At 48.8% G+C, this 57,671-nt stretch carries 60 protein-coding genes and 1 pseudogene (2 of these 61 only partly in view); 31 read left to right on the forward strand and 30 right to left on the reverse strand.

Going from position 1 to position 57,671, the window contains the following annotated elements:
- The 4 genes from PPG34_RS08695 to arsS all read left to right on the forward strand — a co-directional run.
- Positions 1-163: the 3' portion of a hypothetical protein gene (locus PPG34_RS08695; protein ID WP_313832837.1), read on the forward strand. It extends 149 nt beyond the left edge of the window; only the last 163 of its 312 coding nucleotides appear in the window; its start codon lies off the left edge, out of view; the stop codon is at positions 161-163.
- Positions 164-208: 45 nt separating this feature from the next.
- A complete protein-coding gene (gene pgl, locus PPG34_RS08700) occupies positions 209-973 on the forward strand; it encodes a 6-phosphogluconolactonase (RefSeq protein WP_313832838.1) in 765 nt (254 codons plus the stop codon).
- 247 nt (positions 974-1,220) lie between these two features.
- Positions 1,221-2,405, forward strand: a complete 1,185-nt coding sequence (locus PPG34_RS08705; RefSeq protein WP_313832839.1) for a methyltransferase domain-containing protein — start codon at positions 1,221-1,223, stop codon at positions 2,403-2,405.
- A 31-nt stretch (positions 2,406-2,436) separates the two neighbouring features.
- Complete coding sequence (arsS, locus tag PPG34_RS08710; RefSeq protein WP_313832840.1) at positions 2,437-3,450, forward strand: arsenosugar biosynthesis radical SAM (seleno)protein ArsS; 1,014 nt, start codon at positions 2,437-2,439, stop codon at positions 3,448-3,450.
- A gap of 53 nt (positions 3,451-3,503) precedes the next feature.
- Here arsS and PPG34_RS08715 read toward each other — a convergent pair whose 3' ends face one another.
- Complete coding sequence (locus PPG34_RS08715) at positions 3,504-3,761, reverse strand: YHS domain-containing protein (RefSeq protein WP_313832841.1); 258 nt, start codon at positions 3,759-3,761, stop codon at positions 3,504-3,506.
- A 306-nt stretch (positions 3,762-4,067) separates the two neighbouring features.
- On the opposite strand from PPG34_RS08715, the gene PPG34_RS08720 reads away from it, so the two are divergent.
- Positions 4,068-4,853: a cyclase family protein gene (locus PPG34_RS08720; RefSeq protein WP_313832842.1), complete on the forward strand. Its 786-nt coding sequence runs from the start codon at positions 4,068-4,070 to the stop codon at positions 4,851-4,853.
- A 46-nt stretch (positions 4,854-4,899) separates the two neighbouring features.
- Positions 4,900-5,178, forward strand: a complete 279-nt coding sequence (locus tag PPG34_RS08725; protein WP_313832843.1) for a MoaD/ThiS family protein — start codon at positions 4,900-4,902, stop codon at positions 5,176-5,178.
- Positions 5,179-5,365: 187 nt separating this feature from the next.
- On the opposite strand, the gene PPG34_RS08730 is transcribed toward PPG34_RS08725, so the two are convergent.
- The gene (locus tag PPG34_RS08730; RefSeq protein ID WP_313832844.1) at positions 5,366-5,653 is read right to left on the reverse strand and encodes an HU family DNA-binding protein; all 288 of its coding nucleotides are present in this window, start codon (positions 5,651-5,653) and stop codon (positions 5,366-5,368) included.
- A gap of 314 nt (positions 5,654-5,967) precedes the next feature.
- Between PPG34_RS08730 and PPG34_RS08735 the strand changes: the two genes are divergently transcribed.
- Complete coding sequence (locus PPG34_RS08735) at positions 5,968-6,546, forward strand: hypothetical protein (protein ID WP_313832845.1); 579 nt, start codon at positions 5,968-5,970, stop codon at positions 6,544-6,546.
- A 24-nt stretch (positions 6,547-6,570) separates the two neighbouring features.
- Here PPG34_RS08735 and PPG34_RS08740 read toward each other — a convergent pair whose 3' ends face one another.
- Entirely contained in the window at positions 6,571-7,872 is a 1,302-nt protein-coding gene (locus PPG34_RS08740) for a metal-dependent hydrolase family protein (protein WP_313832846.1), read from the reverse strand.
- 394 nt (positions 7,873-8,266) lie between these two features.
- Here PPG34_RS08740 and gcvP point away from each other — a divergent pair, with 394 nt between their 5' ends.
- Positions 8,267-11,167, forward strand: coding sequence for an aminomethyl-transferring glycine dehydrogenase (gene gcvP / locus PPG34_RS08745; RefSeq protein WP_313832847.1), 2,901 nt, complete (start codon positions 8,267-8,269; stop codon positions 11,165-11,167).
- Positions 11,168-11,185: 18 nt separating this feature from the next.
- Positions 11,186-11,941, forward strand: a complete 756-nt coding sequence (locus PPG34_RS08750; protein ID WP_313832848.1) for a class I SAM-dependent methyltransferase — start codon at positions 11,186-11,188, stop codon at positions 11,939-11,941.
- Between the two features lie 89 nt (positions 11,942-12,030).
- Here PPG34_RS08750 and PPG34_RS08755 read toward each other — a convergent pair whose 3' ends face one another.
- Entirely contained in the window at positions 12,031-12,435 is a 405-nt protein-coding gene (locus tag PPG34_RS08755; protein ID WP_313832849.1) for a CBS domain-containing protein, read from the reverse strand.
- Positions 12,436-12,578: 143 nt separating this feature from the next.
- Between PPG34_RS08755 and PPG34_RS08760 the strand changes: the two genes are divergently transcribed.
- The 4 genes from PPG34_RS08760 (at position 12,579) to PPG34_RS08775 (ending at position 16,945) form a co-directional block, all read left to right on the forward strand.
- A complete protein-coding gene (locus PPG34_RS08760; protein ID WP_313832850.1) occupies positions 12,579-13,820 on the forward strand; it encodes a dicarboxylate/amino acid:cation symporter in 1,242 nt (413 codons plus the stop codon).
- 121 nt (positions 13,821-13,941) lie between these two features.
- The gene (locus PPG34_RS08765) at positions 13,942-15,594 is read left to right on the forward strand and encodes an alpha-keto acid decarboxylase family protein (RefSeq protein WP_313832851.1); all 1,653 of its coding nucleotides are present in this window, start codon (positions 13,942-13,944) and stop codon (positions 15,592-15,594) included.
- Between the two features lie 324 nt (positions 15,595-15,918).
- Positions 15,919-16,596 carry a 2OG-Fe(II) oxygenase gene (locus tag PPG34_RS08770; RefSeq protein WP_313832852.1) on the forward strand — a complete coding sequence of 226 codons (678 nt, stop codon included), beginning with the start codon at positions 15,919-15,921 and terminating at the stop codon, positions 16,594-16,596.
- Between the two features lie 154 nt (positions 16,597-16,750).
- Positions 16,751-16,945 (forward strand): hypothetical protein, encoded by a 195-nt coding sequence (locus PPG34_RS08775; protein WP_313832853.1) that lies wholly within the window; start codon positions 16,751-16,753, stop codon positions 16,943-16,945.
- Between the two features lie 226 nt (positions 16,946-17,171).
- On the opposite strand, the gene PPG34_RS08780 is transcribed toward PPG34_RS08775, so the two are convergent.
- Positions 17,172-17,996: a hypothetical protein gene (locus PPG34_RS08780; RefSeq protein WP_313832854.1), complete on the reverse strand. Its 825-nt coding sequence runs from the start codon at positions 17,994-17,996 to the stop codon at positions 17,172-17,174.
- A gap of 262 nt (positions 17,997-18,258) precedes the next feature.
- Positions 18,259-18,489, reverse strand: a complete 231-nt coding sequence (locus tag PPG34_RS08785; protein ID WP_313832855.1) for a hypothetical protein — start codon at positions 18,487-18,489, stop codon at positions 18,259-18,261.
- Between the two features lie 67 nt (positions 18,490-18,556).
- Between PPG34_RS08785 and PPG34_RS08790 the strand changes: the two genes are divergently transcribed.
- Positions 18,557-18,907, forward strand: coding sequence for a GIY-YIG nuclease family protein (locus PPG34_RS08790; RefSeq protein WP_313832856.1), 351 nt, complete (start codon positions 18,557-18,559; stop codon positions 18,905-18,907).
- A 171-nt stretch (positions 18,908-19,078) separates the two neighbouring features.
- On the opposite strand, the gene PPG34_RS08795 is transcribed toward PPG34_RS08790, so the two are convergent.
- From PPG34_RS08795 to PPG34_RS08830, 8 genes are all read right to left on the reverse strand, one after another.
- The gene (locus PPG34_RS08795; protein WP_313832857.1) at positions 19,079-19,597 is read right to left on the reverse strand and encodes an NUDIX hydrolase; all 519 of its coding nucleotides are present in this window, start codon (positions 19,595-19,597) and stop codon (positions 19,079-19,081) included.
- Positions 19,598-19,620: 23 nt separating this feature from the next.
- A complete protein-coding gene (gene gcvT, locus PPG34_RS08800; RefSeq protein ID WP_313832858.1) occupies positions 19,621-20,772 on the reverse strand; it encodes a glycine cleavage system aminomethyltransferase GcvT in 1,152 nt (383 codons plus the stop codon).
- Between the two features lie 85 nt (positions 20,773-20,857).
- On the reverse strand, positions 20,858-21,271 hold the full coding sequence (locus PPG34_RS08805; protein WP_420888093.1) for an FKBP-type peptidyl-prolyl cis-trans isomerase: 414 nt from the start codon (positions 21,269-21,271) through the stop codon (positions 20,858-20,860).
- A gap of 83 nt (positions 21,272-21,354) precedes the next feature.
- Positions 21,355-22,536, reverse strand: coding sequence for an FIST signal transduction protein (locus tag PPG34_RS08810; protein WP_313832860.1), 1,182 nt, complete (start codon positions 22,534-22,536; stop codon positions 21,355-21,357).
- A gap of 222 nt (positions 22,537-22,758) precedes the next feature.
- A complete protein-coding gene (locus tag PPG34_RS08815) occupies positions 22,759-24,030 on the reverse strand; it encodes a DmpA family aminopeptidase (RefSeq protein WP_313832861.1) in 1,272 nt (423 codons plus the stop codon).
- A 10-nt stretch (positions 24,031-24,040) separates the two neighbouring features.
- Positions 24,041-24,424: a hypothetical protein gene (locus tag PPG34_RS08820; protein ID WP_313832862.1), complete on the reverse strand. Its 384-nt coding sequence runs from the start codon at positions 24,422-24,424 to the stop codon at positions 24,041-24,043.
- A 39-nt stretch (positions 24,425-24,463) separates the two neighbouring features.
- Positions 24,464-24,979 (reverse strand): GNAT family N-acetyltransferase, encoded by a 516-nt coding sequence (locus tag PPG34_RS08825; protein ID WP_313832863.1) that lies wholly within the window; start codon positions 24,977-24,979, stop codon positions 24,464-24,466.
- On the reverse strand, positions 24,976-25,614 hold the full coding sequence (locus PPG34_RS08830) for a DUF502 domain-containing protein (RefSeq protein WP_313832864.1): 639 nt from the start codon (positions 25,612-25,614) through the stop codon (positions 24,976-24,978). The genes PPG34_RS08825 and PPG34_RS08830 overlap by 4 nt, the downstream gene beginning before the upstream one ends.
- A 203-nt stretch (positions 25,615-25,817) precedes the next feature.
- On the opposite strand from PPG34_RS08830, the gene PPG34_RS08835 reads away from it, so the two are divergent.
- Entirely contained in the window at positions 25,818-26,105 is a 288-nt protein-coding gene (locus PPG34_RS08835; RefSeq protein WP_313832865.1) for a Trm112 family protein, read from the forward strand.
- Between the two features lie 397 nt (positions 26,106-26,502).
- Here PPG34_RS08835 and PPG34_RS08840 read toward each other — a convergent pair whose 3' ends face one another.
- The 6 genes from PPG34_RS08840 to PPG34_RS08865 all read right to left on the reverse strand — a co-directional run bounded on the left by PPG34_RS08840 (position 26,503) and on the right by PPG34_RS08865 (position 35,480).
- The gene (locus PPG34_RS08840) at positions 26,503-26,871 is read right to left on the reverse strand and encodes a hypothetical protein (RefSeq protein ID WP_313832866.1); all 369 of its coding nucleotides are present in this window, start codon (positions 26,869-26,871) and stop codon (positions 26,503-26,505) included.
- A gap of 224 nt (positions 26,872-27,095) precedes the next feature.
- Entirely contained in the window at positions 27,096-27,425 is a 330-nt protein-coding gene (locus tag PPG34_RS08845) for a hypothetical protein (protein ID WP_313832867.1), read from the reverse strand.
- 299 nt (positions 27,426-27,724) lie between these two features.
- Positions 27,725-29,014, reverse strand: a complete 1,290-nt coding sequence (locus PPG34_RS08850; RefSeq protein ID WP_313832868.1) for a 4Fe-4S dicluster domain-containing protein — start codon at positions 29,012-29,014, stop codon at positions 27,725-27,727.
- A 111-nt stretch (positions 29,015-29,125) separates the two neighbouring features.
- Positions 29,126-32,563: a molybdopterin-dependent oxidoreductase gene (locus PPG34_RS08855; protein WP_313832870.1), complete on the reverse strand. Its 3,438-nt coding sequence runs from the start codon at positions 32,561-32,563 to the stop codon at positions 29,126-29,128.
- A gap of 689 nt (positions 32,564-33,252) precedes the next feature.
- Positions 33,253-34,281, reverse strand: a complete 1,029-nt coding sequence (locus PPG34_RS08860) for a WD40/YVTN/BNR-like repeat-containing protein (protein ID WP_313832871.1) — start codon at positions 34,279-34,281, stop codon at positions 33,253-33,255.
- Between the two features lie 20 nt (positions 34,282-34,301).
- Positions 34,302-35,480, reverse strand: a complete 1,179-nt coding sequence (locus PPG34_RS08865; RefSeq protein ID WP_313832872.1) for a lipocalin-like domain-containing protein — start codon at positions 35,478-35,480, stop codon at positions 34,302-34,304.
- Positions 35,481-35,643: 163 nt separating this feature from the next.
- Between PPG34_RS08865 and PPG34_RS08870 the strand changes: the two genes are divergently transcribed.
- From PPG34_RS08870 to PPG34_RS08890, 5 genes are read left to right on the forward strand one after another with little or no spacing between them, the layout of a single operon-like run.
- On the forward strand, positions 35,644-36,318 hold the full coding sequence (locus tag PPG34_RS08870) for an LON peptidase substrate-binding domain-containing protein (protein WP_313832873.1): 675 nt from the start codon (positions 35,644-35,646) through the stop codon (positions 36,316-36,318).
- Positions 36,318-37,289, forward strand: coding sequence for an ATP-binding cassette domain-containing protein (locus tag PPG34_RS08875; protein ID WP_313832874.1), 972 nt, complete (start codon positions 36,318-36,320; stop codon positions 37,287-37,289). The genes PPG34_RS08870 and PPG34_RS08875 overlap by 1 nt, the downstream gene beginning before the upstream one ends.
- Before the next feature lie 32 nt (positions 37,290-37,321).
- Positions 37,322-38,107 carry an ABC transporter permease gene (locus tag PPG34_RS08880; RefSeq protein WP_313832875.1) on the forward strand — a complete coding sequence of 262 codons (786 nt, stop codon included), beginning with the start codon at positions 37,322-37,324 and terminating at the stop codon, positions 38,105-38,107.
- Positions 38,108-38,127: 20 nt separating this feature from the next.
- The gene (locus PPG34_RS08885) at positions 38,128-38,997 is read left to right on the forward strand and encodes a SirB1 family protein (RefSeq protein ID WP_313832876.1); all 870 of its coding nucleotides are present in this window, start codon (positions 38,128-38,130) and stop codon (positions 38,995-38,997) included.
- Positions 38,994-39,677 (forward strand): HEAT repeat domain-containing protein, encoded by a 684-nt coding sequence (locus PPG34_RS08890; protein ID WP_313832877.1) that lies wholly within the window; start codon positions 38,994-38,996, stop codon positions 39,675-39,677. The genes PPG34_RS08885 and PPG34_RS08890 overlap by 4 nt, the downstream gene beginning before the upstream one ends.
- Before the next feature lie 39 nt (positions 39,678-39,716).
- Here the strand turns inward: PPG34_RS08890 and PPG34_RS08895 are convergent, their stop codons facing one another.
- Positions 39,717-40,370 (reverse strand): hypothetical protein, encoded by a 654-nt coding sequence (locus PPG34_RS08895; protein WP_313832878.1) that lies wholly within the window; start codon positions 40,368-40,370, stop codon positions 39,717-39,719.
- Positions 40,371-40,482: 112 nt separating this feature from the next.
- Here PPG34_RS08895 and PPG34_RS08900 point away from each other — a divergent pair, with 112 nt between their 5' ends.
- From PPG34_RS08900 to PPG34_RS18355, 6 genes are all read left to right on the forward strand, one after another.
- Positions 40,483-41,757 (forward strand): ornithine cyclodeaminase, nickel-pincer nucleotide-dependent, encoded by a 1,275-nt coding sequence (locus PPG34_RS08900; protein WP_313832879.1) that lies wholly within the window; start codon positions 40,483-40,485, stop codon positions 41,755-41,757.
- On the forward strand, positions 41,750-42,565 hold the full coding sequence (locus tag PPG34_RS08905) for a dimethylarginine dimethylaminohydrolase family protein (RefSeq protein ID WP_313832880.1): 816 nt from the start codon (positions 41,750-41,752) through the stop codon (positions 42,563-42,565). Before PPG34_RS08900 ends, PPG34_RS08905 begins: the two co-directional genes overlap by 8 nt.
- A gap of 260 nt (positions 42,566-42,825) precedes the next feature.
- Positions 42,826-43,155, forward strand: a complete 330-nt coding sequence (locus PPG34_RS08910; protein WP_313832881.1) for an HNH endonuclease — start codon at positions 42,826-42,828, stop codon at positions 43,153-43,155.
- Positions 43,156-43,245: 90 nt separating this feature from the next.
- Positions 43,246-43,536, forward strand: coding sequence for a nucleotidyltransferase family protein (locus PPG34_RS08915; RefSeq protein ID WP_313832882.1), 291 nt, complete (start codon positions 43,246-43,248; stop codon positions 43,534-43,536).
- Positions 43,533-43,877, forward strand: coding sequence for a HepT-like ribonuclease domain-containing protein (locus tag PPG34_RS08920; protein ID WP_313832883.1), 345 nt, complete (start codon positions 43,533-43,535; stop codon positions 43,875-43,877). The genes PPG34_RS08915 and PPG34_RS08920 overlap by 4 nt, the downstream gene beginning before the upstream one ends.
- Positions 43,878-43,915: 38 nt before the next feature.
- Complete coding sequence (locus PPG34_RS18355; protein WP_420888094.1) at positions 43,916-44,074, forward strand: HNH endonuclease; 159 nt, start codon at positions 43,916-43,918, stop codon at positions 44,072-44,074.
- A 41-nt stretch (positions 44,075-44,115) separates the two neighbouring features.
- Here PPG34_RS18355 and PPG34_RS08925 read toward each other — a convergent pair whose 3' ends face one another.
- From PPG34_RS08925 to PPG34_RS08935, 3 genes are all read right to left on the reverse strand, one after another.
- On the reverse strand, positions 44,116-44,805 hold the full coding sequence (locus PPG34_RS08925) for an AbiU2 domain-containing protein (protein WP_313832884.1): 690 nt from the start codon (positions 44,803-44,805) through the stop codon (positions 44,116-44,118).
- 80 nt (positions 44,806-44,885) lie between these two features.
- The gene (locus PPG34_RS08930; protein ID WP_313832886.1) at positions 44,886-45,386 is read right to left on the reverse strand and encodes a tetratricopeptide repeat protein; all 501 of its coding nucleotides are present in this window, start codon (positions 45,384-45,386) and stop codon (positions 44,886-44,888) included.
- Positions 45,387-45,424: 38 nt separating this feature from the next.
- Entirely contained in the window at positions 45,425-46,111 is a 687-nt protein-coding gene (locus tag PPG34_RS08935; protein WP_313832887.1) for a zinc metallopeptidase, read from the reverse strand.
- Positions 46,112-46,447: 336 nt separating this feature from the next.
- Here PPG34_RS08935 and PPG34_RS08940 point away from each other — a divergent pair, with 336 nt between their 5' ends.
- The gene (locus PPG34_RS08940; RefSeq protein ID WP_313832888.1) at positions 46,448-47,158 is read left to right on the forward strand and encodes an acyloxyacyl hydrolase; all 711 of its coding nucleotides are present in this window, start codon (positions 46,448-46,450) and stop codon (positions 47,156-47,158) included.
- A 43-nt stretch (positions 47,159-47,201) separates the two neighbouring features.
- Here the strand turns inward: PPG34_RS08940 and PPG34_RS08945 are convergent, their stop codons facing one another.
- The gene (locus PPG34_RS08945) at positions 47,202-48,671 is read right to left on the reverse strand and encodes a protein adenylyltransferase SelO (protein ID WP_313832889.1); all 1,470 of its coding nucleotides are present in this window, start codon (positions 48,669-48,671) and stop codon (positions 47,202-47,204) included.
- A 139-nt stretch (positions 48,672-48,810) separates the two neighbouring features.
- On the opposite strand from PPG34_RS08945, the gene PPG34_RS08950 reads away from it, so the two are divergent.
- Complete coding sequence (locus tag PPG34_RS08950) at positions 48,811-49,257, forward strand: VOC family protein (protein ID WP_313832890.1); 447 nt, start codon at positions 48,811-48,813, stop codon at positions 49,255-49,257.
- An 87-nt stretch (positions 49,258-49,344) separates the two neighbouring features.
- Here the strand turns inward: PPG34_RS08950 and PPG34_RS08955 are convergent, their stop codons facing one another.
- Entirely contained in the window at positions 49,345-49,815 is a 471-nt protein-coding gene (locus tag PPG34_RS08955; protein WP_313832891.1) for an SRPBCC family protein, read from the reverse strand.
- On the opposite strand from PPG34_RS08955, the gene PPG34_RS08960 reads away from it, so the two are divergent.
- Positions 49,814-49,972 carry a hypothetical protein gene (locus PPG34_RS08960; RefSeq protein ID WP_313832892.1) on the forward strand — a complete coding sequence of 53 codons (159 nt, stop codon included), beginning with the start codon at positions 49,814-49,816 and terminating at the stop codon, positions 49,970-49,972. The two genes, PPG34_RS08955 and PPG34_RS08960, sit on opposite strands and share 2 nt — an antisense overlap.
- A gap of 1 nt (position 49,973) precedes the next feature.
- On the opposite strand, the pseudogene PPG34_RS18360 reads toward PPG34_RS08960, so the two are convergent.
- Positions 49,974-50,159, reverse strand: a pseudogene (locus tag PPG34_RS18360) (ArsR/SmtB family transcription factor); the annotation flags it as partial.
- A 99-nt stretch (positions 50,160-50,258) separates the two neighbouring features.
- Here PPG34_RS18360 and PPG34_RS08965 point away from each other — a divergent pair.
- Positions 50,259-51,752: a M28 family peptidase gene (locus tag PPG34_RS08965; RefSeq protein WP_313832893.1), complete on the forward strand. Its 1,494-nt coding sequence runs from the start codon at positions 50,259-50,261 to the stop codon at positions 51,750-51,752.
- Positions 51,753-51,796: 44 nt separating this feature from the next.
- On the opposite strand, the gene PPG34_RS08970 is transcribed toward PPG34_RS08965, so the two are convergent.
- From PPG34_RS08970 to PPG34_RS08980, 3 genes are all read right to left on the reverse strand, one after another.
- Positions 51,797-52,696, reverse strand: coding sequence for a bile acid:sodium symporter family protein (locus tag PPG34_RS08970; RefSeq protein ID WP_313834278.1), 900 nt, complete (start codon positions 52,694-52,696; stop codon positions 51,797-51,799).
- 185 nt (positions 52,697-52,881) lie between these two features.
- Positions 52,882-54,204: an MFS transporter gene (locus PPG34_RS08975; protein ID WP_313832894.1), complete on the reverse strand. Its 1,323-nt coding sequence runs from the start codon at positions 54,202-54,204 to the stop codon at positions 52,882-52,884.
- Positions 54,205-54,351: 147 nt separating this feature from the next.
- On the reverse strand, positions 54,352-56,070 hold the full coding sequence (locus tag PPG34_RS08980) for a putative bifunctional diguanylate cyclase/phosphodiesterase (protein ID WP_313832895.1): 1,719 nt from the start codon (positions 56,068-56,070) through the stop codon (positions 54,352-54,354).
- Positions 56,071-56,509: 439 nt separating this feature from the next.
- Here PPG34_RS08980 and PPG34_RS08985 point away from each other — a divergent pair, with 439 nt between their 5' ends.
- On the forward strand, positions 56,510-57,671 hold the 5' portion of the coding sequence (locus PPG34_RS08985; RefSeq protein WP_313832896.1) for a PAS domain S-box protein. Its footprint extends 2,042 nt past the window's final position; the window shows 1,162 of its 3,204 coding nt (coding positions 1-1,162); the start codon lies at positions 56,510-56,512; its stop codon lies off the right edge, out of view.

The raw sequence follows: 57,671 nt of genomic DNA on the forward strand, positions 1-57,671 counted from the left end.
CAAAGCTCAACGATTTTTTGGAGGAGAAACCTGGACATATTTCCGGATAGCCGGTGGGAAAAAGACGTTTCCGTATTTCAATTTTGAACCTAACGAATGCCAAATCAGTTTAGATTTTGACAAAGAAGGCAGACTGGAAGATTCGTCCTATTCTGGGTGCTAATTAGCTGCCAACACCTCATTGTCAGTTGCCCTCCATTTCTCGCTCATGAATTCCCCGAACTCAAACGTATGCGTTTATCCCACCCTTCAAGCCCTCACGACGGCCGCAGCAGAGCATGTGATTCATCAGGCCTCCCTCGCCATAAACCTTCGAAAAAAGTTTACAATTGCGCTGGCTGGAGGTTCGACTCCTAAGAATCTCTATGCATTGCTAGCAAGCCCTGAGTATCGAACCCGCCTCGATTGGGAAAAGGTAGAATTTTTCTGGGGTGACGAACGACATGTCCCACCCGACCATGCCGACAGTAATTATCGAATGGCTCATGAAGCCATACTAGGACCTCTCCAAATTCCCGAAACCCATATACATCGAATACAGGGCGAACTAGCAGATGCCCAGGAAGCTGCGAATCGGTATGAGTCATTGCTTCGGAATCGACTGGCGTCGACTGATTCTGCTATTCCCCAGCTTGACTTGGTTTTGTTAGGGATGGGACCAGATGGGCATACCGCCTCCCTATTTCCTGGAACGGATGCGGTTCATGAATCAACCCGGTTAGTCGTGGCCCCTTGGGTAGAAAAATTTCAGACGTTTCGGATTACGATGACTCCTGCGTTGATTAACCACGCTTATCAGGTCACCTTTCTCATTTCCGGAGGGGAAAAAGCCCAAGTGCTTCGAGAGGTCAAAGAAGGGCCGTATCAACCAGATGCGCTACCTTCCCAGGTAATAAAACCTCTATCCGGGCATTTAACTTGGCTCCTTGACCAGGAGGCCGCAAGCAACCTCTCAACACAACAATCTGACTGAAATTCCCCCAAAATTGATCGATTGCCCTATGTGTCCCCACGTGCGATGTAACACTTCTAAAAAACTTTAGACTACATCATCGCCTGGAATTTCCACCGATGTTTCTAGAGTTTCGTGAATTGCGTTACAGACAATACTCTTCATTTCCAGTATCTTGCAGGGTCACAAAGCGTTAGAATTGACGAGGCAATGCCCCTTTGTTTATACCCAAACGATACGGCAGTTCTTTTTTTGAATAGGAGTCAATATGGAATCCGAAGTGATTACTAAAGCTGTCAGTGAACGATATGCCCATGCGGTGACCAATGGAGAAGAAATGTGCTGTCCTACTGGCTATGACCACGAAGACTTGCGTTCCTTTATTCCCGAACCCGTCCTCAAGGTTTCCTATGGCTGTGGCACGCCAGTAGGACTTTCCACGGTACAACCCGGGGAAACGGTTTTGGATATTGGTTCCGGAGGAGGGATCGATTGTTTCGAGGCTTCTCGACGCGTCGGGCCAACCGGACGAGTCATCGGCATTGACATGACAGATGAAATGCTTGCCCTGGCCCGCACCCATGCGCCCACCGTTGCGAAAAATCTTGGCTATGCTGAATCGAATGTGGATTTCCGAAAAGGGCAAGCCGAAGCCATGCCCGTTAAAAATGAAGACGTTGATCTGATTGTTTCGAATTGCGTGATCAACCTATCTCCAGACAAGCCTAAAGTGTTTCAGGAAATGTTCCGTATTCTCCGACCGGGAGGGCGGTTTTCCATTTCGGATATCGTTTCCGATCACTCCATTCCCAACTATATGATTCACGATAAAGAAAAATGGGGAGACTGTCTTTCTGGTGCCCTTCCACTCCATGAATATTGGGGAGGGCTCCGTGCGGCAGGATTTTTAGGTATTCATCAGGTAAATCTCATTCCATGGCGGGTCATTGACGGAATTCATTTTCTCTCGATCACCTTGACAGGCTACAAACTCACTACCCCGACAACCACAGCTTCAAAATTTGCGACACTCAAAGGCCCATTTAGCCAAATCACGGATGAGCTCGGACAAACCTTTACGCGAGGCATACCTGAATCTATCAATCCTCAAACCGCGACACTTCTTCAAACCCCGCTCTATGAGAATTTGTTCGTATTCTCCGAAACACCTGAAAAACTCACAGAGTCCGATCCACGATGGTCAAGTATTCTGCCAGAGGACAGCGACTGTATGTGGGCCGGAGACTTTGCGATGCTGACCGGCCCATGTCTCGAAGCGCGCGATGATGATGGCCATACCTTCCACTGCGGAGTTCCTTTAGAAATTTGTTCAAAGACCCATCGGGTCTTACAGCATGGAGCCTACCAACCATACTTTGGAGTGATTAATCGCGCTATGCAGCCAAGCTCGCATGAAGCCATTATTTGCGAACCAACTGGCGGGTGTTGTTAGTCAGACCTAGAAACAGGACTAAATATATTCGATGAAGAATATCCCCCTGGTTGCCCCAACTTCCCCTGCTGATTTGGAAACAAAGGGAACTTCCTTCCCGCAAACGTTGTCTGATCATGGACTTTCCCCGTTAATCGCCAAGGATATAAGGTCCCTACAGATCAATATCGGAAAGCTGTGCAACCAGACATGCTCTCATTGTCATGTGGATGCGGGACCGACACGGACGGAAAACATGACGCTCGACACCATCAAAGCCATCCTTTCCGTCGTCAAAAAACATCCGAGCATTGCCACCATTGATATCACTGGCGGGGCTCCTGAGATGAATCCCCATTTTGAATTTTTGGTGGAAGAATGCCGCGCTTTAGAACGAAAAGTCATTGACCGCTGCAATCTCACGGTATTTTTCGTGAAAGGCAAATCCCAATTACCAATGTTTCTCGCGAAACACCAGGTAGAAGTTGTGGCCTCACTGCCCTGTTATTCACAAGACAATGTGGATCAACAACGCGGGAAGGGAGTGTTTGATCGAAGTATTGCCGCATTACAACAACTCAATCAATTGGGATATGGCAAGGAAGGGACAGGATTGATTTTGAATTTGGTCTACAATCCTTTAGGATCAAATCTTCCGCCTCAACAGCATAAACTCGAACTCGATTATAAGCATGAGCTCCGGACTCAGTTCGGTATCGAGTTTAACCAGTTATTAACAATCACCAATATGCCAATCAGCCGTTTTCTGGATGACCTGAGACGCACAGGCCAGATGGATGCCTACATGGATCTCCTCATCAACAACTTCAATGCCGATTCTGCCGATAGAGTGATGTGCCGGACATTATTAAGTGTGGGTTGGGACGGGAGGCTGTATGATTGCGATTTCCATCAGATGCTCGATATCCCCTTAGCGGATGGATTGCCTCAGACGATTCAGGAATTTCAATTTCAACCCCTTGGAAATCGTCCCATTGTCATGGCCCAGCATTGCTTCGGTTGCACCGCTGGGGCCGGCTCTTCTTGTGGCGGGTCACTTCTCTAACAATCAATTCGCACCGCTGTCCAAAACGCCTAGCAATTGCCCTACATAGCGACTTATCCCTTCCCGGACATGTAACTTTTAAATTTCCCGGCACAGTCGTCGCTGCAAAAATAATATTGTTGTCCCCCAACTTTTTCGCCGATGGCGTCACCAGCCGGAATATAAGATTTACACACTGGGTCCTGCACCATCACATCTTTGGCAGGCAACGCCGGATCAGGTTTCTTTTTTCCAAAAAATTCTCGCAGAGAAGTTCGAACCATGAAAAAAAGTATAATGAGTAGTACCAGAATAATGATGATCCGCCACATAAGAAACCCTTTCACCCCAATAAAACGGTTCGAAAACCAGGAGAAAAACTCCTTAAGGACTTATGACTCTTGTGTCCCGATGTCTATGGGGCACAAATACTTCTACCAGTATACTGATTTGTCATATGGAGGGCCAACGAAAATCTGTATAGGCAAGGGAGAAAAGGGTTTATCCATACACACGGCCCATCCTAAGCAAATGCTTAACCCTTTCAATCGGCCTTGATTGCTCTAGCATTTTCAAACTTGTTAGGATCATTATCCTTTTCAATCCTAAATGAATGAATTTCTCGTAATTTTCATATCATGAATATTCCCGTGTTTTCCCGACTCATTTTGATCGTTGGTAGCTTGGCACTTCTTACGAGCTGTGCCACAGCCCAGCCTCGAATCATTGACCTTACCTACTCTTTTGACGAACAGACGGTGTATTGGCCTAAGAACCAACATTTTCATCGACAAGATACAGCCAGAGGCATGACCCCAAAAGGCTATTGGTATGCCTCAGGAACATTCTCTGCTTCAGAGCATGGAGGGACCCATCTCGACGCGCCCGTACATTTCGCGTTGGATGGACAGAGTATCGATCAAATTCCCGTGGAAAGCCTTGTGGGCCCTGCCGTTGTTCTCGATATTCGAGAGGGGTGTCGGCTTAATACTGACTACGAACTCACCGTTCAAGACATCCATCTTTGGGAAACACAATTTGGTCTCATAGAACCCAATGACTTGGTTTTGATTCGCACGGGATGGGGCAAACATTGGCCAGATCCCCAACACTATCTCGGCAGTGCCACACCCGACAACCCTACGACTTTACATTTTCCTGGAGTGTCAGCCGAAGCTATGGCCTTCCTGGTCCACGATCGTCAGATTCGGGGGCTAGGCATTGATACGGCGAGTATCGATCCGGGCCAATCAAGAGATTTTCAGGCACATCAAATTTTAAGTGCCGCCAATCGGTATGCACTAGAGAATGTGGCATACCTCGATCAACTTCCCACTCGAGGCGCCACGGTCTATGCTTTACCGATCAAGATTAAAAACGGGACTGGCGGCCCTGTTCGACTGATTGCTGTAATCCCAAAATGATCTGAAAGGATCGATCAACCAATCTACTTTCGAGAAGGAATAGGGAATGATCAATATTTCTCTGATGGGACAATTAGAAACGGCCGATGGTGAGCGAAGCCTGGCCTGTGAAATTGAAGACGCCATGCCAGTCAAACTCCTGCTACAAAAACAGGGACGTAAGCTTCGTCAAGTCACTCGGTTGTTACGGGAAAAAAAGGTCATGGTCACAGTGAATCGACGCGTGGCCAGCGAAGATACTCAGGTGTACGATGGAGACGAGATCAGTCTAGTGGCCCATGACGGGATGAGCACGAAAGGTTTGGGGCCGTCGTTTTATGAATGACCTCCTCATGATCCATTCTCACTCATGGAGTGGGTTGGTATGGTAATCGTCCAAACAAACAAAAAGGGACAGCTACTTTCTAGCTGTCCCTTTTCAGTTTTTTAAAATGAAGCCAGATCCGTCTCGGTAAAATCGCCTCTTCAATCACCTAGAAAAAATCAAAGATAAATGAGAACCGATACAGTACTTACTTCTTGCCGAGAATAGAATCCTTCGCTGCCTTGGCTACTCGGAATTTGACCACTTTCTTAGCAGGAATCTTAATCGGTTCCCCAGTTTGGGGATTCCGACCAGTTCGAGCCTTGCGGTGAGACAAGACAAGCTTTCCAATCCCTGGAAGGGTGAAGGCATTTTTGGCCTCCTTGTAAGCCAGTGCCGCCAAATTGTCTAGTATCTCTGTTGCAGTCTTCTTCGTCACACCAGATTTACCAGCAAGGTGATCAGCGATCTGGGACTTTGTCATGGCTTTTCCCATACAGACCTCCTCTTCATGAGTGTAAAATGTAGGTAGCGCTCAACAACAATATTACGAACTAACAGTGGCCAATCCACTGTTCTATGAACAAAAACACCGATTGTTCCGAATGAATATGATAACTAGATGGGACGGGGCGAGATACTACCGTAAGGATTCTACCCTGTCAACCACAAAACACGCATGGATGCAAGAAAATATTCGGTTCCACCTCTCCCGAAAAAAGTTTTCGATGGTTGCTGCCTAGAACCATGGCAAGGTAGAGTAAGGTCTCAACTTTATCCGTAATCCTTCAGAACAGATAGAGGTCCAGCATGGCTAAAGAAATTCCTGTATTTTCCTCGACCAAGACGGAAGAACCCAAAGAGGAAGTCATCTATTGCCGCGTATTTTGCCAACGAGAAGATCCTTCTCCCTTGCGCTTATTACTCGACTTTCTAAAATCCAAAAGCCAAGTCCCCCTTGTCCCCAAAATGGATCCCGAAGCGCTGGATGACTGGAGTTGGGCACAAGTTTCCTTGGGGTATCACCGTGAACGAAAACCCATCCAATTATTTTGCGTTCGTGACCGAGGGACCTATAAAGATGTCTTTGAACAAGAACAGGCCGGATTCAGTGGACAACTCTCGGCCTTTGGCGACCAAGAGGCTGAAATTGCCAGAGAATTCGTGGTGCGATCCAAATTTATCCTCACCTCCCGACTCATCAAGGATGACATCACCGATGAAGGCTACGATTTTAACGGTTGGATTTTAGAGTTTTTCCAGGATAACTGTAATGGGATTGTGCAAATCGATGGGCAGGGCTTTTTTTCGCCAAAAGGCGAACTTATTGTTGATATGCAAAATGATCCGGTCGAGGATTTTTCAACCCCGCAAATCAAACCCTCCTAAGACTATGTATCTAGGGTACCTCTACTAGGAAGGTACGAGACTGTCACACACCGTGGTTCCAAAAGTCCGTTGAGGAATTTCGGAAATCGCCCCTCGATATCCAACCCCATCTTTGACGACCTCGACCAAGGCATTTTGGTCGAAGAGAGCCGGCTTATTGATTACATCATGGCAACAAAACAAGAGGTCTGCACGCTTGCCTGGTACGATACTTCCCGTGTCCTCTTGGCCAATGCGTTCAGCGGCCAGCCCCGTTCCTGCATACCACGCCGATAAGGAAGAAAGTCCGTCCTCCATTAACGAGACAATTTCCATATAGTTCCGCCCATGCATGTTTGGCAAAATGGGATCGGTACCGGTCAACATTTTTAACCCACTAACATGTGCAATGCGAACCGCTTCCGCATGAACGGCAGCCACCTGTTGCACCTTCTCCATGACAAAGGGACTCATGCCCTCGGCGCCCGATAACGACCGGCTAATCCAAGATGTCGGAGTGACCGTACATCCTTTGGCAAAGGCACGCTCGGCCAGATCCTGATCCATGAAGGAAATATGTTGGATATCTTGAACTCCACAGTCGATGGCCAACCGGATCCCGCTTTTGCTATGGGCATGAGCGGCCACCATGAGACCTCGCCCCGCCGCTTCATCACAGATGGCCTCCACTTCCGCTTGAGTAAAATCACGATGCTCTAAATGGTCCGAAGGCGAAATCACACCCGGGCTCGTGCAAATCTTGACCAAATCACCTCCACAGGCCGCGATCTCCCTGACGCGCTTTCGACAGTCCCAAGGCCCATCCACAATGTTAGAAGGCTGACCAGGACCAGGGGGCCATAACCGCGACACAGCGGCATGACATCGATCCGTCCCACGAAAATCCGCATGCCCACCCGTGGTAGACAGCATACAGATAGCAATTTTCATCCGTGGGCCAATGATCATGCCTTCATCCACCATGCGCTTAACAAAATGCGTCGCTCCGCCGACATCCCGAACCGTTGTAACTCCACCATTTACGAGCGTGGTAAATAAAATTTTCTCCGTATACAACAAACCTGCCTGCGTATTCATCGTATCCATATCTTCGTGACGAATCCCCACCACTGTCACATGGCTATGACAATCAATAAGTCCTGGGGTCACGATGTACGAAGAACAATCCACTCGGCGAATGTCAGACCCATTGGGGCCCTGAGAATCATGCGGCTTGAGTGCATGTACTTTTCCCTCATCCATCCACAGATCCACCCCCTCATGAATAGCCTGGGTGGAGGCAGAAGTCCCGTCATACAATTTTTGGATATTCGAAAAAATAATCATGATCTATTTCCGGTTGCCGATAGAATACGCTCGCTAAAGTTTCTCTAGCGTATTCCAGAGAATTTCTCAATAGGACCACGAGGGTTCGCGCTTGAATTCTTAACCTTCCTAGGGCCTATTCTGCCACAGAACGAGAATGCTTCCCTGTCGACTTGGCAGAATTTACCCAACCATGATAGGTTAGCTCCTCTCTTTTTGTGATATTCTTTGAACTCGCATTGGTTCTCTAGCCTGGTAGCCATAACTCAATTCTGCGAAGGTCCCTTGCATTCCCTGCAGCTCCAACATGATCAACCTCACCATGTAATTCAAAATCGACGTTGTGGCACATCAAACAGGGTGAATGGACACTGTCAATGCCCAATTCTTATCACCATATCATGAGTATCTATTTATGAGTCCTCAATCGGAACACCGTTGGTTCTTTGAACCAGAAACTTTCCCTGTCAGGCACATTGGCTCCACCGACGCAGAAGTCCAAGAAATGTTGGAGGTGTTGGGTTTGCCCTCCCTTGATGCGTTAGTACAGGCAACCATTCCCCAGGACATTCGTTTGCAGAATCCTTTAAATCTGCCCTCGCAACGGACCGAACAGGATGTGTTGGGCGAAATGAAAACCATGGCCCAACAAAACACCGTATATCGCTCGTTTATTGGGATGGGATATTACGATTGCGTCACTCCGCCAGTCATTCTTCGAAATATTTTGGAGAACCCCGCTTGGTACACCCAATACACTCCCTATCAAGCAGAGTTGGCCCAGGGCCGCTTAGAAGCTCTCCTGAATTTTCAGACCATGGTCACGGATCTCACGGGGCTCCCACTAGCCAACGCTTCACTATTGGATGAAGGGACAGCCGCAGCCGAAGCCATGGCCATGTGTTTCGCGATCGGGAAATCCTCACGGCCCGCATTCTTTGCCTCGAAAGGATGCCACCCACAAACATTGGCGGTCGTACAAACCCGGGCGGAATCACTTGGGATTACGCTGGACATTGGGATGGTCGATAATATTGATTGGGAACAACATGCATACTGTGGCCTTCTTCTCCAGTACCCCACGACGGATGGCTTTCTTCGCAACTATCAGGATTTAGCCCAACGCGCCCATGAAGCTGGGACTCATGTTGTGGTTGCGACAGATTTGTTAGCCCTCACCCTGCTCAAACCACCAGGCGAATTCGGCGCTGACATTGCCATTGGATCGAGTCAACGATTTGGCGTCCCGCTTGGTTTTGGCGGTCCACACGCGGCCTTCCTTTCGACCAAGGAGGAGTTCGCCAGGCAAATGCCAGGACGCATTGTGGGAGCATCCAAAGATGCCAAGGGCAAGACAGCCTATCGCCTCGCCCTTCAGACACGGGAACAACACATTCGTCGGGATCGTGCCACGAGTAACATTTGCACAGCACAAGTTCTGCTCGCCAATATCGCCGGTCTCTATGCGGTCTATCATGGCCCCAATGGACTCAAGCGAATGGCTGAACGGGTCCACGGAATGACGCAGGTGTTAGTCGAAGGATTGACCCGATTGGGGTGTCAGGTCACAGATGAAATGTTTTTCGATACCATTCGCGTCTCTTCTGTTTCGTTAAAGCCTGAGAATATCCTCAAGCAAGCGACACATCATGGTCTTAACCTTCGTTCTTTTGAGGATGGATCGTTCGGCATCTCCTTGGACGAAGCCACAACTCTGGACGACCTTGAAACCCTGTTTAAAACCTTCTCGAAAGATGGGCGAATTTGGTTTAGCCCCAAAGAACTGGCTGAAGCCTTGACCGTCTCCATTCCTGCGCCATTTGCTCGAACCACCCCTTTTCTGACGCATGAAGTGTTTAATCGTTATCACTCGGAACACGAGTTGTTGCGTTACATGCACCGGCTCCAATCTCGCGATCTTTCCTTAGTGCATTCGATGATTCCTCTGGGATCATGCACCATGAAACTCAATGCCACCTCGGAAATGATCCCAGTGACGTGGCCGGAATTTAGCCGGATCCATCCATTTGCGCCCCAGGACCAGACTGCCGGATATAATCAATTATTTCAGCAACTAGAATCCTGGCTCTCGGAAATTACCGGATTTTCTGGAGTCTCTTTGCAACCGAATGCAGGATCTCAGGGTGAATATGCCGGGTTGATGGTAATACGAGCGTATCAAAAACACCGGGGAGAGGCACAACGAAACATCTGCCTCATTCCGGTATCGGCCCATGGAACCAACCCAGCCAGCGCGGTAATTGCGGGCCTCAAAGTCGTGCCGGTATCGTGCGACAAACAAGGCAATATCGATGTTGCGGATCTTCAAGCCAAAGCCAGCCAGCATCGAGAACAGCTCGCCGCTCTGATGGTCACTTATCCTTCAACGCATGGGGTCTTTGAAGAATCGATTCGGGAAGTCTGCAAAATTGTCCATGAACACGGCGGACAAGTGTATATGGATGGCGCCAATATGAATGCCATGGTGGGCCTGTGCCGCCCCGGAGACATAGGCGCGGATGTCTGTCATCTGAACCTGCACAAAACTTTTTGCATTCCCCATGGAGGAGGTGGTCCAGGCATGGGCCCCATTGCGGCGGCGAGTCACTTAACTCCTTTCTTACCTGGACACCCCATTCGTAATCCCAGTGGCGACCAGGCGATCGGCGCCATATCCGCCGCGCCCTATGGAAGTCCCAGCATACTCCCAATTTCCTGGGCCTTCATTGCCTTAATGGGCGGTGATGGGCTCACCCATTCGACAAAAGTCGCTATTCTCAATGCCAACTATATGGCCAAACGCCTTGAGAAAGACTATAGGGTATTATTCCGAGGAAAAAATGGACTGTCAGCCCACGAATTTATTCTGGATCTGCGTCCCTTTAAGAAATCAGCCGATATCGAAGTCGAAGACGTGGCCAAACGATTAATGGATTTTGGCTTTCATGCGCCCACGATTTCCTGGCCGGTCGCTGGAACCATGATGATCGAACCCACCGAAAGCGAATCCAAGGCTGAACTGGATCGATACTGTGAGGCACTGATAACTATCCGTAAAGAAATTGAAGCTATCGAAGAGGGGCGACTTCCTCGGGATGACAACCCTTTGAAGAACGCTCCCCATACCATCGATGTCGTCACCAGTTCTCAATGGGTACACCCCTATACGCAAGAACAGGCGGCATTTCCCGCGCCCTGGTTACGTGACTATAAATTTTGGCCCTCTGTGTCTCGAATCGATAATGCCTATGGCGACCGTAACCTCGTATGCACCTGCCCACCAATGGAAGACATAATAAAAAAACCGGAAGCATAGTCTGGTTTTAAAATCATCATGAGCAGTGCCCTTTCATTGACCCTTCGATCCTTTCTTCCATATTCAACTAGATATCTGTTTCGACATCCGACAAAAATTGATCGGCTTCTTCAATATTGGACGGATTATTCCGGACGCTATGTAAAGATGGCAGATCTGACTGGAAAGGAACTGGGCTTGGCCATTGAATTTTTTAAATACCTTGAATTAAAGGAGCCCTTATTCCAACAGTTACATGGACTAAGAGTTATCCACATGCATCACATGGTCTATTATGTCATGACCAGATTGTTGAAGCCGGACATTATTGTGGAAACGGGGGTTAATGAAGGGATTTCTTCTGCTTTCATCCTTTATGCCATGGAGCACAATCAACATGGAAAACTCTACTCCATAGACTTACCGAATATTGATGTCGAACTTTACCCAGGAGGGCCCAGGCAAACAGACGGCGTCCCCGATGAAAAAGGAACCGGCTATCTCGTTCCCCATCACCTGCGTTCACGATGGGAATTAAGGTTGGGGGATGCTAAGGATCTTCTACCTGAACTTCTTCCCACACTGCCAAAAATTGACATATTTATTCATGATAGTCTCCACTCCTACGACCATATGTTTTTCGAATATCAAGCAGCTTGGCCCTACCTGAAACCTCAAGGGATCCTTCTTTCGGATGACATTGACTATAATAATGCCTTCGATGATTTCACCAGGGAAGTGCAAGGCCAACCCATTAGGTTTAATGCCAAGGTAGGGGCTTTGAAGAAATCTTAAGGTCTTTATCAGAAATTACCTGGATTCCTTTTTTCCTTCTTCATCGAATTCCTTTCCAAAAAACAAATGAATTTTTGAAGTCACCTTGCCTATACCTTCACTGAAGCCCTCAACAAATCCTTCCAGGTGAGGACGCCGACAATGGCACCATCTTTATTAGTAACAGGAAGGCAGGAAATATTGTGTTGCAGTAATGTCTCGACAGCGTCCTCAAGCGTCGTATCTTGTGCCACACTGATCGGTTTTCGACTCATGATCTGATGGGCCCGCTTTTGCAGCGTGGCCAAATCGCGAGTGGTTTCTGAGAGCGTGTCAATAAACGGACTAATGGATTTCAAAAGGTCACGATCGGAGATGACTCCCATGAGCCGATTCCCGCTCACCACCAGCACATGATGAAACCGATGCTGCTTAAACACGTCTCGAATACGAGCCAAGGTATCATCCATGTCCACCGTCACGATTTTTCGACTCATGATCATTTCGACCGTCATAACATAGCTCCTTCTCGAAACTCTCGAACGCCATACAGTACTCCAAACAGTTCGGCATCACAATTTCAAAGGACAGCATTGGTGAGATGCTCAAAGAGAAAGAATTCTGTATGATGGCGTAGGCCACAGACCTTCAATTTCCCATGAGTACGAAAAATCCCAACAAATTGCTTTTTGCCATTCTTCTTGGAATCACGATCGGCATTATCGTCGGAGGGTTTACGCCAGACATTGGCCGGTCGGTCCAATTCCTAGGAGACCTTTTTCTACGTGCCCTGTTTGTGATGGTGGTTCCGTTGGTCATCAGTTCCATGATCGTGGGCGTGAGCAGTCTGGGCGATGTTCGTCAACTGGGGCCTTTGGGAAGCCGTACCGTGCTCTTTTTTATGGCCACCACAGGAATCGCGGTCATTATTGGACTGTTACTCGTCCTGCTGATTCACCCCGGCACACCAGGCACTGGGCCAGAGTCGCAGGATCTCACGAATCTCGCCGAACGAATGGATCATAAACCGGATACGGTTGCTGGCCTTCTCCAAACCCTACTCACCACCTTGGTTCCCAAAAATCTCTTTGCCGCCATGGTGAATGTAGAAGTCTTGCCCCTCATTATTTTTTCCCTGATTTTTGGAGGTGTTCTGACCACGCTTGGAGAAAAAGGCGCGATCGTCATTCGGTTTTTTGATGGAGTCAATGACGCGATCATGGCGATGGTCCATTTATTGATGTGGACGGCACCAATGGGAATCGGGGCACTCATCGCCGGTCGGCTGGGAGAAGCGGGTGGCTTTAGCGGCTTTTGGCCGCAACTCGTCTCATTGGGCGCATATGCTGCCACGGTGATTATTGCGTTGCTGATTCATGCGCTGGTAATCCTCCCCCTTATTCTCCAGTTCATCGGAAAACAATCAGTCCCCGCCTATGCCAGAAATCTGAGCACGGCGCTCACGACCGCGTTTTCCACCAGCTCTAGCTCGGCGACGCTTCCGTTAACCATGGAAGCGGTGATTGATGAACACGGCATTTCCTCACGAACCGCCCGGTTTGTGCTCCCCCTCGGAGCCACGATTAATATGAACGGGACGGCATTGTATGAAGCCGTAGCCGCCGTGTTTATCGCACAATCCTATGGGATTGAGTTGAGCCTTGCGCAGACCGTGATTGTAGTATTAACGGCGACGCTGGCAGGTGTTGGAGCGGCGGGAATCCCTGAGGCTGGACTGGTCACCATGGTGATCGTACTGAAAGCCGTGGGCTTGCCCATTGAAGGCATTGGGTTGATTCTCGTTATTGATTGGTTTCTCGACCGTTGCCGAACCACGGTCAATGTTTGGGGAGATGCGGTGGGGGCGGCGGTTATTGATAAATTGGAGAATACAACCTAGCAAGGAAAATTTAATGTTCTGATAATTTTTCCTACTTTTCCTGCCATTTAAATTATCCGCTTTTTAAATCACTTCACACCCCGTCACATTTTTCCGATATAATGTCTAGAGGGAGGTATACATGATTTCCTCTCATACTATTGGTTCCCTTCTTCTCGATCGCCTGCATCAGCTGGGGCTAAAGCATATCTTTGGCATACCTGGCGATTACGTCCTCACGCTTTTTCAACTGATCGAAGAATCCCCAATTCAGCATATCGGGACCACTCGGGAAGATTGCGCGGGATTTGCCGCTGACGCCTATGCGCGTATTCACGGCATCGGCGGAGCCTGCATCACCTATTGTGTAGGAGGGCTCAATATCGTCAACGCCACAGCCTGTGCCTATGCGGAACGGTCCCCCGTGGTCATTCTGTCCGGATCACCAGGCATGGCAGAACGCGTGAATAATCCCTTTCTCCACCACATGGTGCAGGATTTTTCCACGCAACGAGATGTCTTTGAAAAAGTCACTGTAGCCTCGATCGTAATCGACGACCCCCTGACCGCCGAGCGGAAGATCGACCGAGCGCTCACCGCATTGCTGAAATATAAACGTCCTATTTACCTAGAAATTCCTCGGGACAAAGTCCTGTCTCCAGTTCAGGTAGCCTCCCCGAGATTTCCCGACGTCACAGAATGTGAAAGTGATCCCGCGGCCTTAAAAGAAGCCGTGGCGGAAGTCCGGGGGATTCTCTCGGGCTCGGAACGTCCCGTCATTCTGGCGGGTGCAGAATTGTTCCGGTTTGGATTGGAAAAGGAACTCACCACCTTGGTGGAACACATGCATGCACCCGTGGCGACAACGTTGTTGGGAAAATCGGTGATTCGTGAAGATCACCCGCTGTATATTGGCGTGTACGGTGGACTAGTGGGTCGCCAGGAAATCTTGGACTTTGTAGACCAGGCCGATTGCCTGCTCACACTCGGCACGCTGCTTACGGATATCGAAGACGTCAAGGCACATTCAACTCTACTGGCAGCTGGCCGCACCATTCACGCCACGGCGGAGACCATCGCCATCAAGCATCATCGCTATGAAAACGTTCGGTTCGAAGATTTCATTCGTGCGCTGGCATCGTCCCCTTTGCCGGCCTTTCCTTCTCGTCCCTTACCCGCCCTGGACAGTGTTCAGTATGAAAAGCCTCCCGCCCACACCCCAGTCACGCTCCGAAACATGTTTGGATATTTGGACGGTCTCCTCAACGACCAAACCATTGTCATTGCGGACGTTGGCGAATCACTCTTTGCTGCAGCAGATTTGCACGTTCACCAAAGCGCGGAATTTCTCTCACCTGCTTATTACACCTCTATGGGCTTTAGCGTTCCAGCGGCTTTGGGCGCCGGGTTGGCGAACCCCAAACTACGCCCCATCGTCCTTGTGGGAGATGGCGCATTTCAGATGACCGGCACGGAGCTTTCGACCTGTTTACGGTATGGCCAATCTCCTATTGTAATTGTGCTGAATAATCGAGGGTACACAACCGAGCGAGAAATTATGGAGGGCCCATTCAACGATATTCAGGAATGGCAATACGAAAAAGTCTGTGATCTGATCGGCAGCGGGACAGGACACAGAGCCGAAACATTTGGAGAATTCCAGAGTGCCTTAGACCAGGCCTTTGCCGACACTCAACATCTCCATGTGTTAAATGTGCTGCTCGATCCCAAAGATCGTTCAACAGCCATGACCCGAGTCGCCCAGCGATTGGCAAAGCGTTTATCCACTGGGTAAAATTGACACACTCCCTGCTGGCCATCTACGAAAGCCCCTCATCTCCTTCTGCAAACAATGGAATCACAATAAGCTTTAACCCCTAGATATTAACACCATACGAATATTGGCGTATTCAATCTCACCCCTACGTAGCTTATCAAATACACTTTCCAAAATTGCTTGCGACTGTAAGATTTATAGTGGACATTTTTTAATTAACCGCCCTCGCAATACCTTCACATTTTTTCATCATTCCCGAATGCGATTGCGAATTGACAAACTCCAACAACCTGTGGCCTATTTGGATAACTGGCTCATTTCCCCTCAGCAGGCAAGATTTTCATGAAAACCCGTTTCAAAGAATTTAATCCCAAAAAATTTAGTTTCCATAAGGACCCGGTGCTAGTGCTCGAAGATTTTTGGTCGAAGGAGGAGCGCGATACGTTCCTTGCGGCAATGGCCCAAGCAGAATGGAAAAAACGTTCGGAAATTCAGGCCACAGATTTAGCCTTCCCCAACTGTGGAGATTGGCTCAAAGCCCAAATTGCCCCAACAGAAGGATCAGTACTGCTCAATCGCATGGCGCTGCCCTGTATCGCCGACTATATTGAATCTTTTCCTCGAATCAAACAACGACACATGGGGTTCAGTTACTACTCCTATGGGGCAGGAGATTGCCTCTCCACTCATGATGATACCGACGAGCAATATGCCAGAATGGACGCAGTACCAGGACAAACCCCACAATCATTACCCCCGCAACGTCGGATCGCAGTTGTGAGCTACTTTCATCATGAATGGAATCCAGATTGGGGAGGCGAGCTCATTGTGTATGACAGTCGCAAAAAAAAGGATGGCCAAGTCCGCCTGGAAGTTTCGTACTGCCTGGAACCAAAACCTGGATCCATCGTATTTTTCACCGTGCCCAGATTCCATCGAGTCTGCCGCGTAGACCCCCTGGCCAACGAGCATAGACGAATGTCCATTGCCGGATGGTTCATGACCGAACACTATTCTTAATCGCACCCTCTCTCGCCAAGCCACAGAGCGCGATCTAATTATCTTCTTTTTGATCCAGGGGGATTCTGTTGATTGAGTTCTAGAAGTATTTATATAAGCAGGGTGTCGCCCCTGCAGACGAGGTCCTTTTGTTTCGGCAAAAGGACCCAAAACCATGTTCGCCTGTGCGCGGCCCCTACGACCCTGCTCAGAGCAGGCTCTCCGGGGTCCCTCCGCTTCCGTCCCGAATCAAGATGGCTCAGGAACTCGCTCCGAGGTGCAAGGCCACCTCTCCGCTCAAACAGCCTTCGCCAGGAAGCCGATTCGGGACTCCACCTCCGCCGCGCTCAACGCAGGAACCACTAACTAAATAATCCAATTATTCAAACTAGGTATGAGAAAGAACTTCTCTACAAAAACCCAACACCTGCAATTGCCACCATGCATACAATCGAAAAAAGAGAAACGTCACCCTTGCCGTTCTTAGTGTAGGACCCAAGGAAAGATTCCTTCATCGCATTAATTACGAACTATTCAATTGGCATAAGCCTAATGTCGCATTGCAAGACCTGCCCATCAAATCTACTTTAATACCTTCAAGTTCCGTTAAATCCGTTCCCTTGTCTAATGTGTTCAAAAAGCTTTTCTAACTGATCGCGATAACCAATTTTATAAAAATTCGCCATAAATTGAATCGTATTCCCTGCAGGTCCATCAAGAAATGGGGCACAATTATGAAATTCACAAGAAATTAAATGGTAGGTTCCTCCCCTATAGATTAGCTTGCAGTTTCGGAAAATGCACCTTTCGTAATGGTGTTGGTCAATTTGGATATTTTCATTTTGAAAAGTTCTATCACAGATCATTTCCATAAGGGGCACGCTCCTTTCAGATGCAAGAGCTATGGCATTATTCACCAGTATGGTTGAAGGAAGAGATGGAGGAGTTTTATTTAAATTTGTTTCTCCCTGACATAGAGATAAAGTTGAAAGTAAGTAGCTGAGAATAATGAACCGCAACCATTTGAAATAAATATCCCAATCTGAAGGGGATTTTGGCTTAAGAGAATCAATTAATGGTGTAAATTTGGGATGTTTGTCTTTAACTTCTTTTTCTAAATTCTCTCGGCTTAATTGTCTAGTTTGGGCATCTTCCAAGAAATTAGAAAATTTTTTCAGGTCTGCAAGGGTACTTCCTGGTCCTGAAACTAAGGCAATTGCTCTTTGAGTTAAATCATATGTACCATCAGGGACATATCCCATTGAGCCGCAATTGGGGCAATACCCACTGTAACAGGATAAGAAACTTATGTTAGTACCAACACCCCCAAATCCAGACGAAAAGATGTTTCCGCAATTTCTGCAAAAAGCCGGCATTTGAGCCATGGTTTTTATGCTCGCTAATTTAAAAATTAACTTCACGCCAAGACTCTAAATCTCGGCATGGGTCTTTGTTCTTACTTTATACTCACTATAGATTAATGAACAAATCCGAGAGACCTAGAAACACTCCCTAACCCTCTTTCTGTGATTTTTGAGAAAAAATAAACCACAGGACAATCAGGTTTTTCCCTATCGCAAGTAGTATACCCTGCCAATACAATCAAATTTAAAAAGTATAAGGCCTCGTATATTCACTTAACAATTACTAAACAAGTTTGCCAAAATTCCGATTCAGATTCTACTAATGGTTATTTTTCTCGCCTTGGGCGCGGCTTCGCCGCCGTGCCGAATCGACTTCTCCAGCGAGGACTGTTTGAGCGGAGAGGTTTCTTTTCACCTCGAAGCGAGTTTCCGAGCCATTTGATTCTGCACGGCGGCGAAGGGACCCGGAGGGCCGCGCACGGGCGGAAATGGTTTTGGTCACTTTTGCCGAAACAAAAGTGACTCGTCGTGCGGGGGCGACACCCCGCATAAAAATAAAACCAGATCCTTCACTCTGCTCAGGATGACAACTTTGGAGGGGAAGTCTTAAACTGCTCATGCAACCAGGAACACAGCTATGTTACTTTTCCAAAAACTTAAGCCAGGGCACCCTGATGAAACAGTATTACGTGTACATCATGACGAATAAGTCCAAAACGTTGTACACCGGAGTCACCAATGACTTGACTCGACGAGTTTTCGAACATCAACAAGGAATTGGAGGCCAATTCACCAAGAAATACCGGATTATTCGATTGGTCTATTTTGAAGAAACCCGAGACGTCCAAGCTGCCTTGGCCAGGGAAAAACAAATCAAAGGGTGGGTCCGAGCCAAAAAACTTCAACTGATTGAAACACAGAATCCTGAATGGAAGGATTTATCTGCGGAGTGGTTTGAATCTAATTGATTATTGAGAACGTACCCACATCAATTGTCATTCTGAGCCAGAGGCGAAGAATCTCTCTTTTTTCACGCCTCAACTTATTCTATTCCAACCAAATTAAAAAGCAGATCCTTCGCTGCACTCAGGATGACAACCAAAAAAGAAGGAACGGTAATAAAGAATTCTAGACAGGACTTAATTCTTGCCTAAAAACTTGAGGTAGGTGGCTTGGAGGGCGATGATGGTTTTGCCATCTTTGATGGTCCCATCATTGATCAGCTCGATAGTTTTTTCGAGAGGCATCTCGATAATTTCTAACACCTCATCGTCACCAAGGTCTTGCGTTCCAGGCACGAGATCTTTCCCAATAAAAATATGTATGATCTCATCGGTGAACCCTGGTGTCGTAAAAAAACTTAACAGCGGTTCTAAGGTGCCAACCTTATAGCCGATCTCCTCCTCCACCTCTCGCATGGCGCAATCGCGTGGATCTTCTCCAGGATGAAGCTTTCCAGCAGGAATTTCATAGATATAGCCTCCGACGGCGTGGCGATACTGTCGAATCATCACGACGGTTTGATTGTCTTTAAGCGGGACAACTGCCGAAGCTCCGGGGTGGGTGATCAGTTCTAACTCCGCAGTGGCTCCGTTTGGCAACGTTACGGTTTCCAGCGAAAGATCGATGATTTTCCCTTGATAGATATTCTTCTTCACGACGGCATTTTCCTTTGCTGGAATCACGCAGAAGGCTTGGGTTTCTTATAAAACGGAAATTTGACGACCTGGGCAGGGACACGGCGGCCCCGAATTTCTACCTCAATGCGAGTTCCTAATTCCGCATAGGCTGGGAGCACATAGCCCAAGCCTATCCCTTTTTGAAGAATAGGCGACAAATTTCCACTGGAAATTTCTCCTATCTCCATCCCATCGGCCAAAAGCTTCATCCCATGCCGAGGAACGGCTTTTTCTAACAATTCAAACCCGACCAAACGCTTGGATGAACCTTGCTCCTTTTGACGCTGTAAGATTTCTCGCCCCACAAACGGGCCTTTGTCCCAATTCACCACCCATTCGGCACCGGCTTCAATGGGGGTGATCTCCTCCGTCAGATCGTTCCCGTATAAAAAATATCCCATGTCTAACCGAAGCAAGTCTCTTGCCCCAAGCCCTGCCGGCTTTAAACCATGGGCCTCCCCGATTGCCACCAATTGTTGCCATATGGCTACGGCCTGTTCCACAGGAATGTACAGTTCGTACCCACGTTCTCCGGTATATCCTGTTCGGGAAATTATACACAAAGCCCCACATAAGGCAGCCTCCTTGAACTGGCGAGGTTTAAGGCCTTCAAGTTCTGGGCCAAGTTCTTGTTGCATGATCGCCTTTGCCGCTGGACCTTGTAGTGCAAATTGGGACATGGACGCCGACCGATCTTCGACTTGAACGTTTTCTTTTTGAGTATTCTGCTGCTGTCTTAACCAATCAAAAATCTTTTCTCGATTCGATCCATTCACGCATAACAGAAATTTATTTTGGGACAAGCGATAAATGAAAATATCGTCCTTCACTCCACCTTCCGGATTACAGAGCATAGAATATTGGGAGTTAAGAGGGTCGATTTTTTCGATGTCATTGGTTGCCACTCGTTGCAGGTAGGCCACTGCATCGAGACCCTCAACTTGAATACGCCCCATATGGCTCACATCAAAGAGGCCAGCGGTGTTGCGAACCGCATGATATTCGTCCAGCACGCCGGAGTATTGTAGTGGCATGGCCCACCCGGCAAAATCCACGATCTTACCGCCTTGCGCCACATGCACATCATAGAGTGGAGTTTGTTTCATGGCGAAATCAATGGTCTTTTCCAGGAGATCTAAAATTGTTGTTGCCAAGGTATAAGCTTCTAATATGGTATACCTTCAGATGGGAATTTGTTTTTTCCGAGATACAAACGACGAGATATGCTTCACGTTCTTTTTATCGCAAATCGAGCAATTCCACATCAAAAATCAAGGTGGCATTGGGTGGAATCACTCGTCCCGCCCCACGTGCGCCATATCCAAGATTTGGGGGAATGATAAGCTTGCGTTTTGAGCCAATGTTCATCCCTACCACCCCTTCATCCCATCCCTTAATGACATGTCCCGCACCGAGACGAAATTGGAATGGTTCGCCACGATCCACGGAACTGTCGAATTTGGTTCCGTCTTGTAACCAACCGGTATAGTGGACCGATGCCGTTTCGCCAATCTGGGCTTCTCGACCCGAACCTTTGACAAGGTCAAGATATTGAAGTCCAGAAGCGGTAACGGTTGGCTTTTCTTCCTCGGCCCACGATGGCAAGACCAAGCCCCCAAACGATATTCCCACGATGACTGACCAGAAAACCATAGATGCCATCAAATGTTTACGCATAGTGAAATTTCCTTCCGGGAATAATTCTTAATAGATGTGGTGTGGAGTAAAGTCCGAAGTTACTTTTCGGCAAATAGCGCGACGCTGGCAGTATACCCATGAATGAAATTTTTTCCACCGACGGGCCCAATTTCACCTGCCGCAAAGAAGCCGGCGATGGGAAGGCCCTCGGCCCGCTTTTGAATGGCGCGCACATCATGATGAGGCTCAGCAAAAAATTGCCGCCCGCGACCATTACAAGTAAAGAGGAGAGCACCTTTAGGCGTTTTATTGGGAAATTCGACTTGATCTTTCGCCAACATCAGGTTCAGCTCTTCGCTGGCCGCTTTGGCATCTCGCAAATGAAATTGGACGGTCTGACCTTCTTCAATTAAATCGGAAATGGCCAAGCCCCCGGAGCTTTGATCCGCGCCAATAATTCCGCGAATCAGAAAATCCCCTTGATCCAATCGCTCGCGATGCTCGTCAAACGCAATGCCGATCTGCAACGCCCTCGCAGCTTGCCTCCCACCATTAATGCCTAATTTATCTAACGTCGCTTGAAGCCGTTGCAGTGTGGGAGCCCCTCCTAATTCATAAATGATGTTGCGCTCCGCTTTGGTGACCACAAACCGTTCACCAATGGGTTTGCAGCCCTGCGAAACCAAGGTGCGAACGGACACCGGACCCCAAAGGGCCACACCTGTCATACCTTCGGTTACAATTCTCCCGTTATAGACCATCCGATTTTCGCCTAAATCCGACCCGCCACTCGCCACGCCTCCAATTGCCGAGGCACCTGGACAGGATTCTTCGATATCGGAAAATACCGATTCAATCGGGGTGGAAAATGGATCGGCAAACAACAGAAACGTGGGACGCTCGGTGGTGGATTGCAAAGCCACGGGCCACCCCTCGGTCGTGTGTGTCCCCTCGTCTTCGTTAAACTGTAAATGCATGGGCAGCATTCGCACATTGGGCAAATTCGCCACCCAGACGGAGACCACGGAATTACCCTCGTATTCTTCGGTGGGGCTAATAATTCCCTCGCCCATACAGCCGAGCATCACTTCCGGATCCACAGTTTCCCAGAGCTGTCGGACTAGGGCTTCGGCCCGATCCTCATCTCCATAATGGATCGAGAAGAAGACGAACATGAGATCCACCTTCTCAGTACCTAACGCGTCTTTGATAGATTGCGAGAGATCTGACACCACGTCATCGATTTCAGACTTTCGTGACACGGCTACATGAACTTTCATAACATTTCTTTCCTCTGCATAAGAGGGAGTCTAGCAATGGGTGAAAGGCTTTGTCTATAAGGCAAAAATGAACTTTTACAAACGCTGATGAATTCAAACGGGGAATCTTGAAATGCCGTTATTTTGCGTATTCAGAGAGTCTGGATTTCAAGGCCTCAGGAAAGGTTCTAAGAGGAAAAAATCATCCACAATGCTGGGGCCATATTTGTCGGAAAATCCAGTTCACGGGCGGGCTGCATGTCGCTCAAGAATTTCCCGGAGTTGCTCATGCGAAATCGCCTCAGCCCGCCGTCCATCTCGTCCCACCACAGTCGTTGCCGCCACCAGAGCATTAATAATGGCTTCTTCCGTGGCTTCGACTGTCGCCGCCAGAATGGGATTCAAATGGGTATCCGCGATATGCGTCATCTGAAAGGTGGAAATCTCAGGATAATGGGGAATTTCATTGGCTGTGGAAAACGCGAGAATAAAATCACCGCTCCCGTGATGGCTTGTTGCTCCTGTCCTCGCCAAACCTAACGCCGCCCGTCTGGCCACCCGTTGAAGTTGACGAGAATCCACGGGGGCATCCGTCGCAATGACGATGATAATCGAACCTTGATCCCCCAACTGTTCCCTTTTGGACAGAGTGGCAAAGCTTTCGTTGCCGGAGATCTCGGCAGATTCACTTCCGCGTTGCTCCTCTTTCCACAATCGACCGACAGGCACTCCGGTAATTGTCAGCTCAAATCGCCGTCCATGGTTAGCATTAACGAGCACCCCAATCGTATATCTCCCGTCTTCCTGAGAAAGCCGACGCGAAGACGTGCCAATTCCTCCTTTGAATTGATACGAGATCATGCCCGTTCCCGCGCCCACGGTTCCCTCGGCCATAGGACCGGTGACCGCTTCTTCGAGCGCCTTCACCACATCCTCCTCTGATACATGCCGCCCTCGGCTATCATTCAGGCGGCTATCGTCGCATTCGGCGACAACTGGCGTCAGCGTATCATCGGTGATACCAATGTCAGGATTATGCTTGAACATCCAACTCATGACTCCGTTGGCCACTCGCGGAACGTTCAACGTATTGGTCAATGCAATGGGATACTCCAAAAACCCGGCCTCAGCCACCCATGCAAGACCCGTCATTTCCCCTGTCCCATTGAGCACGAAAGCTCCAGCTGGCACCTTTTTATGCCATACGTCATCACGAGGGATGATAACGGTGACTCCCGTACGAATAGGGCCCTTCCCCGGATTGAGAGCACCATTCCCTTCGATCAACGTGACATGGCCAACTTTCACCCCTGCCACATCCGTGATGGCATTCCACGGTCCTGGAGAAAATCGACCGATGGTAATCCCTAAATCCCTGGCCCTGACTGATTTTTGGCCGATGATATTGATCGTCGAGTCGGCAATAACTTCACAGGTGGGGAAGAAGAAAAACCCTAGAAAGAAGAACCGTACCGAGAAATAAGTGAAGTATTGTAAGCTCTTTGAGAATAGCATGGACGGCCTTTTAGTAAATCGCTCGCCACCGGGCGGACGGACGTTGTGTAAGAGCCACTTGGCAGGAGGGACAGGTCGCCAGGTTTGCCAAATCCACCAACCATGACATATGCGACCGAGTACGTATCATGGCCCAAACCAAGCTGGTTCGACAGGAAGGACAACGCAGTGATTGGACAAACCAGGCAAAGGTTCCTCCTCCTGCCACTAGTCCTATTACCATTAAAGGACTGAATAGGCTCGTTCCCAACAACAAACTCAATCCCGCGCTCAAGAAACACAAGAGTGCTGTGCCAAAGCCTAAGAGAGCCATATATAATTTCCACATCTGGTGAGTCACTTCCAACCAGTTTGCTGCAGGTTTTCGATGATGAAGGCGCGTCATTTTTGGCACTGATTTTCCCCTCTTCATACGATCCTTTGCAGGCTTTTTTCAGGAGGTTTTTGGCAAAACAAAGTCCAGCTCATACACGTGATATCCAGCAGGGCAAAGGCCTAATGCTTGATATACTTGTTGAGCTATGGAATTCTTTGTTTCGACGTAAAGCCGAACTCCGGCAACGTTACTCCGAATTTTGGCTTCTTCCAGGACATGCCCATACAGCCGACGGAATACCCCACAACGACGCCAGGTTTGGTGAACGTAGACACTTTGGATCCACCAGAACACGCCATTTCGCCAATCACTCCATTCATAGGTAATGAGCAGTTGCCCAATGGGTTTCCCTGAAGAAAGGGGCTCAGCAATGAGATAAAATCCATGCTCAGGATTGTTTAATAACGCTTTTACCCCTTGCTGAAGGCGTACGAGCTCCAGCTGCTTTCCCTCGGTTTCTCTGGCTAATGCTGCGTTAAAGTCCACAACTTCGTTCAGATCATCGATGACCGCCTGGCGAATTCGTATCTCTGGCAGTGGAGAGTCGGTTCCGGATCCCTGTAAGGAGGTCATTTGGTCATGTCGGATGAAGGGGAGGCCGTCAGCCATCCTCGTGGAGGTTTATAAATTCCTGCGGAAAATTCCATCTTCATCGCCTCTTGAGGTTTCAGCTGAATGGCTTGGGCTTTATTTCTGGGAACAAAGGCCAAATACCCGGTAAAAGGGTGGATAGCCGTTGGCACAAAAATCATGAGTAACACGTCATGCTCTGGACGTTGCAATACCGGCGGGGCCACATCCATCACAAATCCAATCGCCCAAACACCGTCCCGAGGAAAAGGAAACACCACCACCGTACTATGCCCAAAACGTTCTCGAAATTGGAACACATCGGTCATACCTTTCAGGGTCTGATAAATACTCCGAACCAAAGGTACTCGATCGAGCCATTCTTCTAATTTTTTAACCAGACGCTGCCCCAAGAAATGAGTGGCAGCCATACCACTCACGAGAATCAACAGAACTAATAACATGATTCCAGCACCAGGAACTTCGACATTGTAATGCGGTCCAACGAGATCTACCCATAGACCGTCTAAAGTCATAAATAGCGTGGATAAGATAAGGAAGGTACCCCAAGCCGGGACCACCACAAATAAGCCTGTGATAAAGTATCGTTTGATTTTGCCGGCGAAGGTTGTTTTCATCAGTAAAAGTAATTGGCATTAGGCCGAAGGTGGAGCGACCAGAGCAATGGTCAGCCTTTTATAGAAATACATTTGGATACTGACCATTGAGGATCTATTCTTGAATTGGAAAGCCTTTCTGATTGCTTGATATCTTTTGACCTGATCCTCTAGTGTATGAAAAGTTTGCACTGATGACAAATCCCTTACCTTGAGGAATCACCATGACAACAGATCACACTCAAACCCAGAATGCGCTCGACCCTCAACTCCTGGCAATTCTTTGCTGCCCAGAAACGAAACAAGAGGTTAAGCTATTGGATCAAGTTGCGCTGGAAAAATTGAATGCAAAAGTCCTGACAGGGGAAGTACACAATAAAGGCGGAAATGTCGTGAAGGAACAGCTGGGTGGGGGTTTGATAAGGAAAGATCAGACGGTCGTCTATCCTATTCGCGACAACATCCCCATCATGCTTATTGATGAAGGAATTTTAGTCAAGGGACTTTTTTAACTATTCTTTCCCCACAGACAGATCAATCCACAGTTCAAGTGAAATTTCCATCCATACCCAAACTCTTCCTATTTTTCTGGAGGACCTGATGGTTTGGCGTGGAAATGGTTCACCATAACCCACCAGAGTGAGCGTCCCAATTGGACCACAATATATACTGAAAGGGAAATAAGAGGGCCGTACCACCAAAGGGACTGGGTTGGCCAAGAATCAGGGGAATGAAGCATGAGGCCGAGAACGATATGTGCCCCTAATCCCAGAGAAATGGTAAAAATTATCCATTCCTTAATGGCATTAAAATTTTTTCGATCATGCCCAATCATCAGATGACACGATCCCTAATCAACTCGTAAAAAACTATCAAGGCAACCCTGGGCAGGCCAAAGCCCCCGGTTTTTCACACGGGGCTTTTGGTGGATTCAATTTCCGTGGCTGTAATAAGACTGGTGAGATAATCAGTGACAAATATCAGGGCTTCTTCTCTACCATCCGCTCTTCGACCTTTTTCTCGACGCTGAACCGACAATTCATGCTCAAGATCGGATTTGACATCCCCTAACAATTTTTGAAGGGAAGCGGTGGTAAGATTCACATCCACATCTTCAAACTCTTGGCATCGGTCCAAAACCCAATTTAAACCTTCCACTCGGCCCAAATAGCGATCTTCCTCCGTAGCATCGATTCTCCCCATTGTAGTGGCAAAGGCTTGGGCTTCATAAATAAGATTGTAAAAACTGGAAACCGCTCTATGTAAAGTCGAATTCATTGTTCCCCCTTAAAATTCCAAATAATTTCGTTTATTATACAGTTTTGTTGATAAATCCGCTACTTAATCCGTCAAAAAAGACCTATTAAACCTACAATTTCTTTGCACTCCCCCTTCATCGGTTTATCCACCTGGTAGCATGACCAAATTTTCCCATCTTTGTTTTAAGAAAAGGGGAAAAAGAAGATCTGGAAGATTCTAATGAAGAAGAAAATCCAAAAACACTAGGTAAAAAGGAGGGGATGAAATTCAGCCATAAATCCATAATACAGGGGAGCAAATTCCTTGAGACTATGAGGGCTAGTTTCTTTCAATTTTTTAAAGAAAGCCACCTGTTGCCTCGGATCCATTTGTTCCAGAATTTTTGAGAGTTGCGGCATGGAATAGCTTTTTGAAGGAACGCTTAAAATATAATGAACTAGGCGCTCTACAAACTGCTGGGCAACATATTCGGTAGCTAAATACTCCTCAGGTACGTTTCCAGATTCCAAAAACTCCCAAAAAGGAATAGGTTGAGCAGAAAAGGGTATTGGATTTGGAGGAGCGCCACTCATAGGGAAAATTCCATGTAAGAAATGAAAAATGTTATATATGGGCCATTGGCCAGTATGCGCCCATATCTTCCTGGCGCTTCATTTAAATTTAAGGGGGAGCAATATCGAAGTTGACTTGTTTCCCGTCATGGTCGATCTAGAATACAATATTTTTTGTGGAATCTAAACATCTTTTCCCTAAAAGTAGGATATTTATTTTTTCCCTCCGATTATTTTATTAGGATTTTCACAAAAAAAGGGCCGAGACTTTTATGTCTCGGCCCCTTTTTTTAAAAGTCCTGAACCAACGGCTCAGAATTTTACAACCAGGTGACGCGTTCGGCCGGCCGAATGTAAATCGGCTCTTCCACCTGCTGCCGTACCGCTTCTTTGCCGGACTTGTTGAAGCCCAACACCGTGTCGTTATACATCTGGAACCGTCGACCATGAATCTGGGTCTCGAAGACGAGGGGTCCAGGAATCACGTCATACCGGAAGATGATTTGTTGGCTGGCTCTCCACAATTGGAGCACCGCTAACAATTCCCGGCTCGGCACCAAATACTTCTCAATCGCCGCATCCACGCCCGGCCCAAACATCTGCCGGATGTACCCCCGAGGTGCTTGCCGGGGTGGGATATAAAACCCATTCGGCTCTGTTCCCCATTGGGGATACAACGGTAACGCCACTTGTTCCACCCGAATGGTGTAATACAGTGGGTTCCAGCGATCTTCCGCCCACAGCCCATCTTCGCCAATCTTGACGAGGTTCTGTAAGCGAATCTTCCCCACGCACGCGGCCATACATCGCGTTTCCATCGGCTCCCCACCCGTGAGAGGATCTTTACCCTCCACCCGGGGGTAACACGCAATGCACTTCTCGGTCACCCGAGTCGTTCCACGATACATGGGCTTCTTGAATGGGCATTGCTCCACGCACTTCTTGTACCCACGACACCGGTTTTGGTCGATCAACACGATCCCGTCTTCAGGCCGCTTGTAGATGGCCTTTCTTGGACAGGCGGCTAAACAGCCCGGATACGTACAGTGGTTACAAATCCGTTGGAGATAGAAGAAGTAGGTTTCATGCTCCGGCAAGCTGCTGCCTTGCATTTTCCAGGGTTCTTCTTTGGTAAACCCGGTTTTATCAATGCCTTCGACAATGGCCCGCATCGACGTCGCCGTGTCTTCATAAATATTCACAAACCGCCATTCTTGGTCTGTAGGAATGTAGCCGATGGCCGCTTGCCCAACTTTGGCACCCGCATCGAAAATGGTCATTCCTTCGAACACGCCATAGGGCGCATGGTGTTTGCGACCCACACGGACGTTCCAGACTTGTCCGCCGGGATTGACTTGCTCGATCAACTGCGTGATTTTCACATCGTAGAACTGTGGATAGCCCCCGTACGGCTTGGTTTCCACATTGTTCCACCACATGTATTCCTGGCCTTTGGAGAACAACCAAGTCGACTTGTCGGCCATGGAACAGGTCTGACAGGCCAAACACCGATTGATATTGAACACAAAGGCAAACTGCCACTTCGGATGCCGTTCCTCATACGGATACAGCATCTTCCGTCCTAATTGCCAATTATATACTTCTGGCATGATTTCCTCCGTTTTTCTGAACCATTGTAAAGTTCAATTGGTAAAGTTCCACATTGTGATCTAGGAATCTTGGAGAGGAAGAAAATTCTTCCTCTCCAAGCGTATTTCTTCTTACACCTTGATCTTAATGTGGTCGCCTTTGAGCCACTTGATCATGAACTCATTCTCCTGGCCAGGCGTAAACCCGGTTCGGACTGGCTCCCAGGGTCCGCGGCCTCCGATCCCACCGTCTTCTGCTTTGGTAATACGCATCAGACATTCTTTGGGTACGGTATTGACCGCATGGTTATCCACTTGGTACCCGAATTTAAACTTCCATGCCACGGCATGTTTGCCGGGCAACGAGTCTAACTGATGCATGGGCATCAACCAATCCCGGGTAAAGGACTGTTGGGCCCCATACCGGAAGTTGGATTGATATCCCGTATCCATCGCAATCGCGCGTCCGTCTGGCCGCGTTTCATGCCCTTTCACCGATTTCGCGGTGGACACATAGGGCGCATGTTTCGCCATGGTCACATGGTATGGGAAGGCTGGATTGTACTTCGCCCGAATCATCAACCGCGCTACTTTGTAGTACGGATCTGAGGGCTTCCACCCACGATACGGACGATCCACTGGGTTCCCATCGACGTAGACATAGTCCCCGTCGTTGATACCCCGGTCTTTAGCCGCTTGCGGATTCACATGCAATTGATGTTCACCCACACCCGGCGTCCGTTTATCCATCCGATACGCATCCCCGAAGTTGGATTCATACATCTGCACCCAGTCATTGACGGACCATTGACTGTGCACCCGATGCCGCGTCTTCGGCGTCACACAATAGAACTGATACCCTTTTTCCCAGAGTGGGTTGGAGTACCGTTTGATTTCCGCCCACGGCAACGCAATGTTCCGCACCGTTTTATCATCATGATGCTGAGCCGTGATGGGAATCCCGTAGTCATCCGGCCGCACATACGGGTTGGTCGTCATGATCGCATTGGGCAGATAGGGCGTGGCTTCCGTCCCTTCCCGATGCGAAATGAAGTTTTCCCCATACTCAATGGCTTCCGGCTCGATGCGGTAGTTTTCATACCGACCGGTCCGCGTCCATTGGGGCTTGGATTCGTTGGTTTCTTCCCAGAATGGCTGCCGGGGATAGGTCCGGCTCATCACCATCCAGCCTTTTTCCGACTTCAGCATGGTATCCACGCTGTAGCCATAGGCCGTCGAGCTCGCATCCAACAACCGCTGCACGTACACATCGACCCGATTGTCATACACAAACTTGAAGTAATCCCGGAACCGACGATCGCCCGTCATTTCCGTGAGCTTCGCGGCCACACCCGCCACTGTATCCAAGTCATTCCGAGTATCGTAGAGAGGCCGAATGCCACCCTTCCACACTTGGAACCACGGATTGGACACGGTCGCGGTGTGTTCGGGATAGGTAAATTCCATCCACGTGTTGACCCCCATGGCCACGTCATTGTGGTTGACGTCTGACGTCATTTCCACATCCTGCGTGATCAAGGTTTCAATGTGCGGATCCACGTTTTTCACCATGTCATAGTGATGTTTGGCGTTGTTCAACACGTTCACGTTCGCCACCCAACGGAATTTACTTGGGGTTGGCATATGGGTCTTCCCGGTAAACACCCGGCGACCATACTTCGGCGTGTTCACAATCAACGCCGTATCCCCATGGTTCCAATAGGCGACTTCCTCACCGTAGTAGTACCCACGCACATGCACTTCTTTTCCATGCGCATTGGGGTCCAAGGTGATTTTGAAGGGATTTTCTGCGGTATGGGTCCCAAGACCACCACCGCCCCATGGCGTGGCATTCCAAATCCCCGCTTTGTAGTTTCCGGCCCAGGTATGCTGCCCGGTGCCGAATTTCCCGACGTTCCCCGTGATGATCAACACCATCGCGGCTCCGCGAGCAATAATCGTTTGATGGAAATAGTGGTTCGTGCCTTCCCCGTTATGAATGGCGGCCGGCTTGACCGTCCCACTATCCCGTGCCCAGCGGACGATCAAGTCCTTCGGGGCCCGGTTGATCTGATGCACCGTGTCCAAATCGTAATCCTGCAAATGCGCTTGATACATTTGGAACACTGGCAACACGTCCACTTCACGCCCATTCAATAACTTCACCCGATAGGACCCGGTCATCGCCGGTTCAATACCGCTATTCCGGAAATGCCAGCCCACCAATTCCCGATGAATCGGCACCGCCGCACCTTTATTAATATCCCAGACCATAAACCCACCGAGGCGGGCAATTTTGGCGGGGTCCAAGGTTTGCACTTTCCCTGAATAGGTCTTCGAGAAATCTGGCAACTGATACCCTTGGATCACATCCCGAGGATCTAAATATTGCAACGTATCCGACCGCACCAAGATGGGCATATCGGTATACGCCGAACAGAAATCATGGTCATGCATGTTTTCATCAAAGATGATTTTACACGCCCCTAAGAATAACGCTCCATCCGTGGCCGGTCGCACCGGAATCCAGTAATCCGCCCGATACGCCGTGGGATTGTATTCCGGAGTAATGACCACACACCGGGCACCCCGCTCAATGCTCTCCAGCTTCCAGTGGGCTTCCGGCATCTTGTTTTCTACGAAGTTCTTCCCCCAGCTGGTATTCAACTTCGAAAACCGCATGTCGTTCATGTCGACGTCAGAGGCCTGGATACCGCACCAGAACGGATGGGCTGGGTTTTGGTCCCCATGCCAGGTATAGTTCGACCAATACCGGCCACCCTGAGCTTGGTTGGGTTGGACTTTCCGAATGTAGGTGTCGAGCAATGCCCCGCACCCTCCGTTCATCCGGGTGATCCCCATCTTCCCGATCACGCCCAAAATCGGCATCCCAGCCCGGAACTTCATACACCGGACACCAGAGCCTTTGGACATTTCAATCATTTCCGGGGGATAGCCTTGCTCCCGCAACCGACGGGCCCCGGCTTCGCCACTGTACCGCTCGGCAATGATCAACATCGCCTTGGCGATATAGGTAAACGCCGTATCCCAACTCACCCGCAACATGTCATCGAGATATCGGGCATTGAATTTATATTTGCTCATCACGTCTGGCGTGAATTCGGGGCTCCCCGCATCCATCCAGGCTTTCCAGCCACGCCGCATCAACGGGCCCTTCAACCGATACGGGCCATACACCCGTCGGTGCATCGTGTAGCCCTTCAAGCACATCCGAGGATTGTGCGCGAACGTGCCGCGATTGCCGTAGAGATCTTCATAGGTTTGGTGATCGTAGTTTTGCTCCACCCGCATCACCACGCCGTTCCGGACGAAGGCCCGAATCCGGCAGGCATGGGTATCGTTCGGGGAACAACACCAGGTAAAGGATGAATCATAGCGGTACTGATCGTGGTACACCCGCTCCCAGGCACGGTCCGGATACTCACCCAGTGGATTGCCCACTTCGATGACCGGCTGTAACGCCGTCAACGCCAACGCCTTATCGGCCAACGCCACGGCAGCCACCGTCCCCGTGGTGACCTTTAAAAACTGTCTTCTAGAAAGAAACATTGCAGATACCTCCTCGTGTAAAGGCTGCCTCATTACAGCCTAACGTGGAATACGTTAAACATAAAAAAGTCCCTTTGACAGGGAAACGCTAACCTTACCACCTCCCCTCTGCTGAACTTCGTTTGTTTTTAATGTAAAAATCATCATGAATCTACCAAATAAATATAGTTACTAATCAAGCAAATATTGAGCCATACAAAACACCAATGCCTTTTAATCATAACTTGTTGAATTAAAATACTAAATCATGATTTCTCACATATGAAGACTTTAATAATATGTTTCCAAAAGGTACCATCACATTTTATAAATTTTCCACCAATACGGTAATATTTAAGTGTTCTTATACAACAAAAATACAATTTTAATTCATAAAAACAATTAGTTAAGAATATTCTACAAAAAGTAATTTCAATATAAGAAAATGAAAATAATAAGACACATTCTATTGATTACTTTTGGTAACATTAAGAGATTAACCTATTAAGATATTGAAACAAATTAAATTTTTAAAATAATGCACACAAAAATTCGTTAATGATTTTGAAATTTCATAAATGAAACAGATAAATTGTAGGAGAAGTGAATATTCAATCGTTAAACCACAAATTGTTACTGAAAGGTAGCAAATTAAAAACCAGTAAATAACCCATTCCTATTCAGGTTACCTAGAACCATGCAAGACTATCCTAGGACGGCTGAAAAATAGTCAATGGGACAGAATTCCATTTTCCAGCACCATTATTACTCTTAAATAATCCACCGCCATTGGTCCCGCAATACAGAATTTTTGGATCTTTTGGATCCATGGCAAGGACCCGAATGTTTAAATTGCCCAAACCATCCTGCCGTGGCTCCCAATTTAATCCGCCATCCAGGCTTTCAAAAATCCCTTCGCTGGTGCCCATATATAGATGAAGGGTATTTTGGGGATTTACCAACAAACTACTTACATAGGGGTCACCTAGTCCTGTAACAATTTTTGTCCAAGACATTCCCTTATTGGAGGTCTTGAATAATCCCTTGGTAGTTCCAGCATAGACAGTCTTTGTATCAGAAGGATCAATTAGGAGTTGATTCACCCCCAAGGCCATTGAGGCCATTTTGGCATCCCCCGGAACCAAGCCATTATTTATCTTGACCCAATTTTCCGACCCATCAAAACTGCGATACACCCCCCCACTCGTCCCCGCGTACATTATGTTGTGATGTTCTGGATCAATGGCCAAAGCCACCACAAAATTTATTTCATTCATGCCCCTCATGCGTTCGGTCCAGGATTCCCCGCCATCCAGACTTCGAAATATTCCAACAGTAGTGGCTGCAAACAATATTTGAGTATCCGCAGGATGAAAGACTAACTGGTTCACATTGGCCGAAATAGTTCCTTTTTGAATACCCGCGTTACGAGGCAGCCAACGTCGTCCCCCATCAGGACTTTTGTACACCCCATCTGCCAATGTTCCCGCAAATACATTTGCCGGAAGAAGGGGGTCAATCACCAGATTCATCACTCGAATACGGCTCAACCCTTCGGTAAGCCGCTCCCAGCCCGCTCCTCCATCACGAGTTTTATACACACCTTCTTCTGTCGCGACATATATGATGTTGGTTTTAGTTGGGTGGATGGCCACGGCCGCTACCCGATCACTGCGTTGGCTGCATCCACCAAAACCCAACATGGCCACGAGTGCCAGGAAGATCACATTGTGAACCATTCTTTCCATATGACTCAGAATTAATTCCTGTCCATCTTTAGCTGTCCAGCATATCCTGTAAGTTCCACATAGCCCCTGCCCTGAACGGATCTTCCCCTATGCTGCCCATTAACATCCACCGCACCTTCCCAATACGTCACATTCGTACTTTTAGTGGTTCTCAATTCCTGATTATCCAACACCGGGTGGATTTGAAGGGAGAGTTGAGCCGATGGCACCTTAAGAACCCACTGAGAAGGATACCGAGCCTGGGAATTAGGGCTTATCCAATATTTTTGAACCTCGATACCCACATCTTTCAACTGAAGATGTTGGGACCGCCCATCTGGAAAAATAAGTGTTCCACTGGAAGCAGCATCGTAAGTTCCATCTTGCTTTCGCAAAAGGTAGACCATTAATTCCATCTGGGAGTCAAACTGCAAACTAAACCAGTCCCACCCAACTTGATCATCTCCTAATTCCCCAGACCCAAACTCATGATCCATCCAGCTTTGTCCGGAGACCTTCATGGCTTTGTCACCTACGGTCACCTGGCCCTTCGTCGCCAATCGAGTGAGAGAATAATAATGAGAAGCTTGCCCAGAATCCGCCCCTTTGCGACTGACACCCTCTTGGCCATGAATCACTGGAGCCTTTTCCAAATTCAGCTGGAGATCCAGCCCAAAGCCTCTCGCTGCAGCTCGAAGCTCAAAGACTTGATGATCGGGAGAAGCCGAGCGGACCGCCCATTGATCGATCCATACATCGAGACGCCCTGTGTCAGCCCCAGCCTTTCCCAAACCGGCACGACTAAGTTTCTCCGCAATGTGAAACGTTTTGAGTTCTACATCCGTTAAGGCGAAATGTGCAAAATACAATTGCGTCATGGCCCACCTAGAGGTCTTTTCCTGAACGTGCGGGAGATCAAGAGCTTTTCGAAAAAACGTGAGTTCATATCCAAAGCGTCGTCCCGCGTCAGAAAATAGATGGCCGGTGAAATACCACCATTCAAGACCATAGATGTCGTGAGAGCCATGATCACTAGGAAAAGAATAGATATAACCCGGTTCGGCTTGAACCCCCACTTGAGAGGGGGATGTAGGAAGGCCAATATCTGATACCGCGAAAATCGGAATCAGTCCCCCGAAAAAGAGGACTATCCCTAACACAAGGGCGACAACCGTATCCTGATTCCAGCATCGCCGTTTCTCCCCTTTCATTCAGACTCCTTGCAATTTTGACTTATGGAACCGCGGCTGCTTATAGCCTGCCATTTGTGAACAGACAATCGCCTTTCCTCATGCGGGCATTCACGATTTCCCAGTAAGATGATTTCACTTATGTCACGTTGACAATGCTTAAAAACCTTCGCTATCGTATCGAATGCCTGAATTAGATCGAACAACATCTTCCGATTCGGATGTCTTTCCCATTCCAGACGTCATTCCTCTCTTTCCGCTTCCCAATGTGGTGTTTTTTCCAAACACGTATTTGCCACTTCATATTTTCGAACCACGGTATCAGGAGATGATCACCGATGCCAGTCAGGTCGGCCAATGCATTGGCATGGTGCTGCTGAAGGACGGGTGGGAAAACGATTACTATGGCACGCCTCCGGTGTTTTCCCTTGGATGTGTAGGCCGAATCAAAAATGTTCAGCCGTTGGCGGATGGCCGATCGAATGTAATTCTCCAAGGATTATCCCGTTTCGATATTGAAGAAGAGTTTTTTGATACCAGCTATCGACGAGCCAAAATCTCCCTTCGCCCCAGCGAAACGTTTGAAGGACCGATCGAACCCGGCCTTCGATTAGGCCTGACGAAACTTGCCTTGGAATATCTACGGGCCCGCAAAGCGCAAGAACTCTGCAAATTGATTACCGCACAATCCATATTGGACACGGTGCTGATAAATAGCTTATCTTCGTGTTTAGATTTTACGCCATTTGAGAAACAGTTTTTATTAGAATCCGAAAGCTTGCAGCAACAAACTCGCCGCCTTATTGACCTGCTTCGATTTAAACTCGACGCGCAACAGCATTCTCAAGAGTTGGACTAATGCATCCCGCCATAGAAGCCAAAAGCTTGGGGAAGACCTACGGGTCTGTCACCGCCATTCACAACCTCTCCCTCACCATAAACACCGGGGAAATTTTTGGTCTTCTTGGACCCAACGGCGCGGGGAAAAGCACAACACTTCGAATTTTGATCACGGTCCTCCAACCCACAACCGGTACCGCCACTGTGCTTGGCCATGATGTCGCGAAAGAACCGGACACAGTCCGCAGCCTTATTGGATATGTACCCCAGGAGCGGGCCATTGATCGATTCCTCACCGGACGTGAGCATCTCGAGCTTTTAGGAGACTTGTATCATTTACCTAAAGCCCAGGCCCACCAACGAATCGCAGAATTGCTCAAATTAGTAAATCTGGAAGAGCAAGCCGACCGACCCGCGAAAACTTATTCTGGCGGAATGAAACGTAAACTGGATATCGCCTGTGGTTTATTGCCCAATCCAAAAATTGTGTTCCTCGATGAACCGACTCTTGGCCTGGATGTCCAAAGCCGCCTTCGCATATGGGATTATATCCGTCAATTGCGAGAACAGGGAATCACCATCGTGATGACGACGAACTACTTAGAAGAAGCCGATCAGCTCTGCGATCGACTAGCCATTATTGACGGAGGAAAGATTAAAGTCGTGGGGTCTCCCAAGGACCTCAAGGCGGGATTGGGAGGCGACCGGCTGACCTTGACCGTTCAAGAAAGCCAGCTTGAAAAACTGGATCAGCTTAGCCAAGAGGTCAAAACGCTTCCCTTCGTTCGAGACATACGCAGAAATGAAAATGGTTTGGATATCCGCGTCGAGTCACCAGAGAAATCGCTGCAGGGTGTTCTTGAAGTCGCCAATCGCATGAATTGCCAAGTGGAGGGCATTGAATATCATCGCCCACGCTTAGATGACGTGTTTGTCTCATTCACCGGCCATGCTTTAAAAGGGGAATATCCAGAAGTGGTGGAGGAGTAAAGCTTTCCTCCACAAGACGAAAAACAACCATCATGAACTTTCCACACTACAAACAAGAAGTCCTGGCTTTGACCCTGCGGTGGGTTCGACGCCTCAGTCGAGAAAAATTCAGCATGCTGTTTACACTGGTGCAACCCATGCTGTTCTGGCTGATATTTTTTGGGAGTCTTTTTCAACGTGCGGCTGATATCCAAGTGCTACAGGCCCCCAATTATATGAGTTTCCTCGCCGGGGGTGTTGTGGTGATGACGGTCTTGAATAATGGGTTGGCCGGAGGGGTCGACCTTCTGTTCGATAAAGAGAATGGATTTTTGGAGCGCATGATGTCGACGCCCATTCATCGCACCTCGGTTATTCTCAGCCGCTACCTGTTTGTGATGGCGATTACGGGTATGCAGATCTTAGTGATTTTGGGCATTGCTTTCCTCTTTGGCGTTCGCCCTGAAACCGGCCTGTTAGGAATTGCCGTCATTTTGGTCATTGGCATGTTGTTCGGGGTTGGCCTCACGGCGATTTCCATGGCAATGGCCTTTTCCGTCAAAAGTCATGGCGATTTTTTCTCGATGCTGGGCTTTCTGTCTTTGCCAATGATTTTTCTCAGTTCCGCATTGGTCCCCTTATCGGCTATGCCTGGATGGATGCAAGCGATGGCCTTTTTGAACCCGATGACTTGGGTGATTGATGCCGTTCGTCCCCTGATTATTACAGGATGGGAAGCCGCCATCCCGCAAGTCGCCATGGCATTGGGGATCCTGGCTATCTTCGATGCCATTTGCCTGTACGGCGGAGCCAAAGCGTTTCGGCGGGCTATTGGGTAATTCAGTGCGAGTAGTGCGAAATGAAGAACCAGTCGTTGGCTTGCGCTGAATTTTCAGAAAGTCAGATCCACGCCCTCATCCACCTGCTGTCTGACCCAGACCACCATATTGCACAAACCATTCATGACCAACTGGTATCTATTGGCCATCCCGCCCTGCCTCTTCTGGGCCTGGCTGAGAGGAACCAAGAAAACCCCATCCTATTAGATCGCCTCAGCTCCGTCATCGCCGACATCCGGTTCACAGATGTCGAACACGCATTCCAAGCTCTCACGACTTCTTCAACTGAAGAAGTCAATTTAGAAGCCGGTGCGTTTCTCATTGCACGCACGGCTTACCCAGACCTAGAAGTCCAATCCTATCAACGCCAAATCGAGGACATAGCCAACATTTTGAAACAACGGTGCGAACCCGGCCTCGCTCCCAGACAGGCCATTCAAACCATCAACCAACACATGTTCGTTGAACTGGGATTCAAAGGGAACATCCAAGATTATTACAATCCCAATAATAGTTTTTTGCACCAGGTTCTGGACCACCGTATAGGCATTCCCATTAGTTTATCCGTGCTGTACCTGTTGATCGCTCAACGCCTCAATGTCCCGGTAGTCGGAGTGGGCATGCCCGGCCATTTCATGGTGCGGTTAAAAGCAGAGCCCGTGTTTATCGATTGCTTCAATCAAGGAGTGGTCCTCTCGGAAAAAGACTGTGCGAAATTTTTAGATAAATATGGAGTCGACTTTGATAGCCACTATTTGGATCCTGTCTCAAACAACCAAATACTCGCCCGGATGATTCGAAACCTTGTGGCCATTTATCAGAAACGAGACGAGAGCAACCTGGCCGAACAATTCACTCGGCTCTTGAACATTGTGGAACCTCGTGAATGAATTCCTGCAATCACATCACACCACCCAAACCAGATTGCCCGATTCCCAGATCCATAGCGAACCACCGAGGGCAGGCCAATATCACATCGGTGCTCCTCCTCCTGATTGTCATCGTCGGGTCGGTATGGACCTGGAACCATCTCGACTTTGATACGCAGGATTTCATCATCGATGAAGTTCTGCCCATTGTCTTTTTATGCTTTGTCGCCACCCTTGGGATCTGGCTAAGTATCAGAAATTTTAAGCGCAGTAAAAATAAACTCAAGCGTCGAGACGTCTTAATTGAGCGATTCAAGCAGGAAAAGTCCCCAAGAAAACGTTTTGACTTGGCCATCGAATTGATCGAACTGAACAACTACAAACCCGATGGATTAGAAAGCATCTCAAAGGATATTGCCGAAGTGCTCATCCACACCTTCAAGCGCTCCCTTGGTGATAAACAGCATCGAATCAAAGGCATGGCCGCCAGCCACCTTGGAGTCATTCAACATCGAGAGAGCGTTCCGCTTCTTATGAAAGCTTTGGAGGACGATTTTGCCTATGTCCGCAGCAGTGCCGCGCTGGCATTAGGACGGATGCGCGCCACCGAAGCCAAAGCCAAGCTGGAATATACGATGAAGGAAGATTGGGATCAGACCGTCCGCAGTCGGTCGAGAGAAGCAGTGGAAAGGATGAGTTAGAGGGAAAGGCGCATGTTCGACGAAATCAGGAGCCTCGCCCTAGAATTGTTGCTGGCTGGCCACCTGATTCAGCGCATCTTGATCGGCAGGGGTTAGGCGATATCCTTTTTCAAACAACACCTGCATACCATCGGTGAGTACAGAAAATTCCGCGGTTTTCCGCACGGCATCAAACTTTCCATTGAGCTTAGCCAGAAGCTGGATCCCCTCCTCTTGTTTCAGAAAGTTCACCCCTAATGATTCCGAAACATCCTGAAGTTCGACCGCGTCATATTCTCCGTCGTCGTTCCGATCACCTACTAACGCAAATTGGAAAAAGGTGAGACTCAAGGAGAGAAAGGATTGTGTCTGAGCGAAGGCATCTCTCGCACCGATGATGCCGTCGGCATACTCCTTGGGGCAAGGACTCCCCTCGACACCTTGATCAATGGTTGGAAGAGAAATATTCTCCACATCGGGGCGAACCGTCGGCTTTTTCTTTAATTTCTCGTAATGCCAAATAGTACAAGTCTCCGCAGCTGCGAATTCCGCCTTATCCTTCCTGATTTGTTCAGAAATATGATTCGTAAACCCTCCGAACACGCCAGTCGTCATAGCCGCGAATAATACCGCCTCTCCACACCAAAATACTAAACTGGTCAGGACGATCAAGACCCCTCTGCGTTTGTAGATGAACCAATTTTGCATGACCATAGTATACCACCTCCCCACCGTAGGAACTAGAGAAAAAGCTCAAACCCCTCAATTTTGTGGAGATTTTTACCGATCGATTTGTCATGACCATCCAACCCATAAGGTGTAAAATATGACTATGGTTAACGAAACCGTCACGCTCGAAGGACACATCATTGATTCGCTCATCCTCGCAAAAGTCCTCGACACTATTCTGCAAATGGGTGGGACCTTTGACATGTCCGAAATGAAGGTGGGAGCGACGCGAGAGGATTCGTCCTTAACCAAAATCAAAGTGCAGGCGGAAACTCCCAAACTGCTCGAAGAAATCCTCCAGGCCATACAGCCCCATGGGGCCATCGTTGAAAAGGTTGCTAATTGTACTCTAGAACCAGCCCCAAAAGATGGAGTGCTCCCTGATTCTTTTTATGCGACCTCTCACCTTCCCACCCAAGTCCACATTAATGATCAATGGATCGATGTAGAACATATCGAAATGGATTTAGCCATTTGCGTCACCCTCGACCCGCCCACCGCTCGCACCGTGCCAATGGCTGAGGTGAAAGCCGGCGAAATGATCATCACTGGAAGGAACGGCGTTCGAGTGTTTCCATTGGAGCGACCCAAAGAACGTGATGTGTTCGCCTTTATGGAAGCCCAAGTGTCCTCAGAACGGCCCCATCAACACATCATCACCGATGTGGCCAACCGCATGAAATTGATCCGCGACAATCGGCAAAAGGCCCTTCTGCAAGGCGTAGGCACTTCCGACCCAAACCTTGGCACAAAAGTTCTCCTCGTCGGCGGACCAGCCATCGTACATGCGGGAGGCCGCGATGCCCTCTCCTGGCTTATCGATGAAGGTTTCATTCACGTGTTATTCTGCGGGAACGCCTTGGCAGCTCATGATATGGAAGCCAGCGTGTACGGCACCTCCCTTGGTTATGCCCTGTGCGCCGGACGCACCGTACCTCATGGGCACGAACATCACCTACGCACCATCAACAAGGTCCGGGCTGCGGGCAGCATCAAACAGGCGGTCGAGTCCGGGCTTATTAAAGACGGCATCATGGCATCTTGTGTTCGTCAACAAGTGGATATGGTGTTAGCCGGAAGTATTCGCGATGATGGCCCCCTGCCCGATGTCGTCACCGATTCGGTCAAAGCGCAAGCCGCTATGCGTGCGGCCCTACCTGGAGTAGGCTTGGCTCTCATGGTCGCCACGACTCTACATTCTATCGCTACAGGCAATTGTCTTCCGGCCAAAGTTCCCACCGTGTGTGTAGATATTAATCCCGCCGTCCCCACGAAACTTAGCGACCGCGGAAGCTTCCAAGCCGTAGGCCTCGTCATGGATTCTTCATCCTTCCTCAAACAATTAGCCCAAGAACTCAGCTGGCGTGGGTAATAAGGTGAGCCGCATTCTCGTGTGTCCACCGGATTATTTTGGGATTGAGTATGAAATCAATCCGTGGATGCGTGTGTCCGATGCCACCGATTCAGAAAAGAGTAAAGCGCAGTGGCATGAATTGGCCCGCGTGTTGGAAGAAGATGTCGGCACCAAACTCGAACGGATGACACCCATCAAGGGCTTGCCGGATCTTGTTTTCACTGCCAACGCAGGAGTGGTAGATGAGGGCAAGGCTGTTCCCAGCCGATTCCGACATCAAGAACGGCAAGGCGAAGAAGCCCACTTTGAACGGTGGTTTAAAGAACAAGGCTACCAGGTGATACTCCTGGAACCGGATTGTTATTTTGAAGGAGCCGGAGACTTGCTCGGCTTTCCCGATGCCTGGTTTGGCGGATACCGCCAACGCACCGACATTAAAGCTTATAACGTCTTAAGCGAGATCTATGGCAAACAAATTTTGCCGCTGGAGCTTGTCTCCCCGCAGTTTTATCACCTCGACACCTGCTTCTGTCCATTAAGCGGTGGCGAACTCATGTACTATCCTGCGGCCTTCGACACCTACGCCCAAGCTACTATTGCGCATCGCGTGGAAGAGCATCGCCGCATCATCGTGCCTCAAGCCGAAGCCGAACGCTTCGCCTGCAACTCCGTATGTGTGGGCAAACATGTCGTCCTCCCCGCCGGCTGCCCAGAAACCATGGCCATGCTCCAAGACCGAGGCTACACCCCCCACCCCGTCAATCTCGACCAATTCCTAAAATCCGGCGGCTCCGCCAAATGCCTGACTCTTGCACTTGATCAATAAGTTCCGCACAATTAGCAAAGTTTGAGAGTCTTTTTCTTCTCTCCTGCGTTGGGCGTGGCTTCGTCTCCGTCCCGAATTGACTTCTCGGCGAAGGCTGTTTGAGCAGAGCGAGTTCCTGAGCCATCCCATTCGGGACGGAGACAAAGGAACCCGAAGGGCCGCGCACAAGCAAAAATGGTTTTGGGCCCTTTTGCCGAAACAAAAGGACCTCGTCGCGCGGGGCTGAAACCCCACATAAAAAATTCTTCTTTTTAAATCTTATGGCGACCGAACAATACTTCGAAATTTCACCCGATCCCGACAATGCCAAACGCATTCGCAAAGAACGCGACAAAGCGCGAGAACTCAAACGCACGCCCTGGTGGAAAAACCAACTCCACAAAGGTACCTGCCACTACTGCGAAAAACAGTTCCCCCCCGACCAACTCTCCATGGACCACATCGTCCCCCTAGCGCGAGGCGGAAAATCCACCAAAGGCAACATCGTCCCATCCTGCATGGAATGCAACAGAAAGAAAAATCTCGAAACACCAGCGGAGACTGCTTTGCGAACGATTGCTAATCAACCGGAAGAAAATTCTCAGCCTTAGGGATAGGATCCTTCTCTTTTTTAGCCCTGTACTTTCTAAAATGAGTGAATTACGATTGAATCTTGGAACTTGCCTCTAGGAGGAAACAAAATGGGAATACAGGATCTCCTTAAAGCCAAACGAAACGAAATCCTTGATCTGACCGCCAAACATGGAGCCACAAAGGTTCGCATCATTGGGTCAGTTGCCCGAAGGGAAGAAACCCCTGAAAGTGATATTGACTTTCTTGTTGAGATGGAAGCTGGCCGAAGCCTGCTTGACCACGCAGCTCTGATTCTAGATCTGGAAGAATTGCTGAATCGAAAAGTCGATGTTGCCTCAGAGCGTGGCCTTCGCCCACGAGTGCGGCAGCGTGTTTTACAGGAAGCCGTTCCTCTATGAGGAACGACAAGGAGCGGCTTCAAGACATTCTCGAAGCCATTGAACGAATTGAACGATATACACCTGATGGCCGACACCGATTTGAACAAGAAGAACTGCTTCAAACTTGGATGGTCCACCATATTCAAATCATTGGCGAAGCCGCGAGAAAACTTTCCGATTCAGTTCGAAAAGACCATTCTGAAATACCATGGCCCCAAATTATTACCATGCGCAATGTTCTCGTTCATGACTACTTTGGACTAGACCTACAAGAAGTTTGGATGGTCGTGGAACGAGATATTCCCAACCTCAAACCAAGAATTGAAGCCATTCTTCGAAACATGGAGAAATCGGCTTAAGAAGCCAATCTTTTCCTAATAGGCTACCACGATCAACAATCCCCCCAGACCAACTCTCCATGGACCACATCGTCCCCCTAGCCAGAGGCGGCAAATCGACAAAGGGAAACATCGTCCCATCCTGTGTAGAGTGCAACCGAAAGAAAAAACTCGAAACGCCCGCCGAAGTGGTGCTAAGGAAACTTTTTGAAAAGTGAGTGAAATAGGACGGAGCAAATGACTTGATGGCAGTCGAAATCTAAAGTTGGTTTATTCTAAAATCTTCTTCGTCAATTTTTCCCTCACGGATTTTCTTCCTACGAGTCTCAACTGCTCGCAGTCCTTCATTAATGACATACAGAAGGTTCTCTGCTCCCTTTCCATCGCTACCGACATCAAATACAGTCGTGGATCCAACATAATAGACCTCGATACAGTTCAGCACATCTGCAATGGCCTTAAGTGAGGTTTTTATAGCTAAACGACTCGCAGGTGCCAATGCCTCGGCAGATTGATTTAGAGATAATGCAAGATCATTATGTGCAAGTTTCCTATTTCTCCAATCTCGGACAAATATTGCTCTTTCCATTGCAACATCAATCGTCCCTTCAACCTTTAAAGCAATTGTTTCTTCTCTAATTAACCCTCTCAGTCGTTTTAACGATAAATTAGACTTTTGACCCATTTCAGGAGGATCCGTTAAACGTGCAATCTGCAAAACTATCTGCTCCCAAAGGGAATCTTGAACTATTCGAAAAAATAGAGGGGAGGCATCATTTAACAGACGTATCCTTGTTTCTTTTTCCCCAAATAATACGACGTATTCACCCCACCGTATGTGTAACCGAGTAACTTCCTGCCATAATTCGTTAAATACTGCCCCTAGTTCCGGCCCCATTTTCTCGATGTAGGGTTGCTTTACCTCATCTGGAGAATGATATCTTGTCATCTTAGTCCACTTTCAGTTTTCGTTTACTTACATTTAAGGCATATTGTAAGAGTTTCCCATATTCCTCTCGAAATGCCCCATCAACTGTCCGGATACAAACCTTCTAATGCTTCAAACCGCTCCTTGGCTTTCTTGGCCCATTCCGAATCAGGATGATCGCGAATGATCTGCTGATACAATTCTTTCGCGTGCTTAAAATTTGTCTGCTTCTCCTCAAACTGGGCAGTCCCAAATAAACTCTCCGGACTCTCCCCCCCACACCCCATCATCAAAGCAAACAGTAATCCTAAAATGACCAAAAATAGCGAAGCTGTTTTTGATTTTTTCCTAACCATAATCTCCTCCCGTTTATTCTCATTTAGCTTTCCCGCGTTGGGCGCGGCGGAGTTTCCGTCCCAAATCGACTTCATTGGCGAAGGTTGTTTGAGTGGAGAGGTGGCTTTGCACCTCGGAGCGAGTTCCTGAGCCATCTTATTCGGGACGGAAACGGAGGAACCCGCAGGGCCGCGCACAGGCAAACATGGTTTTGGGTCCTTTTGCCGAAACAAAAGGACCTCGTCGCGCGGGGACGAAACCCGCATGAAATAATTCTCATCACCATTTGAATGAAGCTTTCAGTTCAACGTCTCATCATCATGATCCACCGCCAAATATTCAACAACCCTCCCAGCGAAGCCGCAACATACGTCAAGGCCGCGGCTGTTAAAATCTTTCTCGCTCCTTCCATATCCTTCGTAGAAATATAATGCCCTTGCTCCAACACAGGGAGTGCTCGACGAAAGCTCGCATCCCATTCCACAGGCAAGGTCACTAGATGTACCAACGCGCCAATCGACATGACGGCCAGGCCCGCCATAAACACGAATACCCCCCCGGCTGGTGATCGAGTCAGCCCGGCTATAATCGGAATGCCCATCATGATAAACGAACCCGCCTTCTCGGCGCCCTGGGCGACCCGTACTAATTTCGTACGTTCATGCAGTGGTTTGTAGCGCGTTTTATCCTGAATCGCATGTCCAACCTCATGGGCTGCGACGGTGACCGCGGTAAGAGACTTGCCGTTATAATTGTCAGGAAGAAGGCGCACGACTTTTGTGAGTGGATCATAATGGTCGCCAAGCTCTGTGGTTTCTACCTTCACGTCCTTCATGTCAAACCGATCGAGCAAATGCCGCGCGAGCTCACCACCCGTTCCAGCATATTCATCTCGATGACTTCGATATTTACGAAAGACATACTTCGTCCAAAGCTGAGGGCCCAGAAGCACTCCTAATATAAGGATGATCAACACTACGCCGCGTACCACCAACACGTCCTTTCACTATCAATGCACTTCAGAATACCAATTTCTTTCAATGAGGGCACCAGGTAATTCCCAACGAGAACGATCCTACAACGGGATGACCATTCTAATCAGACAAAATATACCTAAGACACCCTAGCCTTTCCCCATCGAGGATTCCACGAGTTGACAGACTGAACATAATAGGGTTTATTGCCACATTAATTTTAACCCATTGTTGCCACAGGAGTACCTGACCCGCTGAAGAAGAAAGCCATATACATCTGATACCTTCACTGTCTCCTCCGCCTCCAAACGCAGCTTCAGCATTCAACGCCTTTGTGAAACCCTAAGAAATAGATGACCTTTGTTCACCATCCATTGTTGAAGAAGCTTTTCCTTCACCTCAGGTCTCTCTGTAAAATTCCCATTGCTATTAGTCTCTTTTTCATATCGTGCCTTCTCCTGCTTTCATCCATTCCCAGTTTTGCCGATGAGTTGCGGCTGCGTTCCGTAGGAATTCGTGGGGCGTTTGATATTCCTGAGGTAAATATCTTTCGGCTGAATTTTGATAATGCCGATGCCAACTCAGTGAACTTTCAACAATATGATGTGACTGTGGTCTTGGATCTCCCGTGGGGCTGGCGGGTACCCTATCTTTTCTGCTCCGCTTCTAACAAGAAATCATGTTCTTCGTCTCTGGAAAATGGGTGGGAAATTCGGTTTCTTGCCAACGGCTCCGCCGGGTTGATAAATGGCGGAGGTGATACTGGCTTCATCGGCACTCTCGGGCCTGGAATCGCATTACGAAAACCCGATTGGCGTGTGGGCATTGATTTAGGGGGAGGATGGGCATTCTTGTCTGACTACACTTTTGGTGCACAGAATTTGGGAGGTGTCGTTCAATTCATTGGGCATCTAGGAATCACCGCGGACCTTGGATGGAACCTTCTAGGGAGCATCCGATTTTTTCATATGTCCGATGCCGGTGTTTATGGCAATGATAACGTCGGCATTGATTTTTACATGTTTGAACTCGGCTACAAATTTAACATGCCGCTATTTCAGTAACCTCTTCCTGGCGGAGTCTTTCTCAAACACAGTTCTCCAAAAATTAAGACGAACAGCTCACCACAATATGTTTCCCCCAATCCGGTGGCGGGGTCGCATACTCATTCATTTCGGGTTGGTCATCGAAGGGGTGGCGAAGGAGTTCTAGTAACCGATCAATTTCTGAATAGTCCTGCTGTTCCGTGGCTCGTTGAATGGCTACCTGCGCGAGATAATTCCGCAATATATATTTCGGATTGCAGTGATCCATGCGAACTTTCCGCTCGGCATCGACACTGCGTTCGGCTTTCAACCTGGCCTGATAGCGTTCAGCCCACCAATCAAATCCTTCTCGATCAAGAAATTGATCGCGAATCTCCGCATTCGCGCCAGGATCATCCTGCTTAAAATTACCCAAGGCTCTGAAGAAATTGGTGTAATCGACGTGATTGCTGTGCATCTGCGCAAAGAGATCTCTTCGAAGTTTGTCGTCCCCCTCGTGGGTTTCTTGCAGGCCCAATTTGGCCTGCATCAACTCGGCATAGGTCTTGAGCATGGTCTCTTCATAGAGTTCTGGTGCACCAGCGAGATCGGATTCTTCCACCAACGGGGAGAGCGCCTGCGCAATCGCTCGAACATTCCAATACCCAATGTCCGGTTGATTTTGAAACGAGTACCGGCCTTGATGATCCGAATGATTCGGGATAAATCCAGGATTAAAGTCATTCATGAACCCGTATGGGCCATAGTCCAATGTCAACCCAAGGATCGACATGTTGTCGGTATTCATCACACCATGTGCCCACCCCACGGCTTGCCAATGCGCAATCATCACCCCGGTGCGTCGGGCAATCTCGGCAAGAAAGCGGCGATATTTTGCATCATCGTCAATCCACTCAGGAAAGTGCTCGGCAACCACATAATCCGCCAATGTTTTGAGATGTTCCTGTTGTCGCCGGTAAAAGAACACCTCAAAACTTCCAAAGCGCACATGCGTCGGCGCCATGCGAATGAGCATGGCCCCAGGCTCTGGTCGTTCGCGCAATACGCCTTCATCGCCGCCAATAATACAGAGCGACCGTGTGGTGGGAATGCCCAAGCCATGCATGGCTTCGCCACAGAGATATTCCCGAATTGTGGATCGTAATACCGCACGGCCATCGCCGTCGCGGGAAAATCGCGTCATTCCAGCGCCCTTTAATTGCAGATCCCACTTTTCCCCTCGGCTATTTCGCACTTCCCCCAACAATATCGCCCGACCGTCTCCCAGCTGCGGCACATAGTGACCAAACTGATGACCGGCATAGAGCATGGCAATCGGGTCGCTTCCCGGCAACAACTGTTTTCCGCCAAACGCTTGATGAAACTCAGGCCGCTTGGCTTGGTCAGGATCGAGATCGATTAATTCCCCTGCCCCCGGGTTAAAACTCACCAAATGAGTTTCAGGAAACCCGGTTGGCATGACCCTTTCGAAAAATACGTCGGGCAAGCGGGTATAGGTATTGTCGAAAGGTAATTGTTCAAGTGTGTTCATGGGTTCATTATCTTCCAGCCACACCGCAGCTGCAAGTCAGGGCATTGCAAAGAACAGCCGAAAAAGCTGAGGATACGCCACACGCCTAAGTTTGCCGGTCATTTTTCCATCCTTCCCAACGGGAAAAGGAAGGCCTGCCATGAAAGCACATTATCTCGGGCACGTCGTGTTTTACGTGAAAGATATTGAGGTATCCTTGAAGTTTTATCGAGACCTATTAGGTTTTCAAGAAATAGGGAAAATTTTTAATGGCAAAGCCGTCGCCCTCACGTCGGGACGCACTCATCACGAATTACTGCTCATCCAAGTAGGCGATGCTCCAGCACCACCATCAGGACTCCGGCGCGGGCTCTACCATATCGGCATCAAAATTGGGGATAGCTTGGATGACCTTCGCCAGGCCAAGCAGGAATTAAAACACGCAGGTGTTCCCATCACCGGGATGAGCGACCATACGGTAAGTCAAAGCCTCTATCTCGCTGACCCTGATGCGAATGAAATCGAATTGAATGTCGATGCAGATGAACAAATCTGGAAGGAAAATCCGTCTGCCGTTTTGTCGCCAATTAAACCGCTGGTGTTGTAGTCGATAATCAACCTAGATGCCTTATAAAAGGGTCAGCACCCACAATGTATAATGCCGACCCTTTCTGAAAAATCAGCCCTAAACACATTAAATCGCAGTTCTTAATCGATCCAAACAACCACCCCAGCCTTCGTTGTGCTTTTCACGAGACTCAGGATTGGGGAACTGTTCATGAGTCAGAACCATTTCCGTCTCGCCATCACGATTTCGAAATTCTACGGTGACCAACGTTTCCGTCGTCGCTCCAGGCTCCGTATCTCCACACCCTCCACCAGCTTCCCACGCCCACGTGAAGACAAGTTTACCAGGTGCAGAGATTTCCTTATACGTGCCGCCCACAATATGGGACTCTCCATTTGGTGCTAGCATCTGAATCCGGTACTTTCCACCAACTCGAAGGTCTACCTCCACCGAGGGTGTTTTAAAATCATCACTCGGACCAAACCACTGCTTCAAGGCTTCCGGTGTTGTCCAAGCCTCGAAGACTTTTTCTCGAGGGGCCTGGTAGATCTTTGTGATCTGGATTGAGGTTTGGCTGTTTGCCGTAGAGTTTGCCATGATGTGTGCTCCTTTGCTGGTCGTTGCGAGAGGTATTTTCCCAAAGAGTTCAATCGTCCTTCCCAAAATTTCTGATGGAACGCAAACCAATCTTGTGCATGCCGTAGCGGCTCAATATTTAAATGACAGTGATGCACCCGGCCAGCCTTTTGTCTGAACAACAACCCGGCTTCTTCGAGAATTCGAAGGTGTTTGGAAATGGCTGGCAGCGATACACGAAAGGGTTGAGCCAACTCCTTGACCGTCGCACTCTCAATAGCCAGTCGCTGCACAATGGCCCGACGCGTGGGGTCGGCCAACGCCGCGAAAGTAGAATCCAAAGGCTGATGCACATAGTTAACCATATGGTTAACTATATAGTCCGGCCCCCTTTTCCGTCAAGCACTCCCTCATCATATTTTGCAGATTAACAATGGGCATCAAAATATGGGATAGTGGACTCAATGAAACGGTCTTGGAAGTTAACTAATTTACCGCTTTTACCGCTGCTCCTGGGAGGACTCACATTTTTCACACCCCCAGCATACCCAGACGATGGGTCTCTCACCCTCAATCCAAATCGAATGATGGAAGACATTCACGCATTAAGTCACCCTCACTTCGATGGACGCCAAACCGGAACAGAGGGTGATCATCGCTCAGCCGAATTCGTCGCCCTGCGGTTTCACGAATTGGGACTGACCCCTGCTGGCCAACACCACATTGGTCCGCACCATGAACCATGGGGACAAACCGGGCCTGTGACAATCTCCCATATTCAAACGCCCTCCACTTTAGAATTTTCTTTCCCTGGTATGGACAAACAGACGCCAATCACACCTATCATCGGCACACAGTTCCTGCCGGTCCTCGACTCCCCTTCACATCATGTCACCGCGCCCATTGTTTTTGTCGGGTACGGAATCTCCGATCCTGCTCGCGATTGGGACGAATATGAAGGACTCAATGTTCAAAATCACGTCGTCATGTTCTTGCGGGGAAAACCATCACACTATCCGCTCCACATTCAGCACACCGAAAAAGAACGCTTGGCTCGCGAAAAGGGAGCAGTAGGATTCATCACACTGACTGGTCCTGTATTGGGTCGCTACGCCGCGCGTCGAGGAATGGGACATCAACCGCTCGCCTTTTATACGAATGCTAAGGATGAACGACCATTGCCTGGGGTATGGATCAGCGGAGACATCGGTGGAAAGTTATTTCAAGCCGAAGGATGGGATTTAAACAAAATTCAAGAAACTCTGAACGATGAACGAGTCACGCAGTCAAGAGAACTCAACGCACTGACATACATGAAATGGGAAAGTACTCAACAGACAGGATCATTAATCAATGTGCTTGGCATGATTCCAGGAAACGACCCTACGCTTATACACGAAACCATTATTGTCGGAGCACATCGCGACCACTTCGGCCAACAGGCTGGGCTTCTGTTTCCCGGCGCAGACGATAACGCCTCAGGAACCGCGGTGCTCTTGGAAATTGCTCGTGTACTGCAGGAAGGGCCGCCACCAAGACGGACAATTCTCTTCGCTTCCTTTAGTGGGGAGGAACAAAACTTGTTGGGCTCGACATTATATGTGCGCAATCCTGCTCGACCCCTGAATAATACTGTGGCCATGATCAATATTGATCATGTAGGCATTGGCAATGGCAATCTCACTATTGGTGTTTCGAAGATGCCAAAAGATGTAGCCAAAGGTGCAGCTGAAAAATCAGGCTTATCGGACAAAGTTAATCTGTATGGCTTCTTCCCTGGCGGCGACCATGTCCCGTTCGCCAATGCCGGCATTCCTACGATCGCGGTTGTCACCGCTGGCAAGCATTCGCACTTTCATCAAACCTCTGATACTCATGACACTATCCAAACCGATAGGTTAGAAACTTCCGCACAATTCGTCCTTGCTCTCACTAAACATTTAGCCAACCCTGATTAGTGAATTTTATTTTATGGAGGGTTTCGCGCCCGCATAAAATAAATCTAATCTTTCTGCCGTCGCCAGACACTCGCCAACAACGGCCCCGTCACATTGTGCCATATGCTGAAAACCGCGCCTGGCACGGCAGCCAGTGGTTCAAAATGTGCCACGGCCAATGCCACAGCAAGTCCTGAGTTCTGCATCCCCACTTCAATCGAAACCGTTCGCCGTTGCTGAATCGTCGATTTGGGAATTCCTGCCCCCCAATAACCTAACGCCAGGCCCAATGCATTGTGGACCACGACCGCCAGAAGAACCACACCCGCAACCCCAAGTTGATCATGATTCAATCCCACAATGACCCCAACAATCCAAGCAATGACGCCCATAGAAAGGATAGGAAACATTCCTTCAAGCATCCATGGACGTGGCTGCCAATATCGTCGCAGAACCATGCCCACCATCACGGGCAGCAGCACAATCTTGGCCACCGTCCACAACAAGGGTACAGGATCAATCGACAACCAAGTCGAGGCCAGAATCCAAATCCACAACGGCGTCAGCAAAGGGCTGAGTATCGTGGATATAGTCGTCATTCCAACCGACAAGGCCACATCCCCTCGTGCCAAATACGCCACTACGTTGGAGGCAGTCCCACCCGGACAAGCGCCCACCAGAATCACGCCAATGGCCAAGAACGCTGGCAAATCTAACGCCATCGCAATCAACCATGCCCCCAACGGCATTACCAAATATTGCAACGCGACACCAAGAGCAAGCACACGGCTTGAATAACGAAGATTGACTATATCGGCATAGGTCAATGTTAATCCCATTCCTAACATGACCACCGACAAGGCTTCTGGAATCCAAGCCTTCCCTTCCGCAGCCGATTCCGGCGCCAACCACCCCCACATCGCGCCCAATAACACCCACACCACAAACCCATCTTGGATGAGCATCACCCATGGGGAAATACCTTTTGAACGACAATTGTTTTCAGTACCCGTATTCACAACACTTTGGACTTTCTCGTTGCTCGTTGCTGATACAAACAGTCGTTTGCATTTCGTATCTCGTATTTCGTGAAAAGGAAAAAATTAATGAAGTGAAGTTATCCTTGATTTCATGACTAACAAGATACGCTTCACGAGATACGAACGACGGTTTTTGTTAGTCGATGTGCCAACCACCCACACCCTGCCCCAAACACACAGGCACCAGCGGCGAGGTACCAAATGCCGGCATACTCCGCCACGGTCCCTGTGGCCCCCGATGCCCAGGCGAGTCCCAGATATCCACTGACGGACAAGGCGACCGCTCCGGCCAGCTGGCCGACCATATTAATCCATCCCAAAGCATGACCTGTCCGATGTCCTCCCCATCGGTCCGACACTGCCGCGTTGATAATGGGAAAGGCATGCAGGGTCACACCAAGAAGAAGCGCCACACCGCCTAACATCCAGGGCGTTCCCATGGGCACGGTCAAACAACTTACTGAGACAGCGCCCAACCCTAACACCATGGCAGCACATTGGAATCGACCGATTCCGTACGCCGCCAACCGATCGGATAATTTTCCCAACAACGGGCTTCCGGCCACATGGCCTATCGTATACACCGTCCCCATCACGCCGCCTGCAATGACCGCATCTGTTTGACTATAACCCTGCTCGACGTGATACCACTCGCTGGCGAAAATGGTCAGCCACCCGGGTACCAATCGAAGCGCAATAATACCCGCCGCAAAATACCCACCGAGACACCAAAGAATTGGGTCCTTGGTAATAGAAGCGACCCTAGAATTAGGAGTCGTTTGGCTGATGGATTGAGACGGCGCCAAGACAGCCCCTTTGGTTTCTGGTTGTGGCGGATACGATCGAAGGAAAACCCAACACCCCACCCCCAATCCTGCAACAATCAATGCCACCAACCCCATGGCACCTCGCCAACCTGAGAACACCGAGTCGATGCGGTCAAGAAAAAACACGTGGAGCAAAGGGAGCAACAAAAACGCCGTGGCTTGTCCTAGTCCGCCTCCAAATCCATAATAGATCCCATTGGCAAACCCTCGATCTTCCGAGGCAAACCAATGGCTAAGCAGACTCGCCACCGGCACAAAGACACTCGCCGCCACGAGGCCAATCATTACACGCCAACCGATGGCTTCCCCAAAAGATTGTGCCAAGGTAAAGCCCAATAACCCGCCGGCTGAGAGCAACACCCCCAACGGGATGACCGTTCGTCCACCCCACCGGTCCGCGCTTTTGCCCCATGGCACCTGCACCAGAGCATAGGTATAAAAAAACGCGCTGCCCAGCACCCCCAGATCGGCTTTATCAAGCTGAAGGTCTTCTTGAATAAACGAGGCCAGTCCCGTGTAACTCCACCGCGTCAGGTAGGAGGTGGCATAGGCCAACACACCACACACCAAAATCACCCAACGATACGAATATCCAGCAACAAACATCACACCACTCATTGCACATATAAGAATTCAGAGATTCTGGCTCGCTGAAGAACGGGGACGTGCGACATGATCCCGCGACCAGGGCAATGGGGCCCACAGTAACACAGGACCAAGCTTGTTTACATTGTGGTGGGAGGACAATAAAAATTAGTTCAATGCCGGAGCAGAGACATGGCCATGCCTCAACATCGGCATCAAAGAATCAAGAGATTGGGGCTTGGCAAAAAAGTAACCTTGCGCGCGATCACAGTTATGTCCCTTGAGAAAATTGACTTGGTCTTCCGTCTCCACGCCTTCGGCCAGAACGGACAATCCCAAGCTATGCCCCATGGAAATCATGGACGCCACCAAACTGGCATTGTGAGCATTATGGGGAAGATCTTGGATAAAGGAGCGATCGATTTTCAGGGTATCGATGGGAAAGGTCTTGAGATAGCGAAAAGATGAATAGCCCGTGCCAAAATCATCAATGGATATTTTCACACCCATGTTTTTGATTCGCTTGAGCGTAGAAGTGTGATTGATGGAATCATCCATCAACACATTTTCGGTTAACTCCAATTCCAGCATCCCGGGAGAGAGGGTAGAATCCCCTAGCACCTTCTCTATTTTCGTCGCGAGATCATGATGACCAAACTGCCGACCCGAGACATTCACCGCCACTGGAATCTCAGAAACACCTTCGTGACAAATTCCTCTAATATCCGCACAGGCTTTTTGCAGGACCCAGTGACCCAGTGGCCCGATCACCCCAATATGCTCAGCAATGGGAATAAATTGACCCGGTGGGATCAGCCCACGTGTGGGATGCTGCCACCTCACTAACGATTCAACGCCAATAATCCGGCTTGTTTGAAGATCAACGAGCGGTTGGTAGTGAAGGAAAAACTCTTCCTTCGCCAACCCCTGGCGAAGATCATTTGCCAGGGATGACCGACTCGCCACCTGCGCTCCCATGCCACCCAAATAGTAGTGATACGCATTACCCCCCTGATGCTTGGCCTGATACATCGCGATATCCGCATGTTGCAGCAACGTGCCCACGAGATTGTCATCAAAGGGAAAAATGGTGACGCCGACCGAGGCGCTGGAAAAAAGTTCCTGCTCCTCAATAAGAAAAGGCGCCGCAAGGTGATCCAACAATCGATTGGCCACTACACTCACCTGTTGGATGCTGGGAACATCCTCCAGCACCAGAGCAAATTCATCACCTCCCATGCGAGAAACGGTATCGCAATCACGCACACAGGCCTGCAAGCGCTCGGCAACTTGTTGCAATATTTCATCCCCAGCCTGGTGCCCAATGGAATCATTAATATCCTTAAAATGATCAAGATCCACAAACAAGAGCGCCACGAGCTGTTCTGACCTTCTGGCCCGTTTTAAAGCATGATCAAAACGATCGAAAAACAATCGACGATTAGGAAGACCCGTCAATTGATCATAATCCGCCAGGTAGGCCAGGTGCCGCTGGGAACGACACCGTTCAATGCTGTACCGAATCGAGCGATGCAGCGCATCTTTTGTCACATGATCTTTGACCAAATAATCTTGAGCGCCGTTTTGTACGGCTGACACGGCCAAAGATTCGTCATTGAGACTACTCAGAACCAAAATCGGCGTATCTGAAGTCGTCGCACGCAGCTGATCAACCGTGTCCAATCCAGAAGAACTCGGCAAGGAAAGATCGGTCAGGATCACATCGATATCATGTTGCTCAACATAGGTAAGGGCCTCAGGCAACGAATCCAGATGCACGCAATCAATATGAAATCCCTCAAAACTTTCTAACGCCCGCCGGACCCATAAGGCATCTACCGCATTATCTTCGATTAACAACACTTTAATATGGTGGACTTCTGCCATTACAATTTTAGCTCCTATTTCATTCAGAAAGTAATGCATTTCTGCATCTGTATATGAGGGGTAGAATCGGTCTGCGCCAAACCAGACTTAATTCAAAATCCGGATATCTAAATTTCATTCTTCCGTTTCCCGTAATACTGAATCCTCCGATACGCAAAACAGTATTGGTTGCAGGTTTTTATTGAAGAATGTTGCCTATAGAGTTAGGATCAAGGTCCAAAGATAAATTGAGGCGATTCGTGTCCGCTTAGCCTTCTTTCTCAAACGATAGAGAGGTTTCGCCTTTTGTAGATTGGCACTTATCGTCGAGTCCTATGCACACCCATATTCATCGGTATTTTTCCCACTTAATGTTGATTCGTTTTATTCCGATGACATCTATGTTAATCCTGACATCTCTAGGGGCTTACGTTTCCTGGTTCCCCGTCCAAGAAAATATATGAACAGCACATCCGACATACGAGACCATCCTCTCACCAAGATTCCTCACCATTCCACAATGACACCAGAGGAATTTCCCAAACCTCAAAAGGTCATATCTCTTCCCCTTATTATTTTCCTGATCACGGTGCTATCCCTGGTGATCCTTGGTGGCACCCTTCATTTGGTCCACAACAGTCTCGTGAAAAAAGCCGGGCAGGACTTGGCTCTGGTGGCGTCCAGCATTGCCTCCCATCTCAAGACCAACATGTTTGAACGCAAAGGGGACATTACCCTGCTTGCCAGTACGGTGACCCTGAAGGTCGAAGATACCAATGATCTGACGGCCTACCTCACCACCCTCAGTCAAACATACCAAGCCTATTTGGCCATCAGTGTTCTAAACAAAGATGGTCAAATCATGGCATCAAGTGCGTCTCAATTAATGGGCCAGGATTTCGGACAGGAACCCATCCTAAGGGTATGGAATCAAGAACAGCGGTTTCACCTAGAAGACGCCAGGCCTCTCCCGGATTTTAACAATACCCTGGGACTCACACTTTCGGCTCCTATACTCAACGCCGACGACGACCTTCAAGGTTTTGTCGTTGGCCATCTGAACATGTCTTATTTACAAAGAATTTTCGAACGGGCGATGGAAGCCTTTGAAACACAGTTGGGCATCCATTCCACTTTCGAATGGCAACTTCTCAGACAAGATGGCACGGTAATCATTGAATCCCTTCTGGAAGAAACCGGAACGCTGAATCTATCCGAGCAAGGACTGCCCTCTGCCGAATTAGTGGCATCGGGAGTTTCGGGTTTTGTGGAGGAACAGCATCTTCGCCGACACATTCCCGTGATCACGGGATATGCCCCTACTCGCGATATTCGCAGTAACCCCAAATTAAACTGGCATGTTTTAGTGCGTCTGGATCGAGACGAAGTCCTCGCACCTATCCGAAACATCGAATCACTGCTTGTCCTCGCAGGTATTTTTCTTGTAGGCCCTTTTATCGGATTTTTGATTCTGACCATCCGAAAACTTCAGGCGGCCAATTCCAAAACTGCTCAAGCCCTGGAACTGGTTGAACAAGAAAAGGCCTTGTTGTCCAATCTTTCCAATCGACTGACTCTCGCTACAGAATCCGCGCGTATGGGCATTTGGGAATGGAATGTTG

The organism is Candidatus Nitronereus thalassa (genome assembly GCF_032191465.1).
In the GTDB taxonomy this organism is placed as follows: Bacteria; Nitrospirota; Nitrospiria; order Nitrospirales; family UBA8639; genus Nitronereus; species Nitronereus thalassa.

Coding starts and splice junctions, on each gene's coding strand:
- PPG34_RS08875 (WP_313832874.1), top strand. CDS start 36,318: ATGCATCCCGCCATAGAAGCCAAAAGCTTGGGGAAGACCTACGGGTCT.
- PPG34_RS08920 (WP_313832883.1), top strand. CDS start 43,533: ATGAGGAACGACAAGGAGCGGCTTCAAGACATTCTCGAAGCCATTGAA.
- gcvP (WP_313832847.1), top strand. CDS start 8,267: ATGAGTCCTCAATCGGAACACCGTTGGTTCTTTGAACCAGAAACTTTC.
- PPG34_RS08750 (WP_313832848.1), top strand. CDS start 11,186: ATGAGCAGTGCCCTTTCATTGACCCTTCGATCCTTTCTTCCATATTCA.
- PPG34_RS08965 (WP_313832893.1), top strand. CDS start 50,259: ATGAAACGGTCTTGGAAGTTAACTAATTTACCGCTTTTACCGCTGCTC.
- PPG34_RS08815 (WP_313832861.1), bottom strand. CDS start 24,030: ATGCTATTCTCAAAGAGCTTACAATACTTCACTTATTTCTCGGTACGG.
- PPG34_RS08805 (WP_420888093.1), bottom strand. CDS start 21,271: ATGGTTTTCTGGTCAGTCATCGTGGGAATATCGTTTGGGGGCTTGGTC.
- PPG34_RS08790 (WP_313832856.1), top strand. CDS start 18,557: ATGCAACCAGGAACACAGCTATGTTACTTTTCCAAAAACTTAAGCCAG.
- PPG34_RS08765 (WP_313832851.1), top strand. CDS start 13,942: ATGATTTCCTCTCATACTATTGGTTCCCTTCTTCTCGATCGCCTGCAT.
- PPG34_RS08870 (WP_313832873.1), top strand. CDS start 35,644: ATGCCTGAATTAGATCGAACAACATCTTCCGATTCGGATGTCTTTCCC.
- PPG34_RS08910 (WP_313832881.1), top strand. CDS start 42,826: ATGGCGACCGAACAATACTTCGAAATTTCACCCGATCCCGACAATGCC.
- PPG34_RS08840 (WP_313832866.1), bottom strand. CDS start 26,871: ATGAATTCGACTTTACATAGAGCGGTTTCCAGTTTTTACAATCTTATT.
- PPG34_RS08930 (WP_313832886.1), bottom strand. CDS start 45,386: ATGCGGGTTTCGTCCCCGCGCGACGAGGTCCTTTTGTTTCGGCAAAAG.
- PPG34_RS08860 (WP_313832871.1), bottom strand. CDS start 34,281: ATGGTTCACAATGTGATCTTCCTGGCACTCGTGGCCATGTTGGGTTTT.
- PPG34_RS08890 (WP_313832877.1), top strand. CDS start 38,994: ATGAATTCCTGCAATCACATCACACCACCCAAACCAGATTGCCCGATT.
- PPG34_RS08970 (WP_313834278.1), bottom strand. CDS start 52,696: ATGCTCATCCAAGATGGGTTTGTGGTGTGGGTGTTATTGGGCGCGATG.
- PPG34_RS08900 (WP_313832879.1), top strand. CDS start 40,483: ATGACTATGGTTAACGAAACCGTCACGCTCGAAGGACACATCATTGAT.
- PPG34_RS08740 (WP_313832846.1), bottom strand. CDS start 7,872: ATGATTATTTTTTCGAATATCCAAAAATTGTATGACGGGACTTCTGCC.
- PPG34_RS08770 (WP_313832852.1), top strand. CDS start 15,919: ATGAAAACCCGTTTCAAAGAATTTAATCCCAAAAAATTTAGTTTCCAT.
- PPG34_RS08945 (WP_313832889.1), bottom strand. CDS start 48,671: ATGAACACACTTGAACAATTACCTTTCGACAATACCTATACCCGCTTG.
- PPG34_RS08730 (WP_313832844.1), bottom strand. CDS start 5,653: ATGGGAAAAGCCATGACAAAGTCCCAGATCGCTGATCACCTTGCTGGT.
- PPG34_RS08960 (WP_313832892.1), top strand. CDS start 49,814: ATGATGTGTGCTCCTTTGCTGGTCGTTGCGAGAGGTATTTTCCCAAAG.
- PPG34_RS08735 (WP_313832845.1), top strand. CDS start 5,968: ATGGCTAAAGAAATTCCTGTATTTTCCTCGACCAAGACGGAAGAACCC.
- arsS (WP_313832840.1), top strand. CDS start 2,437: ATGAAGAATATCCCCCTGGTTGCCCCAACTTCCCCTGCTGATTTGGAA.
- PPG34_RS08885 (WP_313832876.1), top strand. CDS start 38,128: ATGAAGAACCAGTCGTTGGCTTGCGCTGAATTTTCAGAAAGTCAGATC.
- PPG34_RS08760 (WP_313832850.1), top strand. CDS start 12,579: ATGAGTACGAAAAATCCCAACAAATTGCTTTTTGCCATTCTTCTTGGA.
- PPG34_RS08975 (WP_313832894.1), bottom strand. CDS start 54,204: ATGTTTGTTGCTGGATATTCGTATCGTTGGGTGATTTTGGTGTGTGGT.
- PPG34_RS08940 (WP_313832888.1), top strand. CDS start 46,448: ATGACCTTTGTTCACCATCCATTGTTGAAGAAGCTTTTCCTTCACCTC.
- PPG34_RS08775 (WP_313832853.1), top strand. CDS start 16,751: ATGTTCGCCTGTGCGCGGCCCCTACGACCCTGCTCAGAGCAGGCTCTC.
- PPG34_RS08755 (WP_313832849.1), bottom strand. CDS start 12,435: ATGACGGTCGAAATGATCATGAGTCGAAAAATCGTGACGGTGGACATG.
- PPG34_RS08715 (WP_313832841.1), bottom strand. CDS start 3,761: ATGTGGCGGATCATCATTATTCTGGTACTACTCATTATACTTTTTTTC.
- PPG34_RS08980 (WP_313832895.1), bottom strand. CDS start 56,070: ATGGCAGAAGTCCACCATATTAAAGTGTTGTTAATCGAAGATAATGCG.
- PPG34_RS08915 (WP_313832882.1), top strand. CDS start 43,246: ATGGGAATACAGGATCTCCTTAAAGCCAAACGAAACGAAATCCTTGAT.
- PPG34_RS08845 (WP_313832867.1), bottom strand. CDS start 27,425: ATGAGTGGCGCTCCTCCAAATCCAATACCCTTTTCTGCTCAACCTATT.
- PPG34_RS08830 (WP_313832864.1), bottom strand. CDS start 25,614: ATGAAAACAACCTTCGCCGGCAAAATCAAACGATACTTTATCACAGGC.
- PPG34_RS08895 (WP_313832878.1), bottom strand. CDS start 40,370: ATGGTCATGCAAAATTGGTTCATCTACAAACGCAGAGGGGTCTTGATC.
- PPG34_RS08955 (WP_313832891.1), bottom strand. CDS start 49,815: ATGGCAAACTCTACGGCAAACAGCCAAACCTCAATCCAGATCACAAAG.
- PPG34_RS08785 (WP_313832855.1), bottom strand. CDS start 18,489: ATGCGGGGTGTCGCCCCCGCACGACGAGTCACTTTTGTTTCGGCAAAA.
- PPG34_RS08855 (WP_313832870.1), bottom strand. CDS start 32,563: ATGTTTCTTTCTAGAAGACAGTTTTTAAAGGTCACCACGGGGACGGTG.
- PPG34_RS08865 (WP_313832872.1), bottom strand. CDS start 35,480: ATGAAAGGGGAGAAACGGCGATGCTGGAATCAGGATACGGTTGTCGCC.
- PPG34_RS08810 (WP_313832860.1), bottom strand. CDS start 22,536: ATGAAAGTTCATGTAGCCGTGTCACGAAAGTCTGAAATCGATGACGTG.
- PPG34_RS08825 (WP_313832863.1), bottom strand. CDS start 24,979: ATGACCTCCTTACAGGGATCCGGAACCGACTCTCCACTGCCAGAGATA.
- PPG34_RS08705 (WP_313832839.1), top strand. CDS start 1,221: ATGGAATCCGAAGTGATTACTAAAGCTGTCAGTGAACGATATGCCCAT.
- PPG34_RS08880 (WP_313832875.1), top strand. CDS start 37,322: ATGAACTTTCCACACTACAAACAAGAAGTCCTGGCTTTGACCCTGCGG.
- PPG34_RS08725 (WP_313832843.1), top strand. CDS start 4,900: ATGATCAATATTTCTCTGATGGGACAATTAGAAACGGCCGATGGTGAG.
- PPG34_RS08950 (WP_313832890.1), top strand. CDS start 48,811: ATGAAAGCACATTATCTCGGGCACGTCGTGTTTTACGTGAAAGATATT.
- PPG34_RS08850 (WP_313832868.1), bottom strand. CDS start 29,014: ATGCCAGAAGTATATAATTGGCAATTAGGACGGAAGATGCTGTATCCG.
- PPG34_RS08925 (WP_313832884.1), bottom strand. CDS start 44,805: ATGACAAGATATCATTCTCCAGATGAGGTAAAGCAACCCTACATCGAG.
- PPG34_RS08835 (WP_313832865.1), top strand. CDS start 25,818: ATGACAACAGATCACACTCAAACCCAGAATGCGCTCGACCCTCAACTC.
- PPG34_RS08720 (WP_313832842.1), top strand. CDS start 4,068: ATGAATATTCCCGTGTTTTCCCGACTCATTTTGATCGTTGGTAGCTTG.
- pgl (WP_313832838.1), top strand. CDS start 209: ATGAATTCCCCGAACTCAAACGTATGCGTTTATCCCACCCTTCAAGCC.